The following is a 57671-nucleotide window of genomic DNA, read 5'->3' on the forward strand; positions in this document are numbered from 1 at the left end:
TATGTGGGAAGCTACTATCATTTGGGAAAACTGCTGGAGCGGAAGGGTGATGAGGGGGAAGCGGTCCGCATTTATAAAAAGGGCATGGAAGCCGCCAAACGGATGGGAGATACACATGCTTATAACGAGTTGAGAGCAGCCTGTGAGTACCTGGAATTTTAGAGCGCCTGTTCTTTCCTTTGAAAGAGTGGCAGTATTGTTGAGCAATATTTTTTGAGCAGAAGTCCCTGTTCCCACAGTATCAAAATCAGTAAATGGAGTTGTTAAACCGGTTTATAGAAAATATTCACAAGCACTATCTTTTTACAAAGAAAGATCGCTTATTGCTGGCAGTGAGCGGCGGTGTAGACTCTATGGCACTGACGGGGTTGTGCAAAAAGGCCGGGTTCGATTTTGGAATTGCGCATTGCAATTTTCAGCTGAGGGGCACGGCCAGTGATGCGGATGAAGCATTTGTAAAAGCATGGGCGGGAAAATGGGCGGTACCATTCTACAGCATCCGGTTTAACACCGGGTCATTTGCTGCTGAAAACAGGCTGTCTGTACAGGAAGCCGCCCGGGTATTACGTTATGAATGGTTTGAGGAGCTGCGGAGCAGGAACGGGTTCGATTATATACTGACCGCCCATCATGCCAATGATACGATTGAAACCCTGCTGATGAATTTTTTTCGCGGTACGGGAATGAACGGGTTAACGGGAATAAAAGAACAGAACGGCGTTATTGTACGCCCGCTGTTGTTTGCGAAAAGAACGGAACTGGAAGCCTTCCTGGAGCAGGAAGGGCTAAGTTTTGTACAGGATGAAAGCAATCTGAAAAACGATTATACCCGTAATTTTATACGGAATGAATTGTTACCGCAAATAGCGCGTGTTTACCCGGAAGTGGAACAGAACTTAATAGCGAATATCGACCGTTTTAAAGAAGCCACCCGCTTGTACCAACGATCTGTTGAACAGTATAAAAAGAAGCTGCTTCTTGTGAAAGGCGCGGAAATACATCTACCTGTGTTGCTGCTGCTGAAATCAGCAGCTCCTTCCACGGTATTGTTTGAGCTCATTAAAGAATATGGCTTCAGTGCTGCCCAGGTGCCGGAAATTATGCGCCTTACGGAATCCGGATCGGGACATTATATCGTTTCTGCCACCCACCGGGTGATCCGTGACCGCAGGCACCTGATCCTTGCGCCCCTGCAGGCCGTGGAAAACGCGCGGGTGCTGATTGAGCAGCCGGGCCGGTTTCCTTTTAAAGAAGGTGTGCTGGCTGTAAAGCAACTGCAACTGGAAGACCATCGTATTCCCACAGATCCGGGAACAGCCTGGCTGGATGCGGCGGAGATCCGGTTTCCGCTGATACTGCGTCCCTGGAAAACAGGTGATTATTTCTACCCGCTGGGCATGACAAAAAAGAAAAAGATTTCCCGCTTCCTGATCGATAAGAAATTATCGCTGATTCAAAAAGAAGCGGTTTGGGTGGTGGAAACGGACCGGAAGATTATTTGGGTGGCAGGGCAGCGGATGGACAACCGGTTTAAGGTTACGGAAAGGACAAAGCAGATTATTGAGTTAAGATTTTTAAAAAGCTGACGATCAGCAGGCTATTCCCCGTTGAAAAAGTGGCGGGGACAGCCTCTGCCTGTTCAAGACAAATGGCTTAAATAAATGAAAGGCAATGTCGTCCTGACGAAGGGCATTAATATCCATCGCTCGGGGCTTCGTCAACAGTTCGACAGGCTCCTGTGACAATCAGCCTGACAATGTTTTTGTCATTTTAAAGAACTGCTTATCGCAGGCAGGCTTAAATCCTGTTTATTGTGGTTCATATTGAAGGGAACAGGAGCGATGATATACCTGTTTTCTGCTATCTTCACAGTTTAAGAAATGAGAGCTAAATAATGGCAAAGAAGAAAAAGACCGGTCTATATATTGGAATTGTGCTGTTAGCAGCGGTATTGTTCACCGTATACCAGTTTTTGGGCCCGGTGACTCACAAAACGGAAAAAGGTTTTTTATATATAAGAACAGGAACAACCATGAACGCGCTGAGGAAACAGCTGGTCAGCGAAAAATTCCTTTCAGGCCTTACCTGGTTTGATCTTGCGTCCCGGGCAATTGGCTTTAAGGAGATAAAGCCCGGGAAATACAGGGTGCCCCGGGGCACCAGTATTATAAACCTGGTGCGCCGCCTGAAAAATGGCACGCAAATCCCGGTGGATTTTGTGGTAACAAAGATCCGTACCAAGGAAATGCTGGCGGGCAGAATGGGCAGGGCCTTTGAATATGACTCCCTCCGCGCTATACAGTTTTTAAGCAATAATGATTCTTTGCGTTCTTATGGCCTGGATAGCAATACGGTAATGGCCGCGGTGTTGCCGCTGAATTACGCAATAAAGTGGAACACAGCCCCGGAGGATCTTTTTGATAAATTTTACGAAGCCTATAAAAGATTCTGGAATGAAGACCGCCTGAAAAAAGCTGCAGACAAAAGGTTAACCCCTCTGCAGGTCATCACCATTGCTTCCATTATTGATGAGGAGACCAATATTACGGCCGATAAGTCAAAGATTGCAAGTGTATATATGAACCGCCTGGAAAAAGGAATGCCCCTGCAGGCGGACCCGACCATCAAGTTCGCATTGAAAGATTTTGGGCTGAAGCGTATTTTACTACAGCATCTGAATATTATTTCACCTTATAACACCTACCGGAACAAAGGGCTGCCGCCGGGCCCCATCTGCACGCCGCAACTGGCAACGGTTGATGCGGTTCTGGACGCACCCCAAACGGATTATATTTACTTTGTAGCGAACAGTAATTTTGATGGTACCAGTGTATTTTCTTCAGACTATGCCACGCATAAGAAGTATGCAAAGATGTACCAGGATGCGTTAGATGCACAAATAAAGATACGAGACAGTCTGAATGCGCTGAAATGAGCTGGTTAAGCACCATAAAAAACAAAGTGGCCCGCTCCCGGCCGGTGAGCTGGACGGTCCATAAAAGCAAAACCGTATCCTTACCGGGTTTTGAAAAGGTGTCGCCTTTTGATATGTTCAGAAAATTTGTTGAGCAATTAAAAGACGATAATATTATTGAGCGGGCCTCGGCTATTTCCTATAATTTTTTTATGGCCATTCCGCCCACGATGATCTTTTTGTTTTCATTGCTTCCGCTGTTCCACATTGACCAAAGTGTAAAAGATGAGATCAGCAACCTGATCACCAGCATTATTCCGGAAAGGAGGAACTACGGGCCGATCCTGAAGTTCATAGACAGCGTGATCGAACACCGGCGCACAGACCTGTTGTCGTTTGGTGTGCTGTTATCACTGTTCTTCTCATCCAATGCCATTATGGGGCTTATGCGCACTTTTGATAAGGATTTTCCGGGATTTGTGAAGCGCAAAGGCTTGCAGAAAAGGGGCAATGCGTTAAAAGTAACATTGGTTTTGGATTTCCTTTTTGTAATATGCATTGCATTGCTTGCCGCACAGGGCAAAGTGCTGGAATGGATCGGTATTAAAGAAGAATGGCTGAAGAGCCTGATCGGGTATACCCGCTGGGTGCTGATCATATTACTGTTTCTCACCATTGTGTCGTATATCTACCGGGCAGTGCCTTCTGTTAATAAGAAGTGGCCCTGGATCACTCCCGGCTCTGTTATTGCCACTTTCTTTATGATGGTACTGGCGGCGGGTTTCTCCTGGTGGGTAAGCAGCTTTGGCAACTTTAACAAGTTGTACGGATCATTAGGAACTGTGCTGATTGTACTGATATATATATTTATAAACTCCCTGATCCTGCTGGCAGGATTTGAAATCAATGTAAGCATCCGCGATATTATCCTGAAGCGAGAAGCCGGGCAGCACAACCTGTTGATGGAAGATGTGCTTATCTGACCTGTAAAGTCGTATTATTTTTTCCTGGTTATTAAACGTAGCGCGTCTTTTACCGTCAAAACAGGAATGCTGCCGGTTAACGATATTTTAATGTGCCTCCCTTAAAAAGTTAAAGTATTTTTATAACGCAGTTGTAAACGATATTGCTTCATTAAAAAAAATGTAACTGATGGATACCAGAAGGGAATTCCTTAGAAAATCAATGATCCTGTCCGGTGCCGCGGGTTTTCGCGCGGCGGTGCCGGATTCTATTTTAAAAGCGCTTGCTATTGACCCTGCACCGGGAAGCACGTTCCTGGACGCAGAGCATATTGTGATTCTGATGCAGGAGAACCGCTCCTTTGACCACTGTTTTGGAAGCCTGCAGGGCGTACGCGGCTTAAATGATCCAAGGGTTATTACCCTGCCGGATCAGAAGCCCGTATGGTTCCAGACCAATGATAAGAACGAGACCTATGGCCCCTTTCGTTTGAATATAAAAGAATCCAAGGTTACCTGGATGGGCTCACTGCCGCATTCCCGCCCCAGCCAGGTAGACGCATTTAATAGCGGGAAATATGATAAATGGCTGCAATCAAAAAAATCCGGCAACGCTAAGTATGCGCAAATGCCGCTGACCATGGGCTTTTATACAAGGGAAGACCTGCCGTTCAATTACGGGATGGCAGATGCCTTTACGATTTGTGACCAGAATTTCTGCTCGGCCATGACCAGCACTACCCCTAACCGTTCTTTTTTCTGGACGGGGAACATCCGCGATCATGACGATGGCTACCCGCGTGATAACATCCGCAATGATAATTTTGCCCATGCAAAAATGACCTGGAAAACTTTTCCTGAACTGCTTTCAGAAAATAATATTTCCTGGAAATTCTATCAGAATGAAATATCCTGTGGCGGTGGCTTCAAGGGAGAAGAGCGTTCCTGGCTGGCCAACTTTGGATGCAATCTTTTAGAATTCTTTAAGGCGTATAACGTAAAATTTACGCCCTATTATATTGAAAATTTAAAAAAACAGGTAGAACGGCTGCCGGGAGAGATTAATAAACTGCAGGAAGAAAGCCCCTCCAGCGATGAAGCAGCCCAACGGATAAAAAATGCCCTGATAAAGAAACAGCAGGCGCTGGACAATGCCACAGCAGAGTTAAAACAATGGAGCGCGGAGAATTTTAATAAACTTACGGATGAGCAAAAACAGCTGTTCTATAATGCATTTGTAAACAATAAAGGCGATAAGAATTACCGCAGCCTTTCACAACTGAAATACACGGATGGCGGAAAGGAGCGTGTGGTAACCGTACCCGCGGGAGATGTTTTTTACCAGTTCCGCAAAGATGTGGATGCAGGCAAGCTGCCTACTGTTTCCTGGTTTGCCGGTCCTCAGAATTTTTCTGATCACCCCAGCGCACCCTGGTATGGCGCCTGGTACGTTTCTGAAATACTGGACATTCTTACCAAAAACCCCGAGGTATGGAAAAAGACCATTTTTATTGTTACCTATGATGAAAATGACGGGTATTATGATCACGTGCCCCCGTTTTCCATTTGTGATAATAACAAGCCCGGTACCGGTAAATGCAGCGCAGGTATTGATACAGAAATAGAACATGTGCGCCTGGAGTATGAGCTGAAGCAGGGCATTGCTAAAAAACAAGCCCGTGAGGCACCGGTAGGCCTGGGCTTCCGGGTACCCATGATCATCGCCTCTCCCTGGAGCCGGGGAGGGAAAGTTTGCTCCCAGCTTTTTGATCATACTTCCACATTGCAGTTCTTAGAAACCTTTGTGAACCAGAAGTACAAAAAGAATATTCACTTTGACAATATCAGCGCCTGGCGCCGTACCATCTGCGGGGATCTTACTGCAGCCTTTAGCCCGTTTGACGGCAAACCTGTAGAACGCGTTCCTTTTCTGAAAAGAGACGCTTTTGTGGAAACGATCTTCAACGCGCAGTTTAAACAGGAACCGGGCAACTTCAACCAGCTTTCAGCGGGTGATTTGCAAAAAGTGATTGAAAACCCGGCAGCACTTGCCTTTATGCCGCAGCAGGAAAAAGGCACAAGGCCTTCACTCTCGCTGCCGTATGAGCTGTATGCAGACGGGAAATTGTCAAAAGACAAAAAGCATTTTGAAGTGGTATTGAAGGCGGGTAACCAGTTCTTTGGAAAAAAAGCACAGGGATCGCCTTTTACGGCGTATGCTCCTGTAAACTATAAAGAAGGGGATGCCGCAGAGGTTTGCCGCAACTGGTCTTTTGCCGTAAAGGCCGGCGATGCGCTGCAGTATGAATGGCCCGTACGGTCATTTGACAATAACAGCTATCATTTAAGGATCCATGGCCCTAACGGCTTTTACCGCGAATTTAAAGGTACTGCTGATGACCCGGACTTTGAGCTGGGTTGCGCTTATGAAACGGACAATAAGGGTAAACCCACCGGGAACCTGTTATTAAAACTGAACAGCAGCGCGCCTGTTAGTATTGAGATTGCTGATAATGCCTATAAAAATGCTACCCTCCGGAAGCAGGTAAGCGGCGCCCAGAATGTAGTGCTGAACCTGGATAAAAGCGGCGGATGGTATGATTTTTCTGTTAAGATAACCGGCAGCAATGCTTTTGAAAAGCGCTATGCAGGCCGCGTGGAAAAGGGCACCGACAGCATTACGGATCCTTTTATGGGCCGTGTGGTATAAGCTACAGAACCGCTACATATACTTTAGTGGTATAATGTATGGTAATATGGTTATTGATCTGGTACCTGTTGAACAGGTCTTTCAGATCAGTAACCATATTTATATAACCGGCATCCTGCCGGGCAGGCATATAGGAAGAGGAAAGCAGCCTGCCTTCCAGGCCGGTGTAATCCAATACCTGTTGATTGGGGAACGCTTTTAATGTGACCTTATGCGGAGTAAAAAATTGTTCAATGGCTGCTTCATCAATGTTCCGGTGGGCTACTTTTTTATATTGATTACCGTGTTGCCGGATCAATTGCTCATACTCTTTCTCAAAGGGAGACCCTGTAAGCCGTTCATTCCATATTAACGCGGCTATGCCCTCCGGTTTCAGGACCCGTTCAAATTCGGGCCTCGCAAGTTCCCTGTTGAACCAGTGGAAGGCCTGCCCGGCAAAAATGGCGTCGACACTTGAATCAGAAAGGGTAGTTGCTTCTGCTGTTCCGTTAACTGCTGTAAAGTGGTTATAGCCTTCCAGTTGCTCCCTGCTTTTTTCACGCATTTTCGTGTTAGGTTCTATTCCTAAAACAGTATAGCCTTTTTTAAGGAACAGTTCGGATGAAATGCCGGTTCCGGAGCCGATATCGGCAATGGTCATTCCTTTGTGCAACTGAAAATCGTTTTCAAGAAAAGTGACCACCGCTTCGGGATAATGCGGCCGGTATTTTACGTAATCTGCTACGCGATTGCTGAAACGGGTTGTACTGTCAGACATAAAAAAGGCTATGTGCTCCAAAGTTACAACCTTTGCAAAGAGCGCTTACTTAATAGTTTTCAGATGCTGTGCAATGGCCAGTGATTTGATGCGTTTTGAGATGGATAAAAAATCCTGCAGGCGGGAAGGGGAGAGGTAATTAAAAAGCCGGATTTCATGCAGAAAATAAAGATCCGCATTCGTGATGGCTGCAGCCGTATTGCCTGAATAAACCTTTACCAGCAGGTTGACCAACCCCCTGGTAATGTTATTTTCACTATCAGCCTTAAAATAGATCTTTCCATCCTGGGTGGTGGCGGTAATCCATACCTTTTTACTGCAACCTGCCACAAGGTTTTCTTCCTTTTTTTCTGCTGTGTCTAAATCATTATCAGACGTAGTTATTTTTCGTAAATGTCTGAAATAAGAGAACCGGTTCAGGTAGTCGGTAAAATGGTCAAATTCGCTGATGATGGCGTCCTGTATTTTATTGATATCCATTTTCTATGTAGTTTGGTAGACAATAATGCTGATATAATAACGTAAAAATCCCGCATTTATTGCCTGATGCACAAAATGGAAATTATAAGGAGGTGGTATTTGTAACTAAATGATTACGATAGTATTGTAATTTTTAACATCGCCCGGGTTACTATTTTCTGTATAAAATGTGCCTATTAATCCTGTTTATGGATCTCGCTGCTGAAATGAAATTCAATATCAGGATTATTGGTTATTTCTGTATTTAAAAACCATTCGCTTTGCGCCAGGTAAACCAGGTTTCCGTCTTTGTCTTCCCCGGTATTGGCCAATTTGAATTTGCTGAACTCATCCAGCTTTTTGGCGTCCCTGCTGGTTAACCAGCAGGCTTTATAAAACGGAAGTGCCCGGAACTCAACAGAAGCGCCATACTCATGCAGCAGGCGATACTGGATCACCTCAAACTGTAATTCCCCTACACATCCGACGATTTTTTTTGTTCCTCCAAACTGGGTAAACAACTGGGCTACTCCTTCATCCGTTAATTGTAATAATCCTTTTTCCAGTTGTTTTGTTTTCATAGGGTCTTTATTGACCACTTCCTTAAACAGCTCCGGGGAAAAAGAGGGGATGCCGGTAAAGTAAAAATCCTCGCCTTCTGTTAAAGTGTCCCCGATCTTAAAATTCCCTGTATCAAACAGGCCCACCACATCACCTGCATAGGCATCCTGTATGATGCTTTTATCGCGCGCCATAAAAGAATAGGGATTGCTGAAACGCAGCTCTTTATCCAGCCGTACATGATGATAATATTTGTTGCGCTCAAATTTTCCGGAACAAACCCGGAAAAACGCGATCCGGTCGCGGTGCTTGGGATCCAGGTTCGCATGTATTTTAAAAATGAACCCACTCAGCTTATCTTCTTCTGCATCTACGGTTCTTTTTGTTGTTTCGCGGCTTTTTGGCGGGGGCGCAATACGGATAAATGTATCCAGCATTTCTTTTACGCCAAAATTATTAATGGCACTGCCAAAGAATACCGGCGATACTTTTGCTGCCAGGTAATCTGCCACATTCAATGCGCCGTTCACCCCGTCAACCAGCTCCACATCTTCCCTTAAAACAGCAGCATCTGCTGCGCCGATCTTTTGATCCAGGACAGGGTCGTTGATATCGGTGATATTTAAAGTATCTTCCTCCTCCGCCTTGGTATTGGCTGTAAACAACCGGATGTTTTGATCATAAAGATTATACACCCCTTTAAAATCCTTTCCGCTGTTGATGGGCCAGGTCATGGGGTGCAGCGCAATGCTCAGTTCCTTTTCAATCTCTTCCAGAAGATCAAATCGGTTCTTGCCGTCACGATCCATTTTATTGATAAAAACGATCACAGGAGTGTCTCTCATGCGTGTAACTTCCATTAACCGGCGCGTTTGTTCTTCCACCCCGTTCACACTGTCCACAACAAGGATCACGCTGTCCACAGCCGTCAAGGTCCGGAACGTGTCTTCCGAAAAATCCTTGTGGCCGGGAGTATCCAGCAGGTTGATCTGGATGCCTTTGTATTCAAAGCTCATTACGGAAGTAGCAACGGAGATACCACGCTGCCGCTCAATTTCCATAAAGTCAGAAGTAGCGGATTTTTTTATTTTATTACTTTTCACAGCGCCTGCCACCTGTATGGCTCCTCCAAATAAAAGGAACTTCTCCGTCAGTGTGGTTTTGCCCGCATCCGGGTGACTGATGATGGCAAAGGTGCGCCTGTGCATAATTTCATCATGATATTTCATAAGGGCGCGAAGATACTAATGAAAAAATTAGCAGGCATTGTTTGCCGGAAAATTATCTGATCCCAAACCGGTCCGTTTTTGAATAAACCCGACGGTTCTTATTTTTTCTTTGTTGTTTTTGTTTTTTTGGTAGTATGTGCTTTTTTAATAACGGTTGCTTTCTTTTGCTCAGCAGCCCTTACAGGTTTGCGGGTGCGGGAGGCTTTAGACGCCGGCGCTGCTTTGGAGCTTGTATGGGTTTTGGATCTTGCCGGTTTTAGTTTTGATACGGGCATGGGCATTGCCATTGCGGATCTTGCTTCTCCTTCCTCTTCACTGCTGCCTACTTTGTTTTGCATATAGTCTCCAAAGAAATCATATGCCTTGCGGGCCATATTGTACATATTGGAATTCATTTTATTGCCCAGGATGATGATCACGGCCTGCTCATCAATCAACCGGCCAAAGGCAGGGGTAAAGCCATGCCATTTGCCGTTATGATAAATTACATTCTTACCATTGGGAAGATTCAGCATCCGCCAGCCTAAACCGTAATTGTGTATGGAAGGTTTTTCATGGCTGTGCGGCTGGTAGGCGGTATCCAGCAATAAGGATTGCCGTATAAAGTTGGGGTTATAAAGCGCCCTGTCCCACTTAAACATGTCTTCCGGGGTGCTGTATACATTCTTATCGCCATAGGTGTTATCAAACATATCATTGACCCAAAGCGCCCCCGAGGGTTTGTAGGACATGATCACTTTTCCGCTGTCAGCAGGTGTGTAGATAAATGTATGTGACATGCCCAGCGGTTCAAAGATGGTTTCCTTTACATAGTCGGGAAACTTCTTACCGGTTATTTTTTCCACGATCAGCGCCAGTAGTACAAAATTGGTATTGCAGTAAGCAAACCTGGTGCCCGTCTTAAACATTGGCGCCGGTTTGTATTGCTCCAGGAAATGCAGCACATCATCATTGGAGATCATTTGTTTGGGCGGCCATTTGGTTTTGTCTTCCATTACAGACAGGTAGTTGGGCAGCCCGCTTCTGTGCGATAAAAGATTTTCTATGGTTACATCTGTATAAGGAAATCCCGGGAAATATCTTGTAACCGGATCCTGCAAACCGATCTTATTGTCCTGCACCAATCTTAGAACGGTAATAGCCGTAAAGGGCTTGCTGGTAGAGGCCAGGTGAAAAGCGGTAGAGGAGTCGATGGTATCTGTTTTATGATACGGGTCTTTGTATCCATGGTAGGATTCATACAGGATGTTGCCGCCTTTGGCCACCAGTATGCCTCCGTTGAACCCATGCTTTATCAGAGTAGAATCAAAAAAAGAACTGAGCTCCTGGTGGTACTTTGCTTTCTCCGCATCGCTTAATTGCTCAATTTCATACGTAGCAAGGTTCTTTGCATTCTGATGAACGCCCTGCTTTTGCTCCTGTGATTTCGACTTACAACCAATCGTTAATAATATCCCAACTAATGTAACTGCTATTATTCTCAAAGTGCTCCTGTTTTTTGAAGTGACAAATTTAAAGTTATATTATTCAGATAAAACTTATTACTGTAATATTTTCAAAATTGTTAACTTATTTAGATATTTGCTGTCATGACAAATAAAAAAGAAACCAGTTATCCAAAAGAGAAAATAAGGATTCTGCTTTTGGAAAATATCAGTGATGCTGCCGTTCAGCGTTTTAAAGATGAGGGATATACAAAAGTAGACAAGCTATCCAAGGCATTGACAGAAGATGAGCTGATTAAAGAAATCAAAAATGTACATATTTTAGGGATCCGTTCCAAAACGCGGATCACAAAGAAAGTGTTGGATGCTGCTGAAAAATTGCAGGCAATAGGGTGTTTTTGTATTGGTGTGAACCAGGTAGACCTTGCGGCTGCAACCAATAAAGGTGTTGTGGTATTTAATGCTCCCTACAGCAATACCCGTTCAGTGGCCGAGCTGGTAATTGCAAATGCCATTATGCTGATCAGAAGGATTCCTGATAAGAATATGGCGGCGCATGAAGGAATCTGGATGAAGGATTCAAAGGGGAGCTATGAGTTGCGCGGAAAGACCCTGGGAATTATCGGTTACGGAAATATAGGATCGCAGGTAAGCGTGCTGGCAGAGGCAATGGGAATGAAGGTTTTGTTCTATGATATTGAAACCAAACTGCCTTTGGGCAATGCAAAAGATGCCAAGACGTTAAAAGAGCTGTTACAGAAATCCGATGTGGTTACACTGCATGTTCCGGACACGCCTCAGACCAAATACCTGATCACGAAAAATAACCTCAGGTATTTTAAAAAAGGCGCTATTCTTATCAACTATGCAAGGGGAGAAGTAGTAGACCTCGATGATCTGAGCAAAGCAATAAAAGACGGGCACATCGGCGGAGCCGCCTTGGATGTGTATCCCTGGGAACCTGAAAAGAACGGGGATCAGTTCAGTTCACCAATGCAGCATTTACCTAATGTAATATTGACCCCGCACATAGGTGGCAGCACGGAAGAAGCCCAGGAAAATATTGGCATGGATGTAAGCAATAAGCTGTTTAACCTGATCGAAAAGGGCATTACCAACGGATCGCATACCGTACCAGCCTTGGCGCTTCCTTCCCAGGAGAATGTGCACCGCATCCTGCATATACATTATAATAAGCCCGGTGTGCTTTCTGAGATCAATACTTTATTGTCCAGGAATAATATTAACATCACCGGGCAGTATCTGAAAACCAATGATGAGATCGGGTATGTTGTTTTAGATGTGGAAAAAGGGGTTTCCAAAAAAGCGGCTGCGCTTTTAAAGGATGTAAAGCATACCATTAAGACAAGGTTGCTGTATTAGGATTGAGCTATCAGTATTGAGACCTTTAGACTTTCGGTTTCGTATCTCCATTATTGCATTTATTCTCAACACGCTCGTATTTTTAGGGGCACCAAAGGAAAGGGCCTAAGCGGTGAATGCTCCCGCCGAAATCGCTGAATAGCGCTGATAATTGCCCATCTGCGCTTCCGCTATTGGCGGAAGTCTGCGTTCCGAAGGTTCGGAACAGCAGGACATAACATGTAAGTAAGATTCCTTGCAGCCCAATAAACAAGGTTGCGTTTTTGTGGAAAGCTTTTTAGTCTGATTCAAATGTCACTTCTGTATTAAATGGTTAAAGAATTAAAAATTGCCAATTCTACTCAATATATTTTTAGAACAGGTAATTCTTAATGCCGTTGCATTTTCAGGCAGATCCTATTTCAGGAACAATATCAGCATCAGGTACTAAGTTTCGGGATTCGTATCCGGGCTTTTTACTTCTTATTTTTCTCAAAGTAGTTTTTTATACTATTTAGACATTCAAAGAGCGATGACAGATTACATGATACGTTGAAAACCAGTCCTGCTTTAGTTATGCTGCATTTCCACCCGGGTAACCCCGGTCGGACGGATATTTCAGCATCTATATATAGTATTATTCAACAGGCCCTGCAACAAAAACGGATCCCGGAACAAGTCCGGGATGACATCTTCAGTGTGGCCTGTAAGAATGATTGTCGTTGCCCCATCCGAACTTTCGGATGATTTTGTTTTTACAAATGGAAAACTCAATATGGCATACCTTCACCTGGTGCAATTTAAAAGAATCTAAATGGTATTATTCCTATTATCCTATGTGGTTAAAAAGTAAGTTTAAACAACTTCAATTTTAAAATGTAGAATCTAACATTCTATATTCAAGGTTTAAAATTTCTTATTTTCCTGTTTTCTTTTTTGCGGCTGCCTTCTTAACCGTTGTTTTCTTTGCAGCAGTCTTTTTTGCAGCGGCTTTTTTAGCAGGCTTTTCAAAAGCCCCGGGCAGTTCCGCCTCGATCATTTTTTTTACGGTTTCCAGTGGTAACTGCGCCACTTCTTCCGGGGTATATTTTTCACCGTTCTCTTTTCTTCCCAGTTTGACCATCTTTTTTCCAAAGCGGATAAAAGCTCCCCAGCGACCGTTTTCCAGAGCGATCTTTTCTTCGGGCCATTGCTGAATATAACGGTTGGCTTCTTTTTCCATCTTTGCCCTGATCAGTTCCTCTATATCCTTTTGTGATAAATGATCAAAATCATACCGGCGGGGCACATTGATGAACAGCTCATTCCATTTGATGAACGGGCCAAACCGGCCTTTGCCTTTTGTTACAGGTTTTCCCTCATAATGGGCAACAGGAGCGTCTGCAGCCTGTTTTTCCCTGATCAGTTCCACGGCCCGTCCCATGTCAACAGAGAAGGGATCTTCAGCCCTGGGGATCGAAATAAAATCATCGCCCCATTTTACATAGGGCCCGAAGCGGCCGATATTTACGGAAACTTCTTTCCCTTCATGTTCACCCAGGGTAACCGGCAGCTTGAAAAGATCCATTGCTTCCTCAAAAGAAATGGTTTCAATGCTCTGTCCTTTGCGTAAGGTAGCAAAGCGGGGCTTTTCCTCATCATCTGCATTGCCGATCTGGATCATCGGCCCAAAGCGGCCCATACGCGCAAAAACGGGCCGGCCGCTTTCGGGGTCCATTCCTAATTCGCGTTCTCCTTTTATGCGCTCTGCGGTTTCAATGGTATTGTCCACATCGCCTTTAAAAGGATGATAGAAATCATCGATGAGCTTATTCCATTGCAGTTTGCCGCTGGCAATTTCATCAAACTCTCCCTCAATCCTGGCTGTAAAGCCATAGTCCATAATATCCCCGAAATGCTGCTTTAAGAAGTCGGTTACCACCAGCCCCAGATCGGTTGGAAACAGTTTTGATTTTTCTGCACCGGTAATTTCAACAGCTTCTTTTGGGGTAAGCTGGTTTTCTTTTAAAAGAAGGGTGCGGTATTTGCGCTCAATACCTTCCTTATCCCGCTTTTCCACGTAGCCCCTTTTCAGGATGGTGGAAATAGTAGGGGCATAGGTAGAGGGGCGCCCGATCCCCAGTTCCTCCAGTTTCTTTACCAGCGAGGCTTCTGTATACCTGGGTGAAGGCCGGGTGAAACGCTCGGTGCCTGTCATCTCAACCAACGGAAGCTCCTGGCCAACAGCCAGCGGGGGCAACATGCCTTCCTGTAATTCATCTTCCTGGATATCTTCATCATCCCTGCCTTCATTATAGATCTTCAGAAACCCGTCAAATTTGATCACCTCGCCGTTAGCAGTCAATTCTTCCTTATTGGTGGATATCCGGATCTTTGCTGTTGTTTTTTCCAGCTGCGCATCTGCCATCTGGCAGGCCATTGTCCGTTTCCAGATCAGGTCATACAATCTTTTCCAGTCGTTGTGTTCAACAGCCGTATTGCTCATGTAGGTAGGGCGGATCGCTTCGTGCGCTTCCTGGGCGCTCTCATTCCTGTTCTTAAAACGCCGGAACTGATGATATTCTCCGCCATACATACTTTTAATGGTATTGGTAAGGTCATTAAGCGCCGTATTGCTGAGGTTCACACTGTCTGTACGCATATAAGTAATATACCCGTTTTCATAAAGCTGCTGGGCGATCTGCATGGTGCGGCTGACACTGTACCCCAGTTTCCGGCTGGCTTCCTGCTGCAATGTTGACGTAGTGAAAGGCGGAGCCGGGGTGCGTTTTCCCGGTTTTACCTGAATGTCGCTTACAGTATAGAGAGCGTTTACACAGGATTGTAAAAATTTCTCCGCATCTTCTGCTGTTTGATACCTGCCACCTTCTGCTTTAAAAGAAACCTGTTTTCCATTAGTGTCTGTGGCGGTAAAAATTGCGGAAATTTTAAAGCTGCTCTGCGGCTCAAAAGCATTTATTTCCCGTTCCCGCTCGGCTATTAAACGTACGGCAACACTTTGTACGCGGCCTGCGCTCAGGTTGTTTTTAACGCTGATCTTCCGCCACAGGACCGGGCTGAGCTCAAATCCTACTATGCGGTCCAATACACGGCGTGCCTGCTGCGCATCCACCAGGTTCATGTCTACATGCCTGGGCGATTGAACGGCCTGCTGGATGGCCGGTTTGGTGATTTCATTAAAAACGATGCGCTTTGTGGTGTTGGGATTCAGGCCAAGCACTTCACAAAGATGCCAGCTGATCGCCTCTCCCTCACGGTCCTCATCCGTTGCCAGCCATACTTCCTCGCTTTTGGAAGCCAGGTTTTTCAGATCGCGAACAACTTTTTCCTTACCGTCTGAAATCACATAACGGGGGTGAAACTGATTGTCAATATCAATTCCCATTCCCGCTTTTTCAAGATCACGGATGTGCCCGAAGCTGCTTTTTACCTGGAAATCTTTTCCCAGGAACTTTTCAATGGTCTTTGCTTTTGCAGGGCTTTCTACTATCAATAAATTCTTCGCCATAGTGCTATCTCAACTGCGCTTTTAAGCTGATTTTTGGGCAAGATTAAATTTTTTTTTTCAAATCGGCTTAATTTTTACCCATCTGTAAAAATAAAGGAAACTGGCTGAGCGCTTATTTACCCGTCCGGAACTGCTTATTAATATATTATTCCCTCAAGTAGCTGAAAGAGCGCTTTTATAAAAAAACGCCTTGAACGCGCATTATAAAAAGCGGAACACCTGATCCAGTACAGCAGGATCCCGGTAAATTTTGCTATGCCCCAATCCATCTGTAAAAACAAATTCGATGTTTGGATAGTTCATTTGCTGAATTTCGACCGCCCCAGCAGCGGCAATGACTGGGTCTGTTTTGTCCTGAATCCATAAAATACCGGATTGTATATTACCGACGCATCTTTTTACTGAGAACCAATCCAGGTTTTTGCCGCCACTGAGCAATTGTACATTTTTATAAAAATGACTGCGTACTTTTTCATTTTTTATCCCCATTTCCTTTAAAAAGGTTCTGGCCAGCTCATCTGTATTGGTAGCAGGCGCAAAAAGCACCATCCTGAGGTTTTTATTTTCCGGTAATTCTGCAATGCTTAATGCAAGGGCAAGACCGCCAAAAGAGTGCCCGATATAAGAGCTGAACGGTCCGTATTCTTTTTGAATGCGCCGGATCACCGCTGTATAATCGATCGCATTGATCTGTTTGCCACCGCTTAATCCGTGCGCCGGTGCGTCAAAAGCAATAATTTCATAACCCTTTGCAGTCAAAGCCGGCACCAGGTGCTCAAAGCGTTGCGTATGCGAGCGGAACCCATGTGCGATCAGCAGTTTTTTTGAAGCATTTTTGTTCCATCTGTATCCCCTGAGGGGAACATTATTGAACGACAGCCGGAGGACCTCTGCAGAGCTCATAACAGGGGTTATTCCGTAGCTTCCTTTGCCCAAAGGAGTGCAGAAAATTTTAAAGGCCCTGTTGCCTGCCCTTCTTTCAGAGAAAACGGCAGTTACCCGAAGACGGGCTTTTAATGCCCCCTTTATAAAATGTTGTAATTTCATGCCTGAAAGCAAAGGTATCTGATATTATGAAGATCGTAATCATTGGCACGGGTAATGTAGCGGCTGTATTGGGCAGGAAGCTGATCAAAGCGCATCATGAAATCATCCAGGTTTATGGCAGGAATGCAACGGCTGCTTCTGAACTTGCCTATGAGTGGAACACCCGGTCTGTAAATTATGCAAGCCTGATCTCAAAAGAAGCAGACTTTTACCTGATTGCAGTGGCCGATTCAGCCATAACTGTTATTGCTGCTGATTTGCAGTTAAAGAATAAGATAGTGGCGCATACAGCTGCTGCCGTACCAATGGAGGTGTTAAAAAATGTTTCAGAAAATTATGGCGTGCTGTACCCGTTACAGAGCCTGCGGAAGCAACAGCATTCATTGCCGGCGCTTGCTATTTATACGGAGGCGTCCAACGCCTATACCCAAAAGATACTGGATCATCTTGCAGCATCGGTCAGCGATATCCCGGTTCATACCGCTGGTATTGATAAGCGTACCCAATTACATGTAGCTGCAGTTTTTGTGAATAACTTTACCAATTACCTGTTTGACCTTGCTGCCGCATTCTGTAAGAAGGAAGGGATCGACTTTAAAGAGTTATTACCCCTGGTTAAGAATACGGCCGACCGCCTTGAAACAGAGGCACCGGGCGACCTGCAGACCGGCCCAGCCGTGCGGAAAGACCTGGAAACAATCAACCGGCATAAAGCGTTACTGAAGGATTACCCGGAACAACTGGCTGTATACGATTTTTTAACTACTGCATTAATGAATCATTAACAACGCAGGTAGTGCTACCTATGGCTTTAAACCAATACTTTTGCATCAGTTTTTAAATAAAGGAATCAAATAACCGGTTACATGGACCTACTGCAACGATTTAAGAAGGTACGCGTTTTTATGTTTGACATTGACGGTGTATTGACCAATGGAGATATTTTAGTATTGGAGAGCGGGGAGATGGCCAGGGTCATGAACACTAAAGACGGGTATGCTCTTCAGCTGGCAGTAAAGCATGGCTATAAAATTATTATTATTTCAGGGTCAGCACCTTCCGCCACCCAGTTGCGGCTGAACCGGCTGGGCATTGAAGAGGTGCACTTCCAGGTAAAAGATAAAAAAGTGTTTGTGGCTGCATTGATGGAAAAGAGGAATATGAATGCAGAGGAAGTGTTGTTTATGGGAGATGACCTTCCTGATCTCCCGGTTTTTGATCTTGTATCGGTATCCTGTTGCCCTGCTGATGCAGTTGGCGATGTACAGCGTGCCGCACAATTTGTATCCATCTTTCCCGGGGGGCGGGGCTGCGTACGTGAAGTGATTGAAAAAGTATTGCGCGCAAATGATCAATGGGGCGTAGAGCCTTTGATCGCGTCAACATAGGTTTAAGGAATATTATGAAGCCGATCCCAGCATTTTTTAAATTAGTGCGCTGGCCCAACCTCGTATTTATTGTGCTGACACAGGTGCTGTTCCAGTTTTGCATTTATGCCCCTGTTTACAGGAATAATATACCCGTGAAGGACACTTTCCAGTTTGTATTGCTGGTGATTGCTTCTGTATTTATTGCAGCCGGAGGGAATATCATTAACGATTACTTTGATATGAATATTGACCGCATCAATAAACCGGGAAAAATGATTATTGGCAAATACATTAACCGGAGATGGGCATTGGTATGGCATATGGGACTAAGCCTGCTCGGGATCCTGCTGACCGCCATTGCGGTCAACCCTTTTTCACGCTGGTACCTGGTGGTAGCCAATGTTATTTGTGTGGTATTGCTGTGGTTCTATTCCGTGCGCTTTAAGAAGGATACGCTGATCGGCAATGTGGTCGTTTCCCTGCTAACCGCCTGGACTATCATGATCATTTTCCTGTCGAAATTCTCATTTTCAGATGCTTTTCATAACACAAGACCGGAACAGTTAAAATTATTCCGTTTTGCGGTACTGTACTCTGGTTTTGCCTTTATCATCTCACTTATAAGAGAAGCCATTAAAGATATTGAGGATATTGCCGGTGATCAAAAATACGGGTGTAAAACGATGCCCATTGTATGGGGCATCAATGCCACAAAGGTTTATGTGGCTGTATGGCTGATGCTTTTAATATGCCTGCTGATTGTAGTGCAGGTTTACATTTTGCAGCTGGGTTGGTGGATAGACGTTGTTTATTGCCTTGTATTCATTATCCTCCCTGCCTTGTACCTTTTCCGGAAATTAATTGCTGCCGGCACGCCGAAGGAGTATCATTTTCTGAGTACATTAACAAAAGCCATTATGCTTACAGGCATCCTGTCTATGGCCCTTTTTTATTTTCATTTATAAACAATATGGCGCTTATCCTTGCCTCTTCATCGCCCCGACGCAAACAGTTGCTGGAAATGGCAGATCTTTCGTTTCGTATTATTACAAAAGAAACTGACGAAACATTTGATCCGGCGCTGGAGTTGAATGCTGCCGTTGCTGATGTGGCAAAGCGAAAAGGGTATGCTATAACGGACCAGGTTACAGCAGAAGATATCATTATTGCTGCTGATACCATCGTGGTGCTGGAAGACCGGGTGATCGGCAAGCCGGAAACCCGGGAAGCAGCTATTGATATTCTTACCAGGCTGCAAGGCGCTACACACTATGTTATAACGGGCGTGGCACTTTTAAAAGGCAAAGAGGAAGTTGTTTTTTCGGAGCGTACAGAAGTGCTCTTCCATCCGCTGACTCCTCAGCAGATCACCTACTATGTAGATAAATATCAACCATTTGATAAAGCGGGCGCTTATGCTATACAGGAATGGATCGGTGTTACAGGCATTAAAAGGATCCAGGGTGATTTTTATAATGTAATGGGGTTGCCGGTAAGCCGGGTCTTGCAGGAAATTCGTACCTTAGGGTATCGTTCAGACAAAGACTGAAGAGGATGCGCTTTGTTTGTACTGACTGCGGCACCTGTTCTGTACCTTTGCAGCAACGACCAATGATTGAAAAACATTAAAAACGTTAACTTATGAATGAACAACTATTGCAGTACATCTGGCAATTCCAGTATTTTAATAACGCATTCTTAACCACCGCTGAAAAAGAACCGTTGCGGATCATTAAGCCCGGTATCATAAACCGTAACCAGGGTCCTGATTTTGAAAATGCGCGGATACAAATAGGCAGTACTACCTGGGCCGGTTCGGTAGAACTGCATCTGAAAACTTCAGACTGGGAAAAACATCAGCACCAGCAGGATAAAAATTACCGGAAAGTGATCCTTCATGTGGTTTATGAAAACGACAGGCCTCAGTCCGGGATTCCGGTGCTGGAATTAAAAACGAGGATCTCCCGGAGTTTGCTGAAACGATACAATAGCCTGATGCAGGCGCAGTCATTTATTCCCTGCGAGCACCAGATTCTGAAGGTTCCCGCGATCATTTTTAATGTATGGAAAAGCCGGCTGGTTGCAGAACGGCTTATTCGCAAGGGGATGGTCATTCAGCAATACCAGGAAGCCAATGAGCAGCACTGGGAAGAAAGTTTCTGGTGGCTGCTGGCAAGGAACCTGGGCGTTCCGGTGAATGCTGATGCTTTTGAGGCGATGGCAAAAACGATCCCGCTAAGAATACTGGCAAAGCATAAGAACCAGATTCATCAACTGGAGGCTCTGCTGCTGGGCCAGGCAGGACTGCTGAACGATTCCTTTGAGGATCCTTACCCAAAGCTATTGCAGCGGGAATATGCCTTTTTACAACGGAAATATGGCCTTTCAGCCATAGCGTATCCGGTACAGTTCCTGAGAATGCGGCCCGGAAATTTTCCCACCCTGCGGCTGGCGCAACTGGCTGCCATTATTCATTCTTCGGCCCACCTGTTTTCAAAGCTTCTGGAGGAAGAGTCATTAAAAAAAGCGAAACTGCTGTTTAAGGCCAATGCCAATGATTTCTGGAATTACCATTACAGCCTCAGGGATCAAAGCACTTACAGGGAAAAGGCGATCGGCTCGGCTATGATCAATAATATCATTGTTAATACCGTATGCCCGATCCTTTTTGCCTATGGCTGCTTTATTGATAAGAACCGGTTGAAAGAAAAGGCCATCCGCTGGCTGGAAGAGTTAGGTGCAGAAAAGAATACGATCACTAAAGGGTTTGAGGAACTGGGGCTTTCCAATACTGCGGCAGTAGATTCACAGGCATTTATTGAGCTGAAAAGCCGCTTTTGCGATGAACGGAACTGTTTGCATTGCACGGTGGGTAATTATTTATTGAAACAGGAAAAGTAAAGGGCGCCTTTTCAGGCACCCTTTACAAACAAACAGGGATTGCAATTACTATCTTCTGCTGCCGCTACGGCCGGAAGGGTAGCTGTGGCGCCCGCGGTCATTGTTATGACCGTCATTGCGCCTGTTATAATCTCTTATAGAAACCTGGGTATAATCGTTTCTGTACTTTGAATAATTTCTTACATGTGTTGTATTGCTGACCCAGGGCCGGTTGGTATTCATTACCACTTTATAGGTACGGTAGAGATCAAAATTCCGGTACCGGGCAGGTAAGCTGCGTACTGTAACCCAGTTTCTCCTTTTCTGAATAATGTAGGTGCGATTAACTACATCATAATAAGCATTGATTTCAGGCAGGTAATAATAATGGGCATAATTGTATCCTGAAGGGCCCCATTGCGGCTGGCTTCCTATATTGACACTAACGCTTACCTGTGCGCTGGCATACTGTGCTGTTGTGATGCCGCTTATTAATACGGCCAGAATAATGAACTTTTTCATGACTCCCTCCTTGGGTTTTTGGTGAATAATCTTGTTCTGTAAAAAAGACGTTTCTTTTAAAAACAAGTATGCATTCACTTAGTTAATAATTTATTAAGATCGTTTTTTACCAGGGCCGGAGAAGCAGGAAGGGATTATTGCTGTAACGCCCATGCATCCAGCACATCTGCAATAGCAGCATAGGCTTTGGCCTTGTAAGCACTAACTGCAGTGACAGGGACCCATTCAATTTGCTCAATATCTTCTTCGGTTTGCGGGATCAGTATTTCTGCTGCAGTTGCTTTCATCTTAAACCAGCAGGATTCCTTTATGATCTGATGCGTGCCCTGCTCATACGTGTGATAGGTGGTGAGCAGGAGGGGCCCCCGTTCTAATTTTATCAGCCCTGTTTCCTCCTGAACTTCCCGAACGGCACATTCTTCAATAGTTTCTCCTTCGTCCAGCTTCCCTTTGGGCAGATCCCAAAAGCCCCTGCGAAAGATCATCAATACTTCATTTCTTTCATTGGTGACCAAACCGCCTCCTGCCCGGATGAGCTCAAATTTCCGGAAGAAAGCTTTTTTCAGTTGTTTTAAATCTTTATGCTGAAAGATACCCGTACTGATGCCCGGCAGGGTTAATTCATGAAGCATTGCTTTTACGGAATGCGTGTCCAGTTCGTCAATAAAAATCGTTTTAGGATGGTGTAACAATTCCTGTAGTAGCTCGTTCAGGGAATCACAGAGATATAATACTTTATTATGAATGTGGATTTTAATTTGCATATTATTCCGGTTTTATAACAGATAGCGCTTAATTTCGCAACCTAAATTTAGGGAGCTGTTATGAACGATGCAAAGGTAGTTGCAGAAAAGTTATTACAGGTAAATGCAATAAAATTAAGACCCCATGAGCCGTTTACATGGGCAAGCGGGTGGAAGAGCCCGATCTATTGCGATAACCGCAGTGTTTTGTCGTTCCCGTTTGTGCGCGATTTTATAAAAAGCGAATTGTGCAATGTACTGTTTGAACAGTTCAGCGAGGCAGAGTGCATTGCTGGCGTTGCTACAGGCGCTATTGCATGGGGAGCCATGGCTGCGGATCAGCTAAAGCTTCCTTTTATTTATGTGCGCCCCAAACCCAAAGAGCACGGACTGGGCAACCAGGTGGAAGGGCTGTTTGAAAAGGGGCAGAAGGTGGCAGTTGTGGAAGACCTGGTCAGCACCGGCAAAAGCAGTTTACAGGCTGTAGATGCGCTTTTAAGCGCCGGCCTGGATATTGTAGGGATGGTATCTATTTTTACGTATGACTTTTCTGTATCCAAAGCGGCCTTTGAAGAAAGAAACCTAAAGTACCAGCCACTGACGAGTTACCCTGTTTTACTGGACCTGGCAATGGAAAAAGGAATTATTAAAGAGGAAGATGCTGCCCTTTTGCTGAAGTGGAGGGAAGACCCTGCTAACTGGACGGGCATCTGACCGCTGCTTATCATTCCGGATTGTCAGAATTTGATTTGCCCCAGCAACTGGCTGGAAGGCTGCTTTCCTGCATAATGAAGCGGGAAATTTTTTATGATGCCCCCTTTGCTAAGTCCGGCACTGCCCTCTACCCGTAGGTTTATGGAATCTCTTGTAATAAGGGCAAGTGAATTTCTGATAAGGTCCTTCAGGTTTAATTTTAAACGAACCGGCACCGGAAAATCGCTGGCCGCAGGAATTTTTACATCCTGGTTCAACAGAAAATCACCCACATAAATATCCTGGATCCATGCCTGTCCCCTGGCGTTATTTAAGGTAGCTCCAACATGATTCGGATTATTAAAGATCAGATTCATATCAAGGGTGGTTTCGTTCATTCCGATCTTACCCACCTGTACATTGCTGACCCCAACAAATTTTATATCCCTGTATTTCATACAGGAGGGCAGGAGAAGGCCTGCAGCAAATAATAAAACCAATAACTGTTTCATCAGGATACATTTCAGTTAAATAAACAAAGTAAACAAGGAATTTGATTCATATGCTGCAAACTGTTGTTAAAAACATTATATACGGGAAGGCATTAACTGGATTCTTCCAGAACAGGGCCTAAATCTATTAGTATTTTTTATTTTCTGGCTGCCCTGAATTAAACTAAATAAATTAGTATAAAATATATATATTAAACATATCATTATAAATGATTTACAAGTTATATAGTTTATTAAAAATGGATTATATGTCAGTATTAAGAATGTCATATTGAGTCAGTTAACTTACATTGAATAAAAAAATAATTTATTATTCAATAGTTTGATTTTTAATTTATTGTATTTGTATTATTATAAACAAGTTTATATAAAAATTATATTAAATAAGTATTGTATATGTTTTATTGTTAAGCACTGTTATGAACAGGGAAGATCTATGCAAAGGCCCTCATTGCAGGGGCTTACCAAAGATGACTGATAAGGGTGGCTGTATTTTTATTATTGTCGAAAGTCTTTTCAACAAGGGTTTTCCTCAGGGCTATTTCGTCTTCTTCAAAGGGCTTATAATAAAGCCGGGAGATAATGGATGCAATCGCATTAGAGCTGGTTCCGATATGGCAGGCCGTTTCCAGCCCTGTACTTGCTACCATTGCCGGGGTTGTAACGCAGTGTCTTCCGGAATACAATGAGTGTAAAAGCTTTAAACGTATTCCTGTAATATTTTTATTAAAGTTGGGCAACACATTTATATGTGCTTTTTGCACCAGGTCATTGATCTCCGATTCACAGGGATTGCTGACCAGGCAGGTATGCTGGCAGAGCGCCGCCGCTTTTTGCAGTTGCCGGCCGGGAGACTTGCCTGCTATGATAAAGGGAACTCTTACCTTTGTAAAGACCTTATTCAGCAACCATAAGGCGGCTTCTTCATTTTCCGGCACGGACAGATTTCCATGAAATAGGCAGTGCGTGCCCATTCCTTCCAGGCTGTTGACCTCCTGCCAGCTCGGAAATGTGGGTAATAAAAAGGCATTTTCAAATCCCAGCTCGTTAAAAAATGCTACGTCTTTGTCGGAGACACAGGCCAGTAACAGGTTCCTGGGAAGGGTTAAGGTATATTTTTTTATAAGCTTGCTTTCAGTGCTGAAATAGAGCTTTTTAAAAAGATCGGAGGTTGCCCTTGCCAGATCTTTGTAGTATAACTCTTCATTATTGTGCATGCGCACGCAGATCTTCCTGCTTTTATTATTTATATAAGGTATGATTCCTGTACAGTGGAGCCCTTCCAGGAGAATGGGAAGCCCATCCTGGTTTAACCGCCCTATGAGCTGCTCATTGATCCTTGAGGAAACGATATAGGGCAGCGAAAGATTCAGGCACTCACTTTTTTTCTTCCGGCAATATACATTCACCGTTTCGCAAAAGGCATTCAGCTCTGCAGGAGTGCCCCTTTCATTATAACTGAAGTAGTGCAGGTGCACCTTAACACCCAACCGGTTAAATGCCCGGATGCGGTTCATCATATCAATAACGCCACCATAATCTGCCGGCCATGGAACATCCAGGCAAACCATATGTATTTGCTTATTCATCAGAGATATGGTTTATAAATATCCTGCAGTTTTATTTTTTCTATATCCCAGCAGAGTTCCTGCGCAGCGATGCGTGCATTGTTTTTAAGTGTTTGATAATATTCTTTATTATGATAGAGTTTTATAACTGCCTCAGCCATTTTTTCAGGTTCATTAGAGAATAAACAAATTCCGCAATGGTAATGTTCAATTATTTTTAATACCTCCGGTATGGCAGTGGCCACAACGGGCACTCCCGCCTGTATATAGTCAAAAAGTTTGTTGGGAAGGTTATATAAATAGTTGTCATTGTCAAAACCATCCAATGAAAATCCTAAATCAGCGTGTGGTGTGTATTGTTTAAGTTGTTCCGGGGGCATTTTCGGGATCATTTCCACTTTATGCTGTAAACTCCATGCTGTTCGTTTTTGCAGGATTTCTTCCCATTGAGTGCCCCAGCCGATATAAACAAGAAGATATTCATCGGGCATAAATTTCATCATTTCCAGCAATTCAATTCCCCCTCTTCCCGGGTGTATGCCAATGCCCTGCATAAGGAGAACAGTTCTGTTTTTCCAGTGAAGCGGTTTTTCGATTGGTTTTACAACCGTTCTTACGGGAACATTCCTTATTACTGCCAGGTTCTTTTTGTATTCTGTATCATACAGTCTTTTGACAGAGTCGTTTACGGTATAAATTGTTTCAAGCTTTGGGAATATCCGGTTTTCAAAAAATTTCCAGACCGATTTTTTAAATGGAGCGTTTTTTAGCTCCGGTACCCCTGTATAATATTCATGTGTATCATAAAATAATTTTTTATTCCTGATTTTTGATGCAATAAATGCCGGAACTAATGCATCCAAATCATTTGCTAAAATGTAGTCTGTTTTTTTAAACAGTAGTTTTAAAAGCAACTTGATATTAAATTCCCCGAATTTTAAAAAGCCGCTTTTAAAATAGCAATGAATTCTTTTGGCCCGGAAGCTGTATTGGCCAAGGGGCAAGCTGTTTTTTTCAGACCGGGCATACACAAAAACATCAAATCCCATGTGCTGGAGTGTGTCACAAATGCGAATGACCCTTTGATCTGTTGTTAATTCAGAAATAACGGCAACCGTGATTTTCTTTTTGTCAGGCATGGATTGTCATCACAATTATAGGAAAAAATTGATATCGTTTGCGATAAAATCTGCCGCATTGCCCGAGCCAAAAAGCCGGCTTCCGAAGTCCGGGGTCAGGTGAGCCAGTTTTTCAAAGTTAGGAATAATAGTATCGGTAGCAGTGGCAATGGCACATTCTGATGCTATAATTTCGGGCCAGAACGGTTTGTCCATAATGATCAAAGATTTTTTTTGGGCAAAATAAGCCTCCCTGGATAATCCGCCACTATCCGTAATAACATACGCGGCGTTTTTAAGGAGCGTATTCATCTCGGCATAGCCAACCGGCTCTATTTGTGTAAATCCGGCAGGGATATCAATCGTATTAATGATTGTTTTTGTATGTGGATGCAGGGGCACAACTACCTGAATTCTTTTGTGAATATCATTGAATGCAGCAATAATATCTTTTAAATACTGGGGTGATAATATATTTTCACGCCGGTGTATCGTAGCTAAAATATAGGGATCAGTTGTTTTAATACTTTGCAGGGAGGCAGGGGTGTTGTATTTTAAAAATGCATCATACATCAGATCGCCGCTTAATAATAACCGGCTGTTGATTGCATGTTGATAGCCTTCAGACTGCATGGTTTGATAATTGAACTGCGTGCAACAATAGTTGGTAGTTGCCAAACGGTCTGTCAGCACCCTGTTTATTTCTTCCGGCATGGAAGGATTATTTGTTCGTATACCAGACTCCACATGAAAAAGGAGGCACCCGGACCGAATGGCAGCAAGCGCACCAGCCAGGGTGGTATTGGTATCGCCGTATACAATAACAAGCGGCTCATCCTGCTCCTGAAATACTTGTTGCAACTGAGCGGATGTATTGCCAATAAAGACATCGGCATTGCCTGCCGGCGGATTTTTAAAAATAATATCAGGTGCAGGAATACTGAGCTCTTTAAAAAAAATATCGCTCATTTGAAAATCGTAATGCTGGCCGGTATGGATAATCGTTTGCCTTATATTGCCGTATTGCGCGATAGCTTTATAGAGGACGCTTAATTTTATGAACTGGGGCCTGTTTCCTACTACATGTATAAGTGCCTTCATGTGTTTTCAGTATTATAGCTGTTTTTAAAACGATTTTCTGAGGTCTTATACAGATCTTCTATAAATTTTATTAGTAATGATCCTTCGTTTGCCTGTAAAAAGGGGTGATTGTCATTATCCAGTGCTTCAATGAGGTTTTCATAAATTTTATCATGATTGCTCATGCTGCCTTCATAATTGCCGTATTGATTGGCGCCGTTCCCGATCGGTAAATCGGGTTTATCGATCCCCTGTACACGAAAATATTCCAATTCATTTAAATACTGCCCGCCGATCTTTATCGTTCCTTTTTCTCCAAGAAGGGTGATGGAGCCTTCCATATTTTTCTCAAAGCTGTTCACGCTGTAGGAAAAACTGCCTATTATGCCGGTCTGCATTTTAAACTGGATAACGCCCGTATCCTCAAATTCAATATCAGGATGTGCCAGATTAGCTGACAGCAGGGAAGCCGATACTGCATCTCCGAAAAACCACATGATCAGATCGATGAAATGGCTGAATTGCGTGTAGAGTGTGCCGCCATCTGTTTTCAATTTTCCCCGCCAGTTGGTATAATAGTTGGCCGGCCTGTTCCAGAACCCGTTTACATGAAAGCTGTAAAGCCTGCCTAAGCTGCCGTTTTCAATTAATTGTTTTACGAATGCAATAGGAGGGTTATACCTGTTTTGCTTTACAATGAACAGTTTTTTGCCGGTATTGTGCGATACCTGAACCATTTTTTGCGCATCGCTGTAATGGATGGCCATTGGCTTTTCACAGAGAACATGAAACCCCGCTTCCAGGCATTGTATGGATTGCGGAGCATGCAGCCAGTTGGGCGTGCAGATACTGATGACATCCAGCAACGGATTTTGTGATAATAATTCTTCCAGGGAAGAACAGGCCCTGCAATTATATTTCCCGGCAAGTGCTTTCGCCTTTTTAAAGTCACTGTCAACTACCGCGTCCAGTATCCCAAAAGTGGAAGCATGTTTTGCATGCCTTTGCCCTATATTCCCACAGCCTACAATTGCAAAGTGTTTATCCCGATTCATCGGGTGCAAAAATAATAGAATAAGGGATACGTTGATGGCCTGTAAACCACAGGAAGCCCTGTGCAAACTTATTGTCCGCCCATTCCCTGCATACCGCCCTGTATGCTTTCCTGCTCGCTTTTTATATTTTTCCTTTTGAAGAGGGAGGCGTCAAATTTACCAAAGCGATAGGCAAAGTTGATCCGGAAGAACTGCTGATCTCTTGTACGCATCTGATGCTGATCATAAAATCCTGCATTGGTATAGATATCGCTTTTACGGGTTTTAAAGATATCATTAACGCTAAGGGTAACTGATGCAGCCTTTCCTTTTAAAAACTCGTATTTCACTGCGGCATCCACACCATACGAAGGCATGGAGTAGCCCTGGGCATTGCCGCTTACAGCGCCGCCCATAAAACCCCGGCCCCCGCCGGAATTATTACCTGCGCTTCCGCCGGGAGACAATACTGTTTTTGAGTTATAGTCTCCGGAAAGCTGTAGTGTAAAGTTCATGGGAAGCTTAAAGTCATTATTGATCTTGCCAAACCAGCTATACATTTGTTCGGAAGTGGGAATGCCTGGATCGTCAATATTGATCTTTGAAGTGTAAATATTAACGTTGCTGGTCAGATCCCACCAGGGGGTGATGGAATTTTTGCTGATGGCCTCAAACCCGCCAACAAAGCCCGAGTTGGCATTAATAAAGGAATTAACGATCACCGTATCTTCATTAAGAGGATTTACGTCCTGGAACCCGTACCGGGTAATTAAACCATTAGTGTGCTTATAATAGAGCGACAGGATCAGGTTGTTTTTGCGGTTAAAGTTGTTGGAATAAGAAAGCTCAAATGAATTAACAAATTCCGGTTTCAGGTTGGGGTTACCCCGGCTGAGGTTCAGGGAGTCCGAATAGTCTGTATAGGGAAAGAGCTGGAAAAAGCCCGGACGGTTGATCCTGCGGCTATAGTTCAGTTGCAGGTCCTGTTTGTCGTTCAGCTTCTGGCTAAGGAAAATACTGGGGAACAGGCTAACCGGATATTTTATATTAAAATGCTGGCTGGAACCTGCATAGCTGCCATCTGCATTTTTGGTACTGGAGTAAACCGTACCGTCATAACTGGAGCTTTCCAGTCTTAAGCCTACCTGGTAGCCAAATTTTTCTCCGATCCTGCTGGAGAAATTGCCATAGGCGGCCAGCACCTGGTCCTTATAATTGAACCGGGATGATAATAACGGTTGCAGCACATAAGTACCGTTCTGCAGGTAATACAGGTCGTTCAGACTGTTTGTTTTTGTCTGGTTCAGACGAACGCCCGCTTCCAGTTTGGAGTTATCGCTGATCGGGTTGGTATAATCGGCCTGGGCGGTTAAGCGCTCATTGTTGCCGTTACCCAGTTGCTGCTGCCCGAAAGTGCCTGTTTGGGGACCATTGCTGTTGGCAAAGATCTGGTTCCCGATGGTGGTGGTATTGTTATTTTTACTTTTGTTATAATTGACATCAGCAGTAAGCTGGTGACCGTTTTGCGGGAAATTGTGCACATACCCGAAGCTCCCGCCCAGGTTCCTGAAACTAAACCCGCCGTCAGACTGCCTGATCGTTCTTGATTGCGGATTATAACCGGGGGCCAGGGTATCTACCAGTAAATTGCTGGTGGTACTGTTATCAAAGTTTCCTTTTACACCAATACCGGAAATAGTAAATGTATTTCGGTTATCCAGGAAATAATCAAAGCCGGCACGGCCAAACATAAATTCACCGTCGCCTACGTTGTGGTCTGTCTGAAAAAGATGGTAAGTAGTGTCCTGCCTGTACGTGTTCCGCTCTGTGGTTCCGTCAGAAATTGATTTTCGCTGACCGTAGTTGGCGTTAGCAAAAAAATTGAATTTGCCCTGTTTGATATTGATATTTCCGCCGAGGTTCCATTTCCCGCGCTGATCAATGCCCGCCCTTACATTTCCGGAATAGCCCACGCGTTTTGTTTTTTTCAGAACAATGTTTAAGATCCCGGCATTTCCTCCGGAAGCATCGTATTTTGCAGAAGGATTGGTAATGACCTCAATTGTTTCGATCTGGTCTGAAGGAATCTGGTCCAGTGTAAGGGTTGTGGGCCTCCCGTCTATGAACAGTTGTGGAGATGCATTTCGTATGGTTACATTCCCGTCTATATCCACATTAACGGACGGTATATTCTTTAGCAGATCCGTAGCTGTTCCTCCCGCAGCCATCAGATTATTTTCAACATTATATACCTTCCGGTCAATGCCCAGGCTTACCGTTGGCTTGGACCCCGTAACTGTTACAGCCGCCAGGGTCTGGTTATCGATGCCCAGCTTAATATTCCCGAGGTCTTTATCCAGGTTGCCCAGCAGACTGCTCATATCTTTATTGCCCTGTTTCATTTTTGCAGGATCAAAAAACAGGAACGGCTTGCGGTAGGTAGCATGGCCGATCCCTGAGATCTCAAGGATGTATCTTCCCATAACGGGTACGCCTTCCAGGTTGAATTCCCCATTTGCTTTTGTAAGCATTCCGGTTACAACAGTTTCATTATTTTTTCCGCTTGAATCTTTTTTTACCTGTAAAAGCTGAACAGAAGCCGCATCAACGCCCTTGCCACTGGCCGAATCAATTACCTTACCATATAAAGATCCTGTAGGCATCTGCCCGTTTTGTGCACTTAATCCTATCGAAAGAACGATCAATAATCCTAGCAGTAAATTTTTCTTCATTAAAATAAGTTTGTCCGTTAGACGTGTAAAAAACAGAATTCTTGTTGTTCCCGCTAACAGATTATGATGGGTGAGCAATATCTGTTACAGGGGGTTAATTAATTGTACAATAAACAATAATAAGATTGATCAGCCCGATAATAAAACCAAACAGCAGTCCGAGCCTCTGAAATTGGGCATTGATGCCTTTCAGTTCCTCCTTAATAACAGAAGATACCGGGGTCTTTTTCAACTGTTTCAGCAGGGTTGCCTCTATATTCAGCTGATCTTTTAAATTGCCGGTGATCTGAAGCATTACCTGTGGAAATAACTGCTTTAGCTGGTCAATAAAAACCTCTTTGATCTTATCGGTTGTTTTGTTGCCAACAAACATTGCCAGCATCGGGATCTCTTCTTTTAATTTTACATTTAAAAATTCATCTATATGTTTTTCAATAGAGGGCATTGCTTTTTCAATCAATTCCGGGTTGCTGAGCTTTGCATCAATATTCAGGGTACCGGAAAGGTATTGAGACGCAGCTTCTGCCAGTTTTTGAGCCAGACGGTTATCCTGCCCGGGCAGATAGCTCTTTAAGAGGTAGCTGCCGGCAATTGTATGGATCAAAAGACCGATAACAGCTGATATAACAGGCAGAAGGAATAACCACTGAGGCATACAAAGTATATTTACCGGTTAGGAATTACAAAAAAACCCCGAATTTACATTCGAGGTTTTACCGGGTGGCTAACCGGGTTCGAACCGGCGACCCTCAGAACCACAATCTGATGCTCTAACCAACTGAGCTACAGCCACCATTAACAGGGTTGCAAATGTAAATAAAAAATAAATACAACAGATAAGAATTTATTGTTTTTTATCAGAATCCTGTTCCGGAAGCAGGTGGCAGCAACAGGGAAGAAGGGAGAGGCTTCCGGCTGTTGATCTGAACGGCAGATTACCGGGATCAGAAAGGTGGCCTTTTTGATACTCAGTAAGTAAAGGCTTGTTTTGTAAAGAAAATTTATCAAAATCTTATCTTAAATAAAACCGGTTCAAATAGGTAAATCATCGTTTTTTGAGTTATTTTTGATAGATGCGTTCTGTTTTAAAATATTTATTAAATATGAAGAGATTACCTTTTGTGTTGTTGGTTTTATTGCTGGCCGGTTCTTTTTTTGCTTTCAAATCGTCTGTTGCCCGTAACACGGCACCCCCGGAAAAATATGAACAGATTATGGAACTGGTGGGGCAACTGCTGTCACAGGCCCATTTCAGTCCGCAAAATATTGATGATAAATTTTCGGAGAAGGTGTTCGATAAATTTATGAGCGACCTGGACCCTGAAAAGAATATTTTCCTTAAGACGGATTATGATTCGCTGAAGGCCCTCTACGGGAACCAGATTGATGATGAAATGAAAGGAGCTCCGGTAAAAAGCTTCCTGGCTGTTTCATCTGTTTTTGATCAGAGAAATTCAGAAGCGCAAAAATGGACCCAGAGCATTCTTTCAAAACCGTTTGATTATACCATTGATGAGTCTATTCAACTGGACGGAGATCAACTGCAGTACCCTGCCAGCCAGCAGGAGCGGGAAGACCGCTGGCGAAAGAAGTTAAAATACCTTTCACTGGAACGATATGTTGACCTGTTGGATGAACGGAAAAGCAATAAAAACCAAAAAGGGTATGTTGTAAAAACAGATGGCCAACTGGAAAAAGAAGCCCGTTTAAAAACGGATACCGTATTGTCAAGGCTGTTTGAAAGATATAAGGTTAAATTTACAACAGATGATAAGTTTAACATGTTCATGAATGCCATCACCAATACGATGGACCCTCATACAGATTTTATGCCGCCTTTGGACAAGCGTTATTTTGATGAGGAAATGAGCGGCACCTTTTATGGGATTGGCGCGCTTTTACAGCAGGCTGATGGTAAAATAAAAATTGCATCCTGCAATGTGGGAAGCCCCGCTGCAAAATCAGGTCAGTTAGAGCCGGGAGATATTATTGCTAAAGTAGCCCAGGGAGACGGCCCTGCGGAAGATCTGATGGGATATACCATACAGGACGCTGTTAAACTGATCCGCGGAAAAGAAGGGACCATTGTAAAGCTGACCATTAAAAAGCCTAATGGCACTATGAAAGTGGTGGCATTGAAACGGGAAAAAATCGTGAACGATTTTGATACGTATGCCCGTAGTGCCATTATCAGGGATTCTGTTAAGAACACAAAAATCGGCATCGTTTATCTGCCTGAATTTTATGCAGCGTTTGATGATGCTAATGGCAGAAGAAGCTCTATTGATGTAGCAAAAGAAGTGCAGAAGCTAAAAGAGGCGAAGGTGGATGGTATTATCATCGACCTGCGGAATAATGGCGGCGGATCTTTGTTTGATGTGGTGCAGATGGTGGGTTTGTTTGTTGGTAAAGGTCCTGTGGTTCAGGTAAAGGACCGGATCAACCGGGCTAACGTGCTGGATGTAAAGGATGAGTCTGTTTTGTACGACGGGCCTCTGGCTGTAATGGTGAATGAATTCAGCGCATCTGCGTCCGAGATTTTTGCTGCTGCCATCCAGGATTACGGAAGGGGAGTGATCATCGGAAGCACGTCTACTTATGGTAAAGGAACCGTACAGAGGAATATCGGCCTTGATGCAAAAACCGGCATCACGTATGGTGAATCAGACCTGGGTACCGTTAAGCTGACCCTTCAGAAATTTTACCGGGTAAGCGGAGGATCTACCCAGTTAAAAGGTGTGGAATCTGATATTGTATTGCCAAGCCCGCTGGATGAATCAAAATTAAAAGAACGGGATAATAAGGATGCACTTCCCTATGATGAGATCAATAAGGCAGCTTATACACCCTGGAAGAGCTACTGGAACCTGAATGAAATCAAAACATTAAGCGAAGAGCGATTGAAGTCAGACAGCTCATTCAGGGTTATAAAAGAAAATACGCAATGGCTGGCCAGGGAAAATGATAAGAGTTATCCGCTGAATATAGATGCTTACAGGCAGGAGCGTAAAGAGATCAAACAAAAAGCCGATCAGATCATTGCGGTTTCCAAGCTTAAAAATAAGCTGAATATCTCGTTATTGCCCAATGACCCCAATACAAGTCATATTGATGATAAGAATAAGGAAGAAAGGGTTAAGCAATGGCAGAAAGCGCTGAGTGAGGATATCTATCTGAACCAGGCGGTAGATGTTGTGGATGATATGGCGCATATTGACAAGCTGGCCAAGAATGGCAATATGCAGCACTAGCACTAAGCTGACATGTTATTAAATTCAGACCGGTCCTTGAGACTGGTCTTTTTGTTATGGGGTATACCGGATCCTTAATTCTTCTATGATAATGGCTGGACTGTACTCTCTTCTGCCTGTATACAGAAGCATTGTGCCCTTGTGCATTTGCGGAAACTTTTTGGCCTGATTAAAATCTGCGATCTGGTATGATTACAGAACCGGGATGATTGCATAAAAAAAACCGGCGCAGAGTAAGCCGGTTTTAGAGTATATGGTAGGTTGGTTTACATACAGTAGCTAAAAGGTCAGGTTATTTAAGTAGGTCGCATCATCTTTTACGCATTCAATGGGCGCTTTTTCATAAGCTTCCTGTTCCACGATGTAATGTACCATGCCTTCCGTACGCGCCTCCGCCAGGATCTTTTTGAAATCGATAGAGCCGGTACCAACGATTACGCTCAGGTTGGGCTCGCCCGGGGTTGGAGCAATGTCTTTTTTCCTGTCTTTGATATGGCAAAGCTTAAAGCGGCCGTTGTATTTTTTTAGCCAGGCAACAGGATCCTGCCCGGCGGTTACTACCCAGTAAATATCCATTTCAAAATCCACCAGGTCTTTGTCTGTATGCTGCATGAAAATATCCTGCGGGAACTGGCCGTCCTGTAAGGTAAAGCTGTAATTGTGGTTATGATAGCCAAACCTTAACCCGTTCTTTTTGCAGATTTCCCCGGCCTGGTTAAATTCTTCAGCAATCTTTTTATAATCATCCAGTGTTTTCTGCGGGCCTACCCAGGGACAAATGAGGTAGCTCATACCAATCTCAGCTGCTTCTGCGGCCTTTTTTTCAAAGTCTTTTTTATAATCGCAGTGGCTGCTGACGATTTTCATCCCCAGTTCATCCATGTACTGTTTAAATCCTTTATTTCCCATACCCCAGAACATGCCTTGCTGGCCCTCAAAGCTTTCAATTTCCTTATATCCGAATAATGCCACCTGTTTTAAGATTCCTTTGGGATCTTTGGGTAAATCATCTCTTAATGAATACAACTGTAAACCAAGTGCGGCAATCCCTGCCGGCTCTGCATTGAGGCTGGTTGCGGATTTACCGGTAGTATCAGCACCGGACTGCTTTTCATTATTGTTTGCAGAGTTACAGGATGCGATCAAAGACGGAGCTGCAAAAAATCCTAAAGCAGCACCTCCGGATAGTTTGAGGAATTTTTTTCTGTTATACATGTTTTTCTGTTTGTTTAAATAAAGTTTTTTTATACATCGCAGGTTAAGACGGCATCTTTTAACGCCTGCAGCCGGTCTGCCTCCGTTTTACCTGTTGGAATGAATTCCTGGGCCACATACCCCTTAAATCCTGTAGCCAGTATGGCCTTCATTATAGCAGGATAGTTGAGCTCCTGATCTGCATTTAATTCATGCCTGCCGGGAACGCCGGCCGTATGATAGTGTGCAATATACGGGTGATGATCGCGAATAGTGGCGATCACATTTCCTTCATCTACCTGCATGTGATAAATATCATACAGCAGCTTAAAATGATCTGAGCCAAGACGCTTGCAGAGTTCAACGCCCCAGGCGGTATGGTCACACATATAGTCGTGATGGTCTACTTTACTGTTCAATAGCTCCATTACAAGCGTTACCTTATGCTTTTCTGCCAGGGGAAGGATTTTTTTGATGCCATCCACGCAGTTATTCAGCCCTGTTTCATCGTCCATATTGCGGCGGTTCCCACTAAAGCAGATGAGGTTTTTATACCCGGCTTTTGCCACCAGCGGAATTCCTTCTTCATAATCTTTAATTAATGAAGTGTGAAATTCTTTACCTGCAAAGCCATCTGTAAGGCTTACTTTACCCGGTATGTAACACATAGAGCAGGTAAGGCCGTGTTTCCGCAGAACAGGCCAGTCTTTCGGAGCCAGCAGGTCAATGGCCTGCAGTCCCATTTTTTTTACGGCGATGCACAATGTTTCCAATGGCAGGTCGCCAAAGGTCCACTGGCAAACGCTATGATTAATATTTCCTTTTAACTGCATTTCCGTTGCTTTCTTTTCTGAGCCGGAGGCCCAAAGATCTGTACTGTGCGCTGCGGCTGTTGTAAGGGCAAGGGCTTTGATCATTTGCCTTCTGGAAGTTTTTCTGTTCATCATGGCTCTACCTGGGCTGCTGCTTTTGATTTATCCCTGAAGGCAAGGGCAAATAATAACATTACTACTGCCGCAATGCCGGCAGGAATAAGCCATACCATTTTCCAGTCGGTGCTTCCATCGGCCATTTTATAATGATCCGATATATAGCCGGCTACCCAGAAACCGATCAGCATGCCCAAACCATAGGTGGCAAGCGTTATAAGCCCCTGGGCAGCGCTCTTGTATTTTTCCCCGGCCTTTGCATCGGTATAAATCTGCCCGGACACAAAGAAGAAATCATAACAAAGGCCATGAAGCGCAATACCAATAATTAACATAAATGCCAGCTCACCTGCATTGCCGTAAGCAAACAGCACATAGCGAACCGCCCATGCCAGCATCCCGATAAGGATCGTGTTTTTAAATCCAAAACGTTTAAAGAAAACCGGCAGCAGTAAAAGGAACAATGCTTCAGAAACCTGGCCGATGGCCATTTTGGCGGTTGCATTTTCCAGTTTTATAGCTGTTAAAAACGGGTTGGCATTCTGATAGTAAAAAGCCAGGGGAATACAAATAGCAATAGAAGCTATGAAGAAGATCAGGAAGTTGGGGTCTTTCAGCAGTTTTAATGCATCCAGGCCCAGGATCTCGGAAATTTTGGCGGTAGTGCCTTTACCCTTTGGCGGTGTTTTGGGTAATGTAAAGCTAAATAATCCCAAAAATGCAGATGCAATGGCGGCCATCAGGAACGTATTGCGCAGCGTATCTCCCTGCAGATTATTCTGCTCATTATCCCAATGAAAAAAGCTGATGGCTACACCCGCTACAATCCACCCGATGGTTCCGAAAACGCGGATCGAGGAAAATTGTTTTTCAGGATCCTGTAGCTGGCGGAAGGATACTGAGTTCACCAATGCCAGTGTGGGCATAAACAATACCATGTATATAAATACATAGGGATAAAAAACAGCTACATTTTCTGCTTTGAACATCAGGTACATTAAGCCGGCACCGATCAGGTGCAATACGCCTAAAATCCTTTCAGCATTGAAATAACGGTCGGCAATAAGGCCAATTATGAAGGGGGCAATAATAGCTCCCCAGGATTGTGTGGAAAAGACCTTTGCGGTTTCAAGACCATCTGCCTTTAAATTGGTTCCCAAAAATGTTCCCAGTGTTACAAACCATGCTCCCCAGATAAAAAATTCAAGGAACATCATAAATGATAGCTGGATCCTAATGCCTGATTTCATGTGAGATTTTTTAGTTTTTTTGGTCACATGGAATTACACATAAAAATTTTTCATTGCGTAAAATATAAACCTGCCTGAAAATTTTTATGCTTCATTTCATACCAATGCTTTCGTTAAAAATTAGATAATAAAATATTGTTTAAAGGCTAAATGTACTATTTTTTAGTTCTTGTTAATCAATCTGCATCTTTTTTTTATTGCGGGATATAAAGATGATTTCCCGTAGGTATAATTTTTTTGTAAGAATGACGTTTATTGCGGTAGCGGCTATAATGTATCAGAAACACATAAAAAATTTAAAACGTATTATTTGTTTCAAAGATTTTGTACTTTTAGCCACTTAATATTAATAACGATACAGAAAATTCAATTTTTTTATGACTACGCTAAAAGGCCCGGGTATTTTTTTAGCACAGTTTGCCGGAGACCAGCCCCCTTTTAATGATCTGAAATCTATTTGTACATGGGCACAGTCGCTCGGGTTCAAAGGAGTGCAGATCCCCACTAATAATGATCAGTTCATTGATCTGCAAAAGGCGGCGGAAAGTAAAACTTATGCTGATGAAATAAAGGGATTGGTGAAGGAATGCGGCATGGAAATAACTGAGTTGTCCACACATTTACAGGGGCAACTGGTTGCAGTGAACCCTGCATATGACCTGTTGTTTGATTCTTTTGCGCCGGAGCAATTTCATAATAATGCCAAAGCCCGCACAGAATGGGCCATTCAGCAATTGAAATATGCAGCAAAAGCATCCCAAAACCTGGGGTTAAATGCACATGCCACTTTCAGCGGGTCCCTGTTATGGCATACGTTCCATCCGTGGCCGCAACGCCCTGCTGGTCTGGTAGACGAAGGCTTTACCGAATTGGCACGGCGCTGGACACCGATCTTAAATGAATTTGACGCCTGCGGTGTTGATGTCTGCTATGAAGTGCACCCGGGCGAAGATCTGTTTGACGGGGACACTTATGAAATGTTCCTGGAAAAAGTGAACGGCCATCCAAGAGCCTGTTTGCTTTATGACCCATCTCATTTTGTATTGCAATGCCTGGATTATATAGCCTATATTGATATTTTTCATGAACGTATAAAAGCATTTCATGTAAAAGATTCCGAGTTTAACCCAACCGGTAAAAAAGGCGCTTTTGGCGGTTATCAGCCCTGGCTGAAAAGAGCCGGCCGTTACAGGAGCCCGGGAGACGGCCAGGTTGATTTTAAAACCATTTTTTCAAAGCTGGCGGAATATGATTTTAAAGGATGGGCGGTTATGGAGTGGGAGTGCTGTTTGAAGAATCCGGAGGACGGCGCAAAGGAAGGCGCTCAGTTCATAAAAGAGCATATTATACGGGTAACAGATAAGGCTTTTGATGATTTTGCAGCAACCGTAAAAGATGATAAGCTGAACCGGAACGTTCTGGGTATAGATTAATATATTTACCAAATACAATAACGTACAAAAAATGAAGAAAATTATTTTATCAGCCGTAATACTGGCAACCATGGCCGCCGCCTGTGGCGGGGGGGGAGAAGAGCAAAAAAGTGAGACCTCTGCATCTGATACAAAAACTGAAGCGCCTGCTTCAGATAATTCATCAAACCCGGATTATCAGAAAGGGCTGGCGCTGGTTGGCCAGTACCAATGCATCACCTGTCATAAGATCGATGAAAAGCTGACAGGGCCTGCTTACAGGGATGTGGCAAAAAAATATGCAGGCGCAGATGATGCCACTATTACCAAGCTTGCCCAAAAAGTCATTACCGGCGGCAGTGGCGTATGGGGCGATATACCTATGACCCCGCATCCGAATGTTTCTGAAGCGGATGCAAAAGCAATGGTAAAATATATCCTGTTATTGAATAAATAGCCTATAAATAAAAAATATGAGCAAAATCTTATTATTGGCCACGGCATTCGGGCTTGCAGCGTGTTCCTGCACAGGGCAAAAAAAGGCGGCACAGGATGCCCTGCCTAATACGCTTTCAGCAAAAGAAAAAGCAGCGGGGTGGCAACTGCTGTTTGACGGTGCCACCACAAACGGCTGGCATGTGTATGGCAAGGAAAATACGGCAGGTGCCTGGCAGGTACAGGACGGCGCCCTTCATTTTAATGAAGAAGCAAAAAAGTCTGGCGCAAGCGGCGGCGATCTTGTTTCAAATGATGCCTATGACAATTTTGAGCTGCAGGTAGAATGGAAGGCTGCTTCCGGCACCAACAGTGGTATTATTTTTTTAGCACAGGATGATAAGTCAAAATACCCGGCGACCTATTTAACAGGGCCTGAAATGCAGGTATTGGATAATATAGCCGCCGATGATAATAAAAATACCAAGCACCTGGCAGGCGCCCTGTATGACCTGGTAGATGCGAAGAACACTTCACATCCGAAACCTGTAGGAGAATGGAACCAGGCATCTATTAAAGTACAGAATGGCAATCTTGAATTAAAGCTGAATGGTGTAGTTACCGCTAAGGTTACCATAGGAAGCCCGGAATGGAACCAGCTGATCGCTAATAGTAAATTTGCCAAATGGCCTGATTTTGCAAAATCCAGGTCCGGACATATTGCTTTGCAGGATCATGGTCATAATGTTTGGTTCCGCAATATTAAAATCAGGAAACTGTAAACAGCAGACCCGTTTGCCGGTACAATCTTTTTCAGGCGGTCATTTTATGGTCGCCTTTTTTGATCATGTTCTTTCCCTGCGTGTTATACGGAACCGCTATCCATATTATCTTTCTATCACAAACGCATTTCTTTTCCGGCCAGTCACAGATCGTGGTGCTGCCGTGTTTTATATGCATAACCATCCGGGATTGTTTTAGTAAAATTATACCGCGTAATATCAGCGGATATCCGGAAAGCCAATTTAGAGCAGGCCAGCTGATGGTTTCCGTCATTTACCATTTACCGGTGAGATCAATAAATTAATTTTAGTTATAAAGAAATAAATGTATCTTAATACCTTAATAAAAACCCCAACTATGTTTGATGAAATCCTGAACGCAGTAAAAAATGAACTGGGAGGCCATCCCGATATTGCCGGCAATATTACTCCTGAGCAGGAGGCGGCCCTTCATGATGAGCTTGCTAACCATATTAATAACGCGGCAACAGCCGGTGAGACCACAGGCGGCGGATTACTGGATACTTTAAAAAATGCAATAGGTTCCGGTGGCACTGCTGTAAATGCAATTGAGGGTGGCTTAATCAATTCACTTACCACAAAACTGGGTTTGCCACCTGCTGTAACCGGTGCTATAGCTGCTGCACTTCCGGGACTGATACAGAAATTTGCCAACAGGCAACAGCCACAGTAGTTCTTAATGGCTTACATCAGACAATCCGGGGAATAAAAAAATCCCGGATTGTTTGTCTTTTCCAACAAACCAGATAGTTCCTGCACCCGGATTGAGCTAAGAGCTTGCTGCCCCATTTTAACAGGAGTAACGGCTCCTGGCTGACTGCGGTCCGGTGTGCCGGTACATGATCAGATCCGTTCTTTTTCTTCCTGGTTACTGCTGGAATGTTCTGATGCCGTTGTCTCTTTTTTCCCGAATTTGAATATAAACGTGAGGGAATAATTCCGGTTGAGCTGCAGGGTGGCATATTTTTGCCGGATGCCGTTAACAAAGGTGGTGTAGGAGGGGGCACTGGTACCAAACACGTCCTGCACACTGGCATTGATCGATAGCTTTTCTTTTATTAAAGCGGTCGTGATGCCCAGATCCAGGTTCCAGTACGCATCTGACCGGTTTACTAAAGCAACATCCGGAAACTGGTACCAGAAATTTGCATCGGCAGCAAGTGTTTTGCTGTTATTCAGATAAAAACTATTGCTGCTTGAAAAATAAGCCCCCCATCCTTCCATATCTGTTATATAGTCCAACTGCGATCTGCCCTGCGTATAATAGATATTCAGCAGGTTATTGCTTTCCCACCAGGAAAAAGCGGCAAAGCGCCGGTTTTCTGAAATACCCAGGCGGGTGCTGTTTACAAAATTCCTGGGTGTGCGCAATACAAAATTGGTATCTGCACGGGCTATCGTAATATCGTCAAACCCGTTATTGGTCAGCGCCACAAAAAGCGCACTGGTCCATTTGTTTTTATAGCTGTGCTGCAACTGAAAGTTACTGTTGTACTCGGGTTGCAAAAACGGGTTGCCCTCATAATAACTGTATGCAGTAAGCAGGGATTTATAAGGATTGAGATTCCAGAACGTAGGCCGTCGCACCCGCTTATTATAAGTAAATGAGAAGGTGTTGTGATTGTCTTTTTTAAAACTGATCAATGCGTTGGGAAAAAACTTTATATAGTTGTTTTGCCTACCCTGGCTCAGAATGTAGGAATAACCTGTAGTTTGTGTCAGTTCGGCCCTCAGGCCGGCCTGCAGGCTCCAGTTACGGATGTCCCGGCCGGCATTGGCATACAGTGCCTGGGTGTTTTCAGTGTACTTGTATTCACTGCTAAGTTCGGGATCAAAAACACGTTCGTTGTCCTTTACCGTGTAATACAGCAGGTTATCATATATATTGATAAAATTGATCTTTCCGCCTAACTGAAAACTGGCAATTTTTGCCGGCAGCACCACATCGGCCTTCAGTGTATAAATATTGATGTTCTGCAAAGCGGTGTTATAATAACGGGCAGTAGAAGCGGGAATCAGTGTACCATCCGGTGTAAATGTTTTGCCGGTAAAATGGCATTCATCTGTACGGAAAAATGTCAGGTAGCTGCCATCCAGTGAAAAAGACTTACCGGTTGAGTCCAGTTTTGTCTGGTAATAGACGTTGTATGATTGTGTTCGGGCCAGCGGAACATAATCTGCATAAGTAGTCAGAAAAGAATCAGTTGTTCCCTGCTGATTGTAAAAATGATTGCGTACATAATCGGCTCCGCCTTCAAAGTACCTTGAAAAGCCAACTGTAAACCCGATCGTTGATTTTTGAGAAAGCCGGTAATCAGCACCCGCATTTATTGCCAGGTTATTTTGTTTATAGTCGCCGGTATCGCTCATGATCCACGAACGGTCCGGGTAGTATTCTTCCCAGCGAAAGCCATAGCGGTGCCGGATGCGGAACATATTGGCATTTGCATAAAGCCTCCATTTACCGGAATTATAGCTGATATTGCCTGTTATATCCATACCGGGATAGTGTTGCCATTGCTTATAGCCTGCCTGTACGCTTCCGCTATAACCCTGTTGACTGTTGCGTTTGGTGATGATATTGATGAGCCCTGCATTTCCGGAAGCATCATAAGCAGCTGAAGGATTGGCGATGATTTCTATTTTTGAAATGGTGCCTACCGGGATCGATTTCAGGTAATTCACCAGATCTTTTTGTGAGAGCTGGATCAGCCGCCCATCCTGCATCAGTTGCACCATTCCTTTCCCCGGAATGGAGAGCTGGTCGTTACTGACCTGGATACCCGGGATTTTATTGAATGCATCGGCCATATTACTGCCGGTAATGGTTGGGTTATCTGCCAGGTTGATGATGGTCCTGTCTGGCTGCACCTGAATCAGTTTTGTACGGCTGCTGACCGTAACATTGCCAAGAGTGATGCTATCAGGACGCAGGATCAGCTTTAATGTAGTATCTTTTTGTAAAATAAGACTGGCAAGGCTGTTCTGATAGCCAATAGCGGTTACTTGCAGCAAATACTTTTCTCCGGCTTTTAATGCGGAAATACTGAATGTTCCGTCATGGCTGGTCGTTATGGTTTGGGATGATTGCTGTGGCCCGTACCATTCCATTGTTGCATCCGGCACCGGGATTCCGGTGTTATCCTGAATTTTTCCCTGAACAGATACCTGGGCCTTACAAAACAGCGTATGGAATAAGAATAAGAGTACATACAGAAATTTTCGCATCCGCCAAAAATAAAGAAACTGCTTTTGCCGGAACAATTACGGTTGTTTGTACAGCCTTAGTTTCCCGTGCTGTAACGGCGGTTAAAGATGTAATAGAGCAGCAGGTTCAGGATTACCAACAGGGCGCACCCGATGCAAAACAAGGCCCAGCCGCCTTTGTTCCATAACACAAGCCCTGCAGCGGAGCCCGAAGCAGCACCCACAAAGCTTACTGACATGAAAATGGTATTCAGCCGGTTGCGGGCTTCCGGAACCAGTGCATAGATCCGTGTTTGATTGGTTACATGAATGGCCTGCTGGGCAATATCGATCAGCAGGATACCGACAATAAAAAAGAAGATATTTGATCCCCAGAAGTAAAAGAGCACCAGGCTGACAATCTGAAGCACAAAGCCATTTAAAAGATTTTTTCTGGGGTTTCCTTTATCACTAAGCCGGCCCACCAGTGGTGCTGCCATAGCGCCCGCTGCACCTGCTATTCCAAATAAACCGATCTTTAGTGTTTGAAAATGATAAACGGGGCTGGCAAGATATAATACCATTACTGTCCAAAATCCGCTGATGATGGCAAAGGCTATAAAGTTGATCATTGAGGCTTCTCTCAGCACCGGCTGTGCGCGGATGTATGCAAACATTGAACGCATCAGCGTTGTATAGCTGCCATTAAAGCGGGGCCTGCTTTTGGGCAGCCGTATAGCCATTACTATGGTCAGCAGTAAACAGATACCTGCGGCAATAAAGAACATGGCCCGCCATGTTAACCATTGGCCAATGCTGCCGCTTAACGCACGTGAAGCTAAAATGCCTATCAGCAGCCCGCTCATAATAATCCCAATGTTCTTTCCCCGTTCCTGGTCGCTGCTCAGGTTGGCAGCAAGCGGCAGTATCAGCTGCGGAACAATAGAGCAGGCACCGATCAGGAAAGAGGCTGCCTGCAATAACCAGAAGTGTCGGGCAGTTGCAGCTAATAATAATGCAAAAACTGCCGCAATGGTTGTTAAGAGTATTTGCTTACGGCGTTCCAGCATATCGCCTAAAGGAACCAGTAAGAGCAAACCTACGGCATAACCTGCCTGTGTAAGGTAGTTTACTTTTCCGGCTACGGTCTCTGATATTTTAAAATCTTTTGCTATTAATATGATCAGTGGCTGACAGTAATAGATATTAGCAACAATTAGCCCGGTGCTGATGGTCATTAATAATACATCTGCACGGCTTAAACCCTGACTGTTATCACTCATAGACAAACAAAGATAAAGTGTCAAACGCTTAGTTACTGTATGATTGTCTGTGAAAACGTTTTAAAAATTCCATCCTGCCTTCAGCCCCCAGAAGCCTTTGGTGCCGTCTTTCATCCAGGCTTCATATTTTGCCTGAAAATCGAATCCCAGTACGCGGAGCCCGACACCCGGTGAAAGCAGGAACGCTGATCCTGAATAATTTTTACCTGTATAATTAGCGCTGCCGGCTTCCAGTTTCAAATAGAACAGGGGGATAGGCCGGTATTTGACACCTACTCTTACAGGGATGGCCTGCAGGTCTTTTACTTTATACCGGGTACCGTTTTCGTCCGTAACGTCTTTGCCACGGAAATACATATACCCTACAGAGCCGGTAGCTGCCCACTTTTTTATAAGACGGATATCTGCATTGAGCCCGACACCGCCTCCCAGTTTAAAATTCTTTTGGAAATCACCGGTGGGAAAAGCAAGTTCACCGTAGGGGCCGAGGCTGAAGCCTTTCCATTGTGCTGATGCCTGCGAAAGGTGAAGAACAAATAGAATGAGCAATAGTAAGAAATACTTTTTCATGCTTAAAGGGTTTTGATAAATGATATTTACAATTATCGGGCCTGCTTTACTAAATGGTAATCCCAACCGGCGAGCTCTTTGAAAGCGGCTGGGTTTACCCTGCTGATCGGGATAGCTTAAATCAGGTATTTTCAACGCATTACGACCGGCTTGTTTTTGAAGAAGTATTTTAACCTCAAAGTAAACCATATGCAAACTGACAAATTAATTTTATTACTGTTTACTGCAGCTCTGTCATTTAGTTGTAAAAAAGGCGATCCGGGGCCGCAGGGCGCTACAGGGTAACGTAACCATGCCTTCCGCTATGTAATCATTCCAGGGGTGTAAAACCGGCGTTGGCCAGCAGGAGCCTTAATGACCTGAGCTATGAAGAGCTTTGCAATACATTCAAAATATCGCGGTAGGAGCAGAAACCTTCATAAAAAATACCGTCAATGCTTTTTTAAAAAACCACATTGACGGTATATTATGAATCCAAGCCCTTGGTAAAAATGCGGTACCTGGCCTTAAAGGCTTTTCAGGCTTTCCTGCAGCGCTTTTATTTTTTCCTCCGCATCTGCTTTTTTCCTTCTTTCAATTTCCACAATCTCAGGCTTTGCATTTTGTACAAAACGCTCGTTGCTGAGTTTCTTTTCTACTGATATCAGGAAGCCCTGTAAGTATTGCAGGTCTTTTTCCAGTTGTTCTTTTTGTATGCTGGTGTCCAGCTCTGTTGCCGGCATAATGAAGAGCTTGTCCTTACCTACCAGTACGTTAATACATTTATCAACAGCTTCTGTTGCAATAGTAACAGCTTCTACATTGGCCTGGCGCTGTAGGATCGGCGCAAGGCTGGTATAATTTTCCGGTTGTGCGGTCTGTACAAACAGTTTTACCGGCTCCTTGCTTTTAATGTTGTTTTTAACGCGGGCGTCGCGGATGGCGGTAATGGTTTGCTTCAGCAGCTCGCCCTGTGCCAGTATATCTTTATCTGTGGCCCGTACAGGCTGGTATTGCTTTACAGAAAGGTCATCATTTTGTTCGCGGAGGAGGTGGTAGACCTCTTCCGTAATGAACGGCATATAAGGGTGCAGTAATTGCAGCAGTTCCTCAAAGTATTCAATAGTTGCCTGCAGTTTGGCACTGCTGGTAGGCTGGCCCTGTGCGGGTTTCTGCCATTCCAGGTACCAGGAGCAGAAATCGTCCCAGATCAGTGAATACAATGTTTTCAGTCCTTCGCTGAGGCGGAACTCGCTGAAAAGGTTTTCCATTTCGGCCCTGGCCTGCTCAATGCGGTTACGCATCCATGCGGCAGCAATATCCGGTTCAGCAGTTGCTTCTTCGGTGATGCCGTTGGGATTATTCTGCCACATACGCACCAGTTTGAGCGCATTCCAGATCTTATTATTAAAATTGCGGCCCTGTTCTAAAGAGCTTTCGTCAAACAACAGATCGTTACCCGCAGGAGCTGAGATCATAATGCCGAAACGCACTGCGTCGGCACCGTATGTGTTAATGAGTTGCAGCAGATCCGGTGAGTTGCCCAGTTGCTTGCTCATTTTGCGTCCCAGCTTATCACGAACCATGCCGGTAAAGTATACATCTTTAAAGGGAATTTCTTTTTCATATTCCAGTCCGGCCATTACCATACGTGCTACCCAAAAGAAGATGATGTCCTGACCCGTTACCAATACAGAGGTGGGGTAGTAGTAGCTGATGTCGGCGTTGCCGGGATTGGTGATACCATAGAACACTTCACTGGGCCACAGCCAGGAGGAAAACCAGGTATCCAACACGTCGCTGTCCTGCTGGAGATCATCAATGGTGATTGGTGAATGGTCAATGTTTTTTCCGGGGGCACTATACATTTTTGACCATTGCTCAAACGCCGCTGCTTTATTTTCTGCCACTACAAACGTTCCGTCCGGCGCGTACCAGGCCGGTATCTGCTGCCCCCACCACAGCTGGCGGCTGATGCACCAGTCTTTCACATTCTCCAGCCAGTATTTATAAGTAGCCAGGAAGCGGTCGCCGGGATGTATTTTTATAGCCCCATCTACCACTGCTTTTAATGCGGGTGCTGCCAGCTCCTTCATTTTTACAAACCACTGGGTAGAAATGCGAGGCTCTACCACGGCATTGCTGCGCTGTGAAAAACCGTTCTTATTTATAATATCTTCAGTTTTTACCAGGTTACCTGCTTTTTCCAGGTCCGCCACAATTTTTTTACGTACATCAAAGCGGTCTTCACCTATGTACAACTGGGCAGCTTCACTCAGGGTGCCATCTTCATTTAAGGTATCAATGATCTCCAGATGGTGCTTCAGCCCCAGGTTATAGTCGTTGATATCATGCGCCGGGGTGATCTTTAAGGCGCCGGTACCAAATTCCATATCTACATACTCATCAAAAATAACGGGGATGCGGCGGTTGACCAGGGGCACAAAGGCATAGGCTCCTTTCAGATGTTGATAGCGCTCATCATTCGGGTTTACGCAGATGGCGGTATCTCCCAAAATCGTTTCCGGGCGGGTAGTGGCAATGGTGATATAGCCTTCCTGTCCGTCCAGTTTGTATTGCACATAATACAGCTTGCTCTGCACCTCGCGGTATTCTACTTCCTCATCGCTGAGGGCGGTCTTTGCGGCCGGGTCCCAGTTGATCATGCGGGCCCCGCGGTAGATCAGCCCTTTATTATACAGATCTACAAAAACCTTTATAACGGCTTTGTAATAATGGTCGTCCATGGTAAAGGTTACCCGGTTCCAGTCTACGCTGCAACCCAGGCGCTCGATCTGGTTATAGATAATGCCACCGTATTTTTCTTTCCACTCAAACGCATATTTCAGGAATTCTTTGCGGGTAAGACTGTTTTTATCAATACCTTTTTCCTCTTTCAGCATTTGCACTACTTTGGCCTCCGTGGCAATGGACGCGTGGTCGCTGCCGGGCACCCAGCAGGCATTAAAGCCGCTCATGCGGGCGCGGCGCACCAGTATATCCTGCACGGTCTCATTGAGGGTGTGCCCCATATGCAACACACCGGTAACGTTGGGAGGCGGGATGACCACGGTATAGGCCGGGCGTTCATCCGGGGTGCCTGCCGGTCCGGTAGGCAAGCTGTTAAAATACCCTTTTCCCTTCCAATGCGCGGTCCACCGGGCCTCAATTGCTGCTGGCTCAAAATTCTTTGTTAATTCCATAAGGCGGCAAATTTACTGCATTTTGTTCATAGGAATCAACGTAGGGGTAAGGAAGGTTTTCTGCAGATAGCACAAAGGGATGACTCAGGCCCGCACAGAAAAACCCGTAATATCAGCGTTGATCTGCAATAAATTTTCTGCGTACCGGACCCGGGAGAAACAGTTCCCGGGCTGGGATTATATAAAGTTGGCTCCCTTTTTAGATGTAAAGCTTTTACAAAAATACATGGTAAAAATCATGCTGTTGGCAGTTAGGAAAAAGTAGAAAATAATTGCTATATTGTTCCGATTTTATGGATTGAATAACCAGTAAAGCATTAAATCCAAAAACCTGTTTTATAAAAGACTAGAATGATGAGAAAATATACACTGCTTATTGTGTGCGTGGCAACCTGCGTGCCAACCCTTTCCCAGAACAGTTATCAAAAAGCATGGACTGCATTGAACAGCAACGACAGGGCCTCGGCTACTGTTTTTTTAAAAGAAGCGCAACAGGACCCTCATACGCAGGGCCGGGCATATATTACCAGTTTGTTGCTTCAGGCGTTTAACCGGAACGAAGAGAGGATTACCGGATTTGCTGATTCTGTTTATGAGCAAATGGAAGATCCCTATCCCTATATATATGCCCTGTGGTTTAACAGGGCCGTTACCGGTCCGCATAGTGTTAAAAAAAAGCCGCACCAGCTGAAATTGCTGCATAAGCTTACTGCCGACAACAAAGCTCCGGTTTCATTGAGAACCTCTGCGAACTATGTGCTTGCTTATAATGAGCTCCTGTCCGGTAATTTTTCTGCAGGTGCTCCTTATATACAAACCATCCATTCTATTCGCAACTGGCAATATGCAGGGCCTTTTGAAAACCTGTCCGGCAGCGGTTTTTATAATGAATATGCCCCTCTGAAGTACCCTGAGCCGGAATCCGTTTTTAAAAATGCTTCAGATGATACCATAAAATGGTTTACCCCTGCTTTTGAAAATAATGACGGATGGATGGCGCCCTGTTTTTCAATACCAGGCAATACCGGTATTGTCTATGCCCAGACTTTTGTTGATGCGCCCGAAGAAAAAAGCATAACACTGAATATGGGATTTTCGGGGAACCTGAAACTATGGCTGAATGACCAGTTAATGATTTTGGAACCGAGGGAACGGCTTACCGACCTCGACGCTTATAGTGTAAAGGGTGTGCTGAAACAAGGAACAAACCGGATACTGGTGCAACTGGGATATACCAATAATGACTATTCCAGCTTTACCCTCAGGCTCCTGGATGAAGAAGGAAAGCCTCTGGATGTAAACGGCTCCCCCGTTTACAAAGCATATCCCAGGCAGCAGGCTGTAACTGACACGCCGGCATTGCTGCCTCATTTTGCCGAACAATATTTTGAAGACCAACTGTCCGGAGACTCTTCTGATTTGCTCAGCTATGTACTGTTGGCAAGTTGTTATTCGCGCAGCAAAAAAACGGAACTGGCAAAACAGGTGATCCGGCAGGCCCTGGTAAAAGCTCCTGGCAACACCTTATTGAGATCTGTATATATTAATATACTTTCCGCTGAAGGAAATAACACGCTCCTTGAAGCAGAGAACGAACGCCTGATGCGTCTGGATAGTAACAGTGAATTTGCAATGAACCTGTCGATGCAGCAACTGAATAAAAACCAGAAATATACCGAACTGGAAAATAAACGGAGCCGGTATATACAACTATACGGAGAGAATGAAATTTCAGACAGGTATGCTATCCTGGCAAAGGCAAAAGATAAAAAGCTGGAGGATATCATAAACATTGCGGAAAAAATGTACCAGCGTTACCCGGATAATCCTGAAATGCAAACAGCTATGTATGAATTAAGAAAGGCAACAGGAAAAGGCCCTGATGCAACGCTGGGAGTATATGAGCAATTTTTTAAGAATAATTTTCACTACGATGTGTTTTTCCAGTACCTGACTGCACTCCTGAATAACGGTAAGAAGAGCAATTACCAATTGCTACTGGAACAGCAGATAAAAAACTTTCCGCATGTGCCTCAATTCTACGTTACCCTGTCTGAATTTTTTCTCACGGAGAAACAGTATGATAAGGCTGAAAAATATGTGCTTATGGCGCTGGCCATCAGCCCTTATGCTGATGCTTACTGGAAATTGCTGGGAGATGTACGGAAACAGAAAAATGAGATAGCAGCGGCCCTGGAAGCCTATCACAGTTCCCTGAAATACAACCCTGATCAATATGAACTGATCATCAGTGTAAGGAAGCTGGAAGAAAAAAGCGAGGCCTATAAATTATTGCCCGTCGTTGATGAAGACAAAATCATTAACAGTGATGATTACAAGGGTACAGACAAGCAAAAAGCGGGATACTATTTTTTACTGGATCAGAGGGATGTGGTCCTGTATCCTGACGGAGGGAATGAGCAATATGTTACTTCCCTGATAAAAATTGTTAATGAAAAAGGCATTGAGCGGTATAAAGAAGTAACATTGAACTCCGAAAGCAACCAATCCCTGCTGATCGAAAAGTCGGAAGTGATCAAAAAGGATAAACGCATACAGGGAGAAAAGAACGGGCGGGATATTGTGTTCACCAATCTGGAACCAGGGGATATCGTTTTTATCCGGTACCGGCTGCAGCAATTTGCAGACGGGCATTTTGCAAAGGATTTTACGGACCGGTATTTCTTTACAGGTGATGTTTACTGCTATGCTTCCAGGTATACATTGCTGGCCCCGGCAGATGCAGCGATCGGGTTCCGGTTCAGCCGGGACAGCATCCGCCCGCAGATAAGCAAGGCAGAGGACTTTACAAAATATTCCTGGGACGTGCTTCATTCACTCCCCGAAAAAGAAGAACCGCTGATGCCGGGCCTTGTTGATGTTGCCAATGTAATGTATGTGTCTACAATAGCAGACTGGAATAAAATAGCTGCCTGGTACGCAGATGTGGTAAACTATAATGAAATTGAACCGGAAGTAACGGATGTATACAATACCCTGTTCCCCGCCGGTGCAAAATCCGAAAACCAGTTTGCCAAAGCCTGGCGTATTTATAACTATATTGAAAACAATATTCATTACAGTTCGGTAGCCTTCCGGCAAAGTGGCTATATTCCACAGAAACCTTCTGTTACCTTAAATACACAACTGGGCGATTGTAAGGACCTGTCCCGGCTTTTTGTAGCGTTGTGCCATAAAGCAGGGATAGCGGCTAACATGGTGCTGATTGACACGCGCAACAACGGAAACAGGGATATGCTCCTGCCTGCAATGGATTTTAACCATTGCATCGCCAGGGCCATGCTGGACAATAAAGAATATTTTATTGAACTTACTGATAATAATCTTCCTTTTACGGCCCTTTCCAATAATCTCTGCGGCGCCCTGATGCTGGACATTCCGGTGCATCCGGCTTTATCATCCCCTGGTGTTATGCACCTGCATACCGGTAACCGATCTAAAGATAAAGTAGTGCGTTTTATTGAAATCCGCCCTAAGGGAACCGATTTGCTGTACTACAATAAAATAATCAAATCGGGGCATTTGGCGGCAGACGTACGCGCAGATTTCCGGCATAACGATGAACAGAAGCGGCTCCGTGATATGGAAGAATCCGTGGCCCGTGGATACTCTACAGGAGTAAAGCTGAGCGGTCTTAAATTTGCCGGGTTGGATGGCCCGGCGGATTCAGTACAGTACGAATTTTCTTATGTTGTAAACGACCAGGTATCAGAGGTGGGTGCCATAAATGCCTTTAAGATCAACTACCATGATGTGGTGGCAACCATGGATCAGTTCCCTGCGGAAGAAAGAACCCTGCCTGTTGAATACTGGTCCTACGAAAATACGGATGCCTATGAAACCCGGGTAACAGTTTTCGCGCCGGAAGGAATGAAATTTACAGCACCCCCAGCTTCCGTTTCTTTAACCTTTAAAGACCTGGAATATACGCTGCGGTTTCAATTGATGGCGCCGGGCCGGTTGCAGGTTATTCGTAAATTCTCCAATAGCAGGCAACAGTTTTATGCGCCCGGAGATTATGAAGGCCTGCGGTCCTTTTTTGAAAAAATTGTAAAAGCTGAACAGAAATTTATAGGATACCAGTGATCACAGTGTTATGTTGGGTCAGTCCTGATAACAGGAACGATTGTTATTTGTGATGCTATCGTTTGATATTTTAGGTGCATTAAAGGGTTCGCAATACCGGATGATTTATGTGGAGTAATTCTGAGAGGTATGTTCGAACATCTTTGTAATTACAAAACCGCCAGGCTGTTTATCTTATCCTGGCCGATCTGTTTTACCATCGCTTCCAGCGAATCAAATTTTACCTCTTCTCTAAGGAACTGCTTTACATAAACCCGGATCGTCTGGCCATAGATCATTTTATCAAAATCAAAAATATTTACCTCAACCGTCCGTTTTTTACCGTTCACAGTAGGGCGCAGGCCAATGCTCATCATCCCTTTTAACCATCCGTCTTGCCCCGGTATCTTCACATATACGGCATAGACCCCATTGCCGGGCACGATCTTTTCTTCATCCTGCACTTTCAGGTTGGCGGTAGGATAGCCCAGTTCCCGGCCCAGCTTATCTCCGTGGATCACTTCACCTTCAAAAAAGAAGACATACCCCAGCAAATGGTTCGCAGTAGCCATATCGCCTCTTAAAATGGCCTCCCGTACTTTTGTGGAACTGATAGAAATATTATCCAGCACATGTTTGGGTATTTCCTGTAACTGGTAACGGTATTTCTCCTGCAAGGCTTCCAGCAGCTTATAATCACCCAGGCGGTCACGCCCGAAACGGTGATCATACCCTATAATAATGGTATGCGGGTGAAACCGGGCAATAAGGAAATTGCGCAGGTAATCTTCGGGCAACTGATTGGCAAAAACCTCTGTAAAGGGGATGATTACCAGGTGATTTACTCCCAGGTTCCGCAGCAGTTCAATACGTTCATCCAACGTTGTAATTAGGCGGAGGCCTAATATGGAAGAATGCACTACTTTACGCGGATGCGGGTGAAACGTGATGATCACAGACTCTCCGTTTATTTTTTGGGCCTCGTCTGTAAGCTGTTGTATTACTTTGCGGTGCCCTTCATGAACGCCGTCGAAAGTGCCGATGGTTACCACGGCGTTCTTAAATTGGGGTAACGCCTCAATATTCCTGTGAATCTGCATAAAGCGCAAAATTAGCTTTGAAACCCCAAACTTCAAACCTCAAATAACAAATCCTGCCTTATCTTCGCCGCTTTAAAGCGATCAATTAATGTCACTGTATTCCAAAAGAGGGGTTTCTGCACAAAAAGAAGAAGTGCATGCGGCAACAAAAAAACTGGATAAAGGCCTTTATGAAAAGGCATTCTGTAAAATTTACCCGGATGTGTTCATGAATGATGAAAACTGGGTGAGCCTGATGCATGCAGACGGGGCCGGTACAAAAAGTATTCTGGCGTATCTGTACTGGAAAGAAACAGGCGATGTAAGCATTTGGAAGGGTATTGCCCAGGATGCAATTGTTATGAACCTGGATGATCTGCTTTGCGTGGGCATTTATGACCGGCTGGCCTTTTCATCCACAATCGACCGTAATAAAACGGTGATCCCTGCTGAAGTGCTGGCCGAAGTGATCAACGGAAGCCAGGCTTTTTTGATACAATGAAGGATTTTGGTATTCATATAACCTATATGGGTGGGGAAACTGCGGATGTGGGCGATGTGGTGCGCACTATAGCAGTGAACGGAACCATGACGGCCCGCTGGCCCAAAAACAGGTTGATCACCAATGAGAAAATAGCCCCGGGAAATGTGATCGTGGGCCTGGCCTCTTTTGGAAAAACGGCCTATGAAACAGAATATAACAGTGGCCTGGCCAGCAACGGGCTAACCAGTGCCCGGCATGATGTGCTGAAAAAGGAGCTTGCAAAAAAATATCCGGAAACATTTGAGCCGGGGTTACCGGATGAGGTCGTATATATCGGCACGCATGGAATTACGGATACTGTTGAGGCGGAAGGCACTGCAACTACCATCGGAAAATTATTATTAAGCCCTACCCGCACTTTTGCACCGGTAATAAAAGCCCTGCTGGAACAGCATTTTGATGCCATTAACGGGCTGATCCATTGCAGCGGCGGCGGCCAGACAAAATGTATGAAGTATGTTCCGGGTCATGTAAAGATCATTAAGGATCATTTGTTTGAACCGCCTGTTATTTTTGACATTATTCAAAAGGCCAGCGGCGCTGATGCAAAAGAAATGTACCAGGTATTTAATATGGGCACGCGTATGGAAATTTATACCAACGAAAAGGATGCCGGTGCCATTATTGATATTTCAAGATCATTTGGCGTGGAGGCACAGGTAATCGGTAGGGTAGAAGCAGCTCCCCAACCATCACTGGAAATACATACAGGCGGAGAAGTAATCCTGTTCTGATTAAATAAAAGAAGCTGTACCGAAGAGATACGATACAGCCTCTTTACGATTATAGCTCAATTTTTAATATGAGATCGATGAACAAAAAATGAATATCAAATATTTGATTGTATAAGTTTTTTGCCCGGCTCACATTGTTTTTTATTTTTCCGCAGCCTCAAAAGAGGCGCCGGCCTGCCAGATACGGCATTTTACTTCATATCCGTCCGGTACAAAGATCACTACGGGCAGTTTGCTGTTGTAACGGATCAGTTCCGGCTTTGCCTCAACAAATTTGTCTGTTTTTTTATTATCAGGGCACGCCATCATGGTAGAAACAACTGTGCCATTGGTCTTAAACTCATAGTAGGTATATCCCCATCCCTGAAGCGTTTTTTCTTCTAACCGGCCATTCAGGGAGCGGGTGTTACAATCAGTGGGCATTACCTTACCGGCGATTAATTCCAGCTTCAGCTCCTTTTCTTCTGCCGGTGATGCAGGCACAGTGATTACATAACGTTTAAATCCCGGTTTTGCCTTTGGAAAATGAACCAGCTGACTTTCTGCATCCTTATTCTGAACTGTTGTTACTGTTTTTTTACTGCTGCCACAGGACAATAAGGTTATTACCAGGCCCAGGAACATTACTAACTGATTTTTTTTCATTAATACAGGTTTATTGGTTTTACATAAATATAAAACGGAACTCTGGTAAATTGACCGTGAAAGAAGCACATCGGTTGTATGGTTCCTCAAATAATGGATCAGGATCAAGAAAAGACAAAGTAATTCTGGGAAAACAGGATAGACGGGTGCTCTTCAGGCAGGAAACAGCCTGTACAAATAGTTTTGACTGTGATCTGTTTCACAGGTTTTGCATATGGGCACGATGCCCTTCTTTAGTTTAAGGCTCGTTAAGATAACCGCTGCGCCGGTTATTCATTTTTACAAACCAGCCACCATAGGGCATCGGCTGTTCCTTTTGGGCAAATACCTGTCTGAGCCATTTGAATAAGAAAGTCATAAAACATTTAATTAAGGTTGTTAAAGATGTCAATAACTGTAAGAGCGAAGAAAACAGCTCCCCGACTTTTGGTTTTGATAATTTCAGGTAATAGCGGGTACCGGGCCTTCAGGCATCATCAGGCTGATGAGATCACCCGTCACCTTATGTATTAACTATCTGAAAAGATCGCACTTTTTTCAAAAATCATTTCATTTCAAAAATAAAAGATCCGGCGGGCTGAAGTCAATACCTATTTTAGGTGATGATTGTGAACGGGCTTGTTTAAAGAGGGCCCGGATGTTGCAGGTGCCAGCGTCTGCGCCCATAAATAGTGCATTACAGCCGTTGGTATATATACCTGTGCATTGTATCATTAAGAAATAATATCAGCAGCTAATGTGAGACCCTGCTCGTTGATACAGACCAGCGGTCCTTCATGCCGGTGCTCCAGGTGCCCGAATGGTTTTAAGTGATAACCTTGCTTCTGCATCAGCTGCTCAAAACCGGCAGAGCCTTCTTCAGTTACCGCCACCAGTAACCCTCCGCTGGTCTGCGGATCCGCCAGTATCTGTTTCTGACGCTCTGTAAGCGGGCCGATCTTGTTGCCATAACTACTCCAGTTGCGGTTGGTGCCCCCGGGCACACAACCCAGATCAAGATAATAGGGAACAGAGGAAATCACTGGTACCTGGTCAAACTTCACTACAGCAGAAAGCCCGCTGCCTTCGCACATTTCAGACAAATGGCCCAGCAGGCCAAAACCGGTTACATCGGTCATGGCTTTTACAGCATCTAGCCTGCCCAGCAGTTCACCCGGTTTATTAAGAGTGGTCATGTTTTGCAGGGCGATGGCTGCGTCTTCCGGTTGTAATATTCCCCGTTTCTGAGCCGTGGATAAAATGCCCACACCAAGCGCTTTGGTCAGGTAGAGGCGGCAACCCGCAGTGGCTGTGGCATTCTGTTTCAGGTGCGGCAGTTCCACCAGTCCGTTTACTGCCAGCCCGAACACGGGTTCCGGGCAATCAATGCTGTGTCCGCCCGCCAGGGCAATGCCTGCTTCGGCACATACAGCCCTCGCACCCTCCAACACCTGCCCGGCTATTTCAGGAGGCAGTTTATCAATGGGCCAGCCGAGTATTGCTATTGCCAGTACCGGTTTACCGCCCATGGCGTATACATCACTGATGGCATTAGCTGCTGCTATACGGCCAAAGTCATAGGCTTCATCTACAATAGGCATAAAGAAATCCGTGGTAGCAATGAGTGCCGTGCCATTGCCCAGGTCCAGCACTGCTGCATCATCCCGTTTATCATTGCCCACCAGCAGGCGCGGATCAGTGAACGCGGCAGTTGCAGGGCTATGTAATATTTTATCCAGCAGCGCAGGGCTGATCTTGCAGCCACAACCGGCTCCATGCGAATACTGGGTCAGTTGAAAAGAAGTAGTTGTTACCATCAAAAAAATAAAAAGCCTGTTATACAGGTATTGTTTTTATAAACCTGAGCAATTGCCGGCTGTCTGCTTCCGGGTCTTTCCCGGAT

Annotated in this window: 47 protein-coding genes and 1 tRNA gene (2 of these 48 only partly in view); 20 read left to right on the forward strand and 28 right to left on the reverse strand. The window is 44.5% G+C overall.

All coding sequences use genetic code 11. From position 1 onward, the window contains the following. The 5 genes from A8C56_RS08445 to A8C56_RS08465 all read left to right on the forward strand — a co-directional run. Positions 1-162, forward strand: partial view of a tetratricopeptide repeat protein gene (locus A8C56_RS08445; protein WP_067761782.1) — the 3' portion only. 150 nt of this gene lie to the left of the window's left edge; the window shows 162 of its 312 coding nt (coding positions 151-312); its start codon lies beyond the left edge, outside the window; its stop codon occupies positions 160-162. A 92-nt stretch (positions 163-254) separates the two neighbouring features. Continuing rightward, positions 255-1586, forward strand: a complete 1332-nt coding sequence (gene tilS, locus A8C56_RS08450; RefSeq protein ID WP_067754470.1) for a tRNA lysidine(34) synthetase TilS — start codon at positions 255-257, stop codon at positions 1584-1586. Between the two features lie 308 nt (positions 1587-1894). After that, the gene (gene mltG, locus A8C56_RS08455) at positions 1895-2935 is read left to right on the forward strand and encodes an endolytic transglycosylase MltG (protein WP_067754473.1); all 1041 of its coding nucleotides are present in this window, start codon (positions 1895-1897) and stop codon (positions 2933-2935) included. Then, on the forward strand, positions 2932-3897 hold the full coding sequence (locus A8C56_RS08460) for a YihY/virulence factor BrkB family protein (protein ID WP_067754476.1): 966 nt from the start codon (positions 2932-2934) through the stop codon (positions 3895-3897). Before mltG ends, A8C56_RS08460 begins: the two co-directional genes overlap by 4 nt. A gap of 169 nt (positions 3898-4066) precedes the next feature. Then, positions 4067-6586, forward strand: a complete 2520-nt coding sequence (locus A8C56_RS08465; RefSeq protein ID WP_067754479.1) for a phosphocholine-specific phospholipase C — start codon at positions 4067-4069, stop codon at positions 6584-6586. Between the two features lies 1 nt (position 6587). Here the strand turns inward: A8C56_RS08465 and A8C56_RS08470 are convergent, their stop codons facing one another. The 4 genes from A8C56_RS08470 to A8C56_RS08485 all read right to left on the reverse strand — a co-directional run bounded on the left by A8C56_RS08470 (position 6588) and on the right by A8C56_RS08485 (position 11076). Next, entirely contained in the window at positions 6588-7343 is a 756-nt protein-coding gene (locus A8C56_RS08470; RefSeq protein WP_067754482.1) for a class I SAM-dependent methyltransferase, read from the reverse strand. Between the two features lie 45 nt (positions 7344-7388). Next, positions 7389-7823, reverse strand: a complete 435-nt coding sequence (locus A8C56_RS08475; protein ID WP_067754485.1) for a SufE family protein — start codon at positions 7821-7823, stop codon at positions 7389-7391. A gap of 176 nt (positions 7824-7999) precedes the next feature. Next, positions 8000-9592 carry a peptide chain release factor 3 gene (locus A8C56_RS08480; RefSeq protein WP_067754488.1) on the reverse strand — a complete coding sequence of 531 codons (1593 nt, stop codon included), beginning with the start codon at positions 9590-9592 and terminating at the stop codon, positions 8000-8002. 98 nt (positions 9593-9690) lie between these two features. Beyond that, positions 9691-11076 (reverse strand): serine hydrolase domain-containing protein, encoded by a 1386-nt coding sequence (locus A8C56_RS08485; RefSeq protein WP_084490119.1) that lies wholly within the window; start codon positions 11074-11076, stop codon positions 9691-9693. Positions 11077-11181: 105 nt separating this feature from the next. Between A8C56_RS08485 and serA the strand changes: the two genes are divergently transcribed. Further along, positions 11182-12420, forward strand: a complete 1239-nt coding sequence (gene serA / locus A8C56_RS08490; RefSeq protein ID WP_067754491.1) for a phosphoglycerate dehydrogenase — start codon at positions 11182-11184, stop codon at positions 12418-12420. Between the two features lie 895 nt (positions 12421-13315). Here the strand turns inward: serA and topA are convergent. Together topA and A8C56_RS08500 are read right to left on the reverse strand one after the other, a co-directional pair. After that, positions 13316-15907, reverse strand: a complete 2592-nt coding sequence (gene topA / locus A8C56_RS08495) for a type I DNA topoisomerase (RefSeq protein ID WP_067754494.1) — start codon at positions 15905-15907, stop codon at positions 13316-13318. A 201-nt stretch (positions 15908-16108) separates the two neighbouring features. Next, positions 16109-16954, reverse strand: a complete 846-nt coding sequence (locus tag A8C56_RS08500) for an alpha/beta hydrolase (protein ID WP_067754497.1) — start codon at positions 16952-16954, stop codon at positions 16109-16111. Positions 16955-16980: 26 nt separating this feature from the next. On the opposite strand from A8C56_RS08500, the gene A8C56_RS08505 reads away from it, so the two are divergent. The 5 genes from A8C56_RS08505 (at position 16981) to A8C56_RS08525 (ending at position 21225) form a co-directional block, all read left to right on the forward strand. Continuing rightward, positions 16981-17739, forward strand: coding sequence for a Rossmann-like and DUF2520 domain-containing protein (locus A8C56_RS08505; protein WP_067754500.1), 759 nt, complete (start codon positions 16981-16983; stop codon positions 17737-17739). An 81-nt stretch (positions 17740-17820) separates the two neighbouring features. Beyond that, complete coding sequence (locus A8C56_RS08510) at positions 17821-18342, forward strand: KdsC family phosphatase (protein ID WP_067754504.1); 522 nt, start codon at positions 17821-17823, stop codon at positions 18340-18342. Positions 18343-18356: 14 nt separating this feature from the next. Continuing rightward, on the forward strand, positions 18357-19289 hold the full coding sequence (locus tag A8C56_RS08515; protein WP_067754507.1) for a geranylgeranylglycerol-phosphate geranylgeranyltransferase: 933 nt from the start codon (positions 18357-18359) through the stop codon (positions 19287-19289). A 5-nt stretch (positions 19290-19294) separates the two neighbouring features. After that, on the forward strand, positions 19295-19873 hold the full coding sequence (locus A8C56_RS08520; RefSeq protein ID WP_067754510.1) for a Maf family protein: 579 nt from the start codon (positions 19295-19297) through the stop codon (positions 19871-19873). A gap of 92 nt (positions 19874-19965) precedes the next feature. Then, entirely contained in the window at positions 19966-21225 is a 1260-nt protein-coding gene (locus tag A8C56_RS08525; protein WP_067754513.1) for a DUF2851 family protein, read from the forward strand. Positions 21226-21273: 48 nt separating this feature from the next. On the opposite strand, the gene A8C56_RS08530 is transcribed toward A8C56_RS08525, so the two are convergent. Together A8C56_RS08530 and A8C56_RS08535 are read right to left on the reverse strand one after the other, a co-directional pair. Further along, positions 21274-21726 (reverse strand): hypothetical protein, encoded by a 453-nt coding sequence (locus A8C56_RS08530; protein WP_067761786.1) that lies wholly within the window; start codon positions 21724-21726, stop codon positions 21274-21276. A gap of 134 nt (positions 21727-21860) precedes the next feature. Further along, positions 21861-22490, reverse strand: coding sequence for an NUDIX hydrolase (locus A8C56_RS08535; RefSeq protein WP_067754516.1), 630 nt, complete (start codon positions 22488-22490; stop codon positions 21861-21863). Positions 22491-22550: 60 nt separating this feature from the next. Between A8C56_RS08535 and pyrE the strand changes: the two genes are divergently transcribed. Then, complete coding sequence (gene pyrE / locus A8C56_RS08540; RefSeq protein WP_067754519.1) at positions 22551-23183, forward strand: orotate phosphoribosyltransferase; 633 nt, start codon at positions 22551-22553, stop codon at positions 23181-23183. A gap of 23 nt (positions 23184-23206) precedes the next feature. On the opposite strand, the gene A8C56_RS08545 is transcribed toward pyrE, so the two are convergent. The 8 genes from A8C56_RS08545 to A8C56_RS08580 form a co-directional block, all read right to left on the reverse strand. After that, the gene (locus A8C56_RS08545) at positions 23207-23674 is read right to left on the reverse strand and encodes an LEA type 2 family protein (RefSeq protein WP_067754522.1); all 468 of its coding nucleotides are present in this window, start codon (positions 23672-23674) and stop codon (positions 23207-23209) included. A 461-nt stretch (positions 23675-24135) separates the two neighbouring features. After that, positions 24136-25263, reverse strand: a complete 1128-nt coding sequence (locus A8C56_RS08550) for a glycosyltransferase family 4 protein (protein WP_067754525.1) — start codon at positions 25261-25263, stop codon at positions 24136-24138. After that, on the reverse strand, positions 25263-26381 hold the full coding sequence (locus A8C56_RS08555) for a glycosyltransferase (protein WP_084490121.1): 1119 nt from the start codon (positions 26379-26381) through the stop codon (positions 25263-25265). The genes A8C56_RS08550 and A8C56_RS08555 overlap by 1 nt, the downstream gene beginning before the upstream one ends. A gap of 15 nt (positions 26382-26396) precedes the next feature. Beyond that, positions 26397-27461, reverse strand: a complete 1065-nt coding sequence (locus tag A8C56_RS08560; RefSeq protein WP_067754531.1) for a UDP-N-acetyl glucosamine 2-epimerase — start codon at positions 27459-27461, stop codon at positions 26397-26399. Next, positions 27458-28495, reverse strand: coding sequence for a Gfo/Idh/MocA family protein (locus tag A8C56_RS08565; protein WP_067754534.1), 1038 nt, complete (start codon positions 28493-28495; stop codon positions 27458-27460). The genes A8C56_RS08560 and A8C56_RS08565 overlap by 4 nt, the downstream gene beginning before the upstream one ends. A 68-nt stretch (positions 28496-28563) precedes the next feature. Next, on the reverse strand, positions 28564-31206 hold the full coding sequence (locus tag A8C56_RS08570) for a TonB-dependent receptor (protein ID WP_067754537.1): 2643 nt from the start codon (positions 31204-31206) through the stop codon (positions 28564-28566). Positions 31207-31300: 94 nt separating this feature from the next. Further along, positions 31301-31861, reverse strand: a complete 561-nt coding sequence (locus tag A8C56_RS08575) for a hypothetical protein (protein WP_067754539.1) — start codon at positions 31859-31861, stop codon at positions 31301-31303. A gap of 64 nt (positions 31862-31925) precedes the next feature. Then, a tRNA-His gene (locus tag A8C56_RS08580) sits at positions 31926-31999 on the reverse strand. Between the two features lie 310 nt (positions 32000-32309). On the opposite strand from A8C56_RS08580, the gene A8C56_RS08590 reads away from it, so the two are divergent. Then, on the forward strand, positions 32310-34457 hold the full coding sequence (locus tag A8C56_RS08590) for a carboxy terminal-processing peptidase (protein ID WP_067754544.1): 2148 nt from the start codon (positions 32310-32312) through the stop codon (positions 34455-34457). A 279-nt stretch (positions 34458-34736) separates the two neighbouring features. Here the strand turns inward: A8C56_RS08590 and A8C56_RS08595 are convergent, their stop codons facing one another. The 3 genes from A8C56_RS08595 to A8C56_RS08605 are packed head-to-tail and all read right to left on the reverse strand — an operon-like array spanning position 34737 to position 37830. Continuing rightward, complete coding sequence (locus A8C56_RS08595; RefSeq protein WP_067754547.1) at positions 34737-35672, reverse strand: sugar phosphate isomerase/epimerase family protein; 936 nt, start codon at positions 35670-35672, stop codon at positions 34737-34739. 29 nt (positions 35673-35701) lie between these two features. Continuing rightward, a complete protein-coding gene (locus tag A8C56_RS08600) occupies positions 35702-36568 on the reverse strand; it encodes a hydroxypyruvate isomerase family protein (RefSeq protein WP_245645800.1) in 867 nt (288 codons plus the stop codon). 26 nt (positions 36569-36594) lie between these two features. Next, the gene (locus tag A8C56_RS08605) at positions 36595-37830 is read right to left on the reverse strand and encodes a nucleoside permease (RefSeq protein ID WP_067754553.1); all 1236 of its coding nucleotides are present in this window, start codon (positions 37828-37830) and stop codon (positions 36595-36597) included. Between the two features lie 377 nt (positions 37831-38207). On the opposite strand from A8C56_RS08605, the gene A8C56_RS08610 reads away from it, so the two are divergent. From A8C56_RS08610 to A8C56_RS08620, 3 genes are read left to right on the forward strand one after another with little or no spacing between them, the layout of a single operon-like run. Then, a complete protein-coding gene (locus A8C56_RS08610) occupies positions 38208-39263 on the forward strand; it encodes a sugar phosphate isomerase/epimerase family protein (RefSeq protein ID WP_067754556.1) in 1056 nt (351 codons plus the stop codon). A gap of 31 nt (positions 39264-39294) precedes the next feature. After that, the gene (locus A8C56_RS08615; RefSeq protein WP_067754559.1) at positions 39295-39699 is read left to right on the forward strand and encodes a c-type cytochrome; all 405 of its coding nucleotides are present in this window, start codon (positions 39295-39297) and stop codon (positions 39697-39699) included. A 16-nt stretch (positions 39700-39715) separates the two neighbouring features. Further along, positions 39716-40459 (forward strand): 3-keto-disaccharide hydrolase, encoded by a 744-nt coding sequence (locus A8C56_RS08620; protein WP_067754562.1) that lies wholly within the window; start codon positions 39716-39718, stop codon positions 40457-40459. 31 nt (positions 40460-40490) lie between these two features. Here A8C56_RS08620 and A8C56_RS24410 read toward each other — a convergent pair whose 3' ends face one another. Further along, positions 40491-40637 (reverse strand): hypothetical protein, encoded by a 147-nt coding sequence (locus tag A8C56_RS24410; protein WP_157097924.1) that lies wholly within the window; start codon positions 40635-40637, stop codon positions 40491-40493. Between the two features lie 180 nt (positions 40638-40817). On the opposite strand from A8C56_RS24410, the gene A8C56_RS08625 reads away from it, so the two are divergent. Further along, positions 40818-41153, forward strand: a complete 336-nt coding sequence (locus A8C56_RS08625; protein WP_067754565.1) for a hypothetical protein — start codon at positions 40818-40820, stop codon at positions 41151-41153. 170 nt (positions 41154-41323) lie between these two features. Here the strand turns inward: A8C56_RS08625 and A8C56_RS08630 are convergent, their stop codons facing one another. From A8C56_RS08630 to A8C56_RS08645, 4 genes are all read right to left on the reverse strand, one after another. Beyond that, on the reverse strand, positions 41324-43708 hold the full coding sequence (locus A8C56_RS08630) for an outer membrane beta-barrel protein (protein WP_084490414.1): 2385 nt from the start codon (positions 43706-43708) through the stop codon (positions 41324-41326). Between the two features lie 56 nt (positions 43709-43764). Beyond that, positions 43765-44949: an MFS transporter gene (locus tag A8C56_RS08635; protein ID WP_067754571.1), complete on the reverse strand. Its 1185-nt coding sequence runs from the start codon at positions 44947-44949 to the stop codon at positions 43765-43767. A 60-nt stretch (positions 44950-45009) separates the two neighbouring features. After that, positions 45010-45519: an outer membrane beta-barrel protein gene (locus A8C56_RS08640; protein WP_067761788.1), complete on the reverse strand. Its 510-nt coding sequence runs from the start codon at positions 45517-45519 to the stop codon at positions 45010-45012. Positions 45520-46025: 506 nt separating this feature from the next. After that, positions 46026-48701 carry a valine--tRNA ligase gene (locus A8C56_RS08645; RefSeq protein WP_067754574.1) on the reverse strand — a complete coding sequence of 892 codons (2676 nt, stop codon included), beginning with the start codon at positions 48699-48701 and terminating at the stop codon, positions 46026-46028. Positions 48702-49052: 351 nt separating this feature from the next. Between A8C56_RS08645 and A8C56_RS08655 the strand changes: the two genes are divergently transcribed. Next, the gene (locus tag A8C56_RS08655) at positions 49053-52808 is read left to right on the forward strand and encodes a DUF3857 domain-containing protein (protein WP_245645802.1); all 3756 of its coding nucleotides are present in this window, start codon (positions 49053-49055) and stop codon (positions 52806-52808) included. 149 nt (positions 52809-52957) lie between these two features. Here A8C56_RS08655 and A8C56_RS08660 read toward each other — a convergent pair whose 3' ends face one another. Then, complete coding sequence (locus A8C56_RS08660; RefSeq protein ID WP_067761790.1) at positions 52958-53887, reverse strand: bifunctional riboflavin kinase/FAD synthetase; 930 nt, start codon at positions 53885-53887, stop codon at positions 52958-52960. Positions 53888-53975: 88 nt separating this feature from the next. On the opposite strand from A8C56_RS08660, the gene A8C56_RS25005 reads away from it, so the two are divergent. Together A8C56_RS25005 and A8C56_RS08665 are read left to right on the forward strand one after the other, a co-directional pair. Beyond that, positions 53976-54368: an AIR synthase related protein gene (locus A8C56_RS25005; protein ID WP_245645804.1), complete on the forward strand. Its 393-nt coding sequence runs from the start codon at positions 53976-53978 to the stop codon at positions 54366-54368. After that, positions 54365-55144 (forward strand): AIR synthase-related protein, encoded by a 780-nt coding sequence (locus tag A8C56_RS08665; protein ID WP_245645806.1) that lies wholly within the window; start codon positions 54365-54367, stop codon positions 55142-55144. The genes A8C56_RS25005 and A8C56_RS08665 overlap by 4 nt, the downstream gene beginning before the upstream one ends. A gap of 141 nt (positions 55145-55285) precedes the next feature. Here A8C56_RS08665 and eco read toward each other — a convergent pair whose 3' ends face one another. The 3 genes from eco to mnmH all read right to left on the reverse strand — a co-directional run. Then, positions 55286-55789, reverse strand: a complete 504-nt coding sequence (gene eco, locus A8C56_RS08670; protein ID WP_067754584.1) for a serine protease inhibitor ecotin — start codon at positions 55787-55789, stop codon at positions 55286-55288. A 713-nt stretch (positions 55790-56502) separates the two neighbouring features. Next, positions 56503-57585 (reverse strand): selenide, water dikinase SelD, encoded by a 1083-nt coding sequence (gene selD, locus A8C56_RS08675; RefSeq protein WP_067754587.1) that lies wholly within the window; start codon positions 57583-57585, stop codon positions 56503-56505. Between the two features lie 19 nt (positions 57586-57604). Beyond that, positions 57605-57671, reverse strand: the 3' portion of a protein-coding gene (mnmH, locus tag A8C56_RS08680) for a tRNA 2-selenouridine(34) synthase MnmH (RefSeq protein WP_067754590.1). The gene runs 965 nt beyond the window's last position; only the last 67 of its 1032 coding nucleotides appear in the window; the start codon falls outside the window, past its right edge; it ends in the stop codon at positions 57605-57607.

The sequence above is a fragment of the Niabella ginsenosidivorans genome (genome assembly GCF_001654455.1).
Taxonomy (GTDB): Bacteria; Bacteroidota; Bacteroidia; order Chitinophagales; family Chitinophagaceae; genus Niabella; species Niabella ginsenosidivorans.

Coding starts and splice junctions, on each gene's coding strand:
- tilS (WP_067754470.1), top strand. CDS start 255: ATGGAGTTGTTAAACCGGTTTATAGAAAATATTCACAAGCACTATCTT.
- mltG (WP_067754473.1), top strand. CDS start 1,895: ATGGCAAAGAAGAAAAAGACCGGTCTATATATTGGAATTGTGCTGTTA.
- A8C56_RS08460 (WP_067754476.1), top strand. CDS start 2,932: ATGAGCTGGTTAAGCACCATAAAAAACAAAGTGGCCCGCTCCCGGCCG.
- A8C56_RS08465 (WP_067754479.1), top strand. CDS start 4,067: ATGGATACCAGAAGGGAATTCCTTAGAAAATCAATGATCCTGTCCGGT.
- A8C56_RS08470 (WP_067754482.1), bottom strand. CDS start 7,343: ATGTCTGACAGTACAACCCGTTTCAGCAATCGCGTAGCAGATTACGTA.
- A8C56_RS08475 (WP_067754485.1), bottom strand. CDS start 7,823: ATGGATATCAATAAAATACAGGACGCCATCATCAGCGAATTTGACCAT.
- A8C56_RS08480 (WP_067754488.1), bottom strand. CDS start 9,592: ATGAAATATCATGATGAAATTATGCACAGGCGCACCTTTGCCATCATC.
- serA (WP_067754491.1), top strand. CDS start 11,182: ATGACAAATAAAAAAGAAACCAGTTATCCAAAAGAGAAAATAAGGATT.
- topA (WP_067754494.1), bottom strand. CDS start 15,907: ATGGCGAAGAATTTATTGATAGTAGAAAGCCCTGCAAAAGCAAAGACC.
- A8C56_RS08500 (WP_067754497.1), bottom strand. CDS start 16,954: ATGAAATTACAACATTTTATAAAGGGGGCATTAAAAGCCCGTCTTCGG.
- A8C56_RS08505 (WP_067754500.1), top strand. CDS start 16,981: ATGAAGATCGTAATCATTGGCACGGGTAATGTAGCGGCTGTATTGGGC.
- A8C56_RS08510 (WP_067754504.1), top strand. CDS start 17,821: ATGGACCTACTGCAACGATTTAAGAAGGTACGCGTTTTTATGTTTGAC.
- A8C56_RS08515 (WP_067754507.1), top strand. CDS start 18,357: ATGAAGCCGATCCCAGCATTTTTTAAATTAGTGCGCTGGCCCAACCTC.
- A8C56_RS08520 (WP_067754510.1), top strand. CDS start 19,295: ATGGCGCTTATCCTTGCCTCTTCATCGCCCCGACGCAAACAGTTGCTG.
- A8C56_RS08525 (WP_067754513.1), top strand. CDS start 19,966: ATGAATGAACAACTATTGCAGTACATCTGGCAATTCCAGTATTTTAAT.
- A8C56_RS08530 (WP_067761786.1), bottom strand. CDS start 21,726: ATGAAAAAGTTCATTATTCTGGCCGTATTAATAAGCGGCATCACAACA.
- A8C56_RS08535 (WP_067754516.1), bottom strand. CDS start 22,490: ATGCAAATTAAAATCCACATTCATAATAAAGTATTATATCTCTGTGAT.
- pyrE (WP_067754519.1), top strand. CDS start 22,551: ATGAACGATGCAAAGGTAGTTGCAGAAAAGTTATTACAGGTAAATGCA.
- A8C56_RS08545 (WP_067754522.1), bottom strand. CDS start 23,674: ATGAAACAGTTATTGGTTTTATTATTTGCTGCAGGCCTTCTCCTGCCC.
- A8C56_RS08550 (WP_067754525.1), bottom strand. CDS start 25,263: ATGAATAAGCAAATACATATGGTTTGCCTGGATGTTCCATGGCCGGCA.
- A8C56_RS08555 (WP_084490121.1), bottom strand. CDS start 26,381: ATGCCTGACAAAAAGAAAATCACGGTTGCCGTTATTTCTGAATTAACA.
- A8C56_RS08560 (WP_067754531.1), bottom strand. CDS start 27,461: ATGAAGGCACTTATACATGTAGTAGGAAACAGGCCCCAGTTCATAAAA.
- A8C56_RS08565 (WP_067754534.1), bottom strand. CDS start 28,495: ATGAATCGGGATAAACACTTTGCAATTGTAGGCTGTGGGAATATAGGG.
- A8C56_RS08570 (WP_067754537.1), bottom strand. CDS start 31,206: ATGAAGAAAAATTTACTGCTAGGATTATTGATCGTTCTTTCGATAGGA.
- A8C56_RS08575 (WP_067754539.1), bottom strand. CDS start 31,861: ATGCCTCAGTGGTTATTCCTTCTGCCTGTTATATCAGCTGTTATCGGT.
- A8C56_RS08590 (WP_067754544.1), top strand. CDS start 32,310: ATGAAGAGATTACCTTTTGTGTTGTTGGTTTTATTGCTGGCCGGTTCT.
- A8C56_RS08595 (WP_067754547.1), bottom strand. CDS start 35,672: ATGTATAACAGAAAAAAATTCCTCAAACTATCCGGAGGTGCTGCTTTA.
- A8C56_RS08600 (WP_245645800.1), bottom strand. CDS start 36,568: ATGATCAAAGCCCTTGCCCTTACAACAGCCGCAGCGCACAGTACAGAT.
- A8C56_RS08605 (WP_067754553.1), bottom strand. CDS start 37,830: ATGAAATCAGGCATTAGGATCCAGCTATCATTTATGATGTTCCTTGAA.
- A8C56_RS08610 (WP_067754556.1), top strand. CDS start 38,208: ATGACTACGCTAAAAGGCCCGGGTATTTTTTTAGCACAGTTTGCCGGA.
- A8C56_RS08615 (WP_067754559.1), top strand. CDS start 39,295: ATGAAGAAAATTATTTTATCAGCCGTAATACTGGCAACCATGGCCGCC.
- A8C56_RS08620 (WP_067754562.1), top strand. CDS start 39,716: ATGAGCAAAATCTTATTATTGGCCACGGCATTCGGGCTTGCAGCGTGT.
- A8C56_RS24410 (WP_157097924.1), bottom strand. CDS start 40,637: ATGCATATAAAACACGGCAGCACCACGATCTGTGACTGGCCGGAAAAG.
- A8C56_RS08625 (WP_067754565.1), top strand. CDS start 40,818: ATGTTTGATGAAATCCTGAACGCAGTAAAAAATGAACTGGGAGGCCAT.
- A8C56_RS08630 (WP_084490414.1), bottom strand. CDS start 43,708: ATGCGAAAATTTCTGTATGTACTCTTATTCTTATTCCATACGCTGTTT.
- A8C56_RS08635 (WP_067754571.1), bottom strand. CDS start 44,949: ATGAGTGATAACAGTCAGGGTTTAAGCCGTGCAGATGTATTATTAATG.
- A8C56_RS08640 (WP_067761788.1), bottom strand. CDS start 45,519: ATGAAAAAGTATTTCTTACTATTGCTCATTCTATTTGTTCTTCACCTT.
- A8C56_RS08645 (WP_067754574.1), bottom strand. CDS start 48,701: ATGGAATTAACAAAGAATTTTGAGCCAGCAGCAATTGAGGCCCGGTGG.
- A8C56_RS08655 (WP_245645802.1), top strand. CDS start 49,053: ATGATGAGAAAATATACACTGCTTATTGTGTGCGTGGCAACCTGCGTG.
- A8C56_RS08660 (WP_067761790.1), bottom strand. CDS start 53,887: ATGCAGATTCACAGGAATATTGAGGCGTTACCCCAATTTAAGAACGCC.
- A8C56_RS25005 (WP_245645804.1), top strand. CDS start 53,976: ATGTCACTGTATTCCAAAAGAGGGGTTTCTGCACAAAAAGAAGAAGTG.
- A8C56_RS08665 (WP_245645806.1), top strand. CDS start 54,365: ATGAAGGATTTTGGTATTCATATAACCTATATGGGTGGGGAAACTGCG.
- eco (WP_067754584.1), bottom strand. CDS start 55,789: ATGAAAAAAAATCAGTTAGTAATGTTCCTGGGCCTGGTAATAACCTTA.
- selD (WP_067754587.1), bottom strand. CDS start 57,585: ATGGTAACAACTACTTCTTTTCAACTGACCCAGTATTCGCATGGAGCC.